Origin of the sequence: Ventrimonas sp. (assembly GCF_048380235.1) — a bacterium.
Classification (GTDB): domain Bacteria; phylum Bacillota; class Clostridia; order Lachnospirales; family Lachnospiraceae; genus Brotaphodocola.
Map to the genome: position 1 here is coordinate 1 of NZ_DBFCCJ010000082.1, position 46,219 is coordinate 46,219.

The 46,219-nt window shown below is 48.7% G+C and carries 42 protein-coding genes and 8 tRNA genes; 44 read left to right on the forward strand and 6 right to left on the reverse strand.

Going from position 1 to position 46,219, the window contains the following annotated elements; translation table 11 throughout:
- Positions 1-175: 175 nt before the first annotated feature.
- The 6 genes from ACMP1L_RS13145 to ACMP1L_RS13170 all read left to right on the forward strand — a co-directional run bounded on the left by ACMP1L_RS13145 (position 176) and on the right by ACMP1L_RS13170 (position 7,680).
- A complete protein-coding gene (locus ACMP1L_RS13145) occupies positions 176-556 on the forward strand; it encodes a hypothetical protein (protein WP_418453289.1) in 381 nt (126 codons plus the stop codon).
- 289 nt (positions 557-845) lie between these two features.
- On the forward strand, positions 846-1,931 hold the full coding sequence (gene leuB, locus ACMP1L_RS13150; RefSeq protein WP_418453290.1) for a 3-isopropylmalate dehydrogenase: 1,086 nt from the start codon (positions 846-848) through the stop codon (positions 1,929-1,931).
- A 42-nt stretch (positions 1,932-1,973) separates the two neighbouring features.
- Positions 1,974-3,635: a dihydroxy-acid dehydratase gene (gene ilvD, locus ACMP1L_RS13155; protein ID WP_418453291.1), complete on the forward strand. Its 1,662-nt coding sequence runs from the start codon at positions 1,974-1,976 to the stop codon at positions 3,633-3,635.
- A 39-nt stretch (positions 3,636-3,674) separates the two neighbouring features.
- Entirely contained in the window at positions 3,675-5,381 is a 1,707-nt protein-coding gene (ilvB, locus tag ACMP1L_RS13160) for a biosynthetic-type acetolactate synthase large subunit (protein ID WP_418453292.1), read from the forward strand.
- A 56-nt stretch (positions 5,382-5,437) separates the two neighbouring features.
- Complete coding sequence (gene serC, locus ACMP1L_RS13165) at positions 5,438-6,523, forward strand: 3-phosphoserine/phosphohydroxythreonine transaminase (protein ID WP_118733535.1); 1,086 nt, start codon at positions 5,438-5,440, stop codon at positions 6,521-6,523.
- Complete coding sequence (locus ACMP1L_RS13170) at positions 6,520-7,680, forward strand: phosphoglycerate dehydrogenase (protein WP_418453293.1); 1,161 nt, start codon at positions 6,520-6,522, stop codon at positions 7,678-7,680. The genes serC and ACMP1L_RS13170 overlap by 4 nt, the downstream gene beginning before the upstream one ends.
- A gap of 15 nt (positions 7,681-7,695) precedes the next feature.
- Here the strand turns inward: ACMP1L_RS13170 and ACMP1L_RS13175 are convergent, their stop codons facing one another.
- Positions 7,696-8,580, reverse strand: a complete 885-nt coding sequence (locus ACMP1L_RS13175) for a S8 family peptidase (protein ID WP_418453294.1) — start codon at positions 8,578-8,580, stop codon at positions 7,696-7,698.
- Between the two features lie 568 nt (positions 8,581-9,148).
- On the opposite strand from ACMP1L_RS13175, the gene recA reads away from it, so the two are divergent.
- From recA to ACMP1L_RS13200, 5 genes are all read left to right on the forward strand, one after another.
- Positions 9,149-10,231: a recombinase RecA gene (recA, locus tag ACMP1L_RS13180; RefSeq protein ID WP_373242396.1), complete on the forward strand. Its 1,083-nt coding sequence runs from the start codon at positions 9,149-9,151 to the stop codon at positions 10,229-10,231.
- A gap of 55 nt (positions 10,232-10,286) precedes the next feature.
- A complete protein-coding gene (locus ACMP1L_RS13185; protein ID WP_418453295.1) occupies positions 10,287-10,811 on the forward strand; it encodes a regulatory protein RecX in 525 nt (174 codons plus the stop codon).
- A gap of 143 nt (positions 10,812-10,954) precedes the next feature.
- On the forward strand, positions 10,955-12,499 hold the full coding sequence (rny, locus tag ACMP1L_RS13190) for a ribonuclease Y (protein WP_373242398.1): 1,545 nt from the start codon (positions 10,955-10,957) through the stop codon (positions 12,497-12,499).
- Positions 12,500-13,021: 522 nt separating this feature from the next.
- Positions 13,022-14,197, forward strand: a complete 1,176-nt coding sequence (locus tag ACMP1L_RS13195) for a DUF819 family protein (protein WP_418453296.1) — start codon at positions 13,022-13,024, stop codon at positions 14,195-14,197.
- Between the two features lie 220 nt (positions 14,198-14,417).
- The gene (locus ACMP1L_RS13200; protein WP_418453297.1) at positions 14,418-15,404 is read left to right on the forward strand and encodes a hypothetical protein; all 987 of its coding nucleotides are present in this window, start codon (positions 14,418-14,420) and stop codon (positions 15,402-15,404) included.
- 81 nt (positions 15,405-15,485) lie between these two features.
- Here the strand turns inward: ACMP1L_RS13200 and ACMP1L_RS13205 are convergent, their stop codons facing one another.
- Positions 15,486-16,289 carry an MBL fold metallo-hydrolase gene (locus tag ACMP1L_RS13205; protein ID WP_177303804.1) on the reverse strand — a complete coding sequence of 268 codons (804 nt, stop codon included), beginning with the start codon at positions 16,287-16,289 and terminating at the stop codon, positions 15,486-15,488.
- Between the two features lie 109 nt (positions 16,290-16,398).
- Here ACMP1L_RS13205 and ACMP1L_RS13210 point away from each other — a divergent pair, with 109 nt between their 5' ends.
- Entirely contained in the window at positions 16,399-16,902 is a 504-nt protein-coding gene (locus ACMP1L_RS13210; protein ID WP_118733544.1) for a DUF1700 domain-containing protein, read from the forward strand.
- 32 nt (positions 16,903-16,934) lie between these two features.
- Here the strand turns inward: ACMP1L_RS13210 and ACMP1L_RS13215 are convergent, their stop codons facing one another.
- Positions 16,935-18,017, reverse strand: a complete 1,083-nt coding sequence (locus ACMP1L_RS13215; protein ID WP_418453298.1) for a M23 family metallopeptidase — start codon at positions 18,015-18,017, stop codon at positions 16,935-16,937.
- A gap of 201 nt (positions 18,018-18,218) precedes the next feature.
- On the opposite strand from ACMP1L_RS13215, the gene ACMP1L_RS13220 reads away from it, so the two are divergent.
- From ACMP1L_RS13220 to ACMP1L_RS13280, 13 genes are all read left to right on the forward strand, one after another.
- Positions 18,219-18,833: a C40 family peptidase gene (locus tag ACMP1L_RS13220; protein WP_177303806.1), complete on the forward strand. Its 615-nt coding sequence runs from the start codon at positions 18,219-18,221 to the stop codon at positions 18,831-18,833.
- 235 nt (positions 18,834-19,068) lie between these two features.
- Positions 19,069-19,278, forward strand: coding sequence for a hypothetical protein (locus ACMP1L_RS13225; protein ID WP_373245219.1), 210 nt, complete (start codon positions 19,069-19,071; stop codon positions 19,276-19,278).
- A gap of 197 nt (positions 19,279-19,475) precedes the next feature.
- Positions 19,476-19,793 carry a rhodanese-like domain-containing protein gene (locus ACMP1L_RS13230; RefSeq protein ID WP_182432648.1) on the forward strand — a complete coding sequence of 106 codons (318 nt, stop codon included), beginning with the start codon at positions 19,476-19,478 and terminating at the stop codon, positions 19,791-19,793.
- Positions 19,794-19,920: 127 nt separating this feature from the next.
- Positions 19,921-20,466, forward strand: a complete 546-nt coding sequence (gene yfcE / locus ACMP1L_RS13235; protein ID WP_118733549.1) for a phosphodiesterase — start codon at positions 19,921-19,923, stop codon at positions 20,464-20,466.
- A 12-nt stretch (positions 20,467-20,478) separates the two neighbouring features.
- Complete coding sequence (locus ACMP1L_RS13240; protein WP_118733550.1) at positions 20,479-21,666, forward strand: THUMP domain-containing class I SAM-dependent RNA methyltransferase; 1,188 nt, start codon at positions 20,479-20,481, stop codon at positions 21,664-21,666.
- 31 nt (positions 21,667-21,697) lie between these two features.
- Positions 21,698-23,035: a lectin like domain-containing protein gene (locus ACMP1L_RS13245; RefSeq protein WP_418453299.1), complete on the forward strand. Its 1,338-nt coding sequence runs from the start codon at positions 21,698-21,700 to the stop codon at positions 23,033-23,035.
- A gap of 16 nt (positions 23,036-23,051) precedes the next feature.
- The gene (gene rdgB / locus ACMP1L_RS13250; RefSeq protein WP_373245212.1) at positions 23,052-23,663 is read left to right on the forward strand and encodes an RdgB/HAM1 family non-canonical purine NTP pyrophosphatase; all 612 of its coding nucleotides are present in this window, start codon (positions 23,052-23,054) and stop codon (positions 23,661-23,663) included.
- Positions 23,663-24,154: a metallophosphoesterase family protein gene (locus ACMP1L_RS13255; RefSeq protein WP_418453300.1), complete on the forward strand. Its 492-nt coding sequence runs from the start codon at positions 23,663-23,665 to the stop codon at positions 24,152-24,154. The genes rdgB and ACMP1L_RS13255 overlap by 1 nt, the downstream gene beginning before the upstream one ends.
- 120 nt (positions 24,155-24,274) lie before the next feature.
- Positions 24,275-24,349, forward strand: a tRNA-Pro gene (locus ACMP1L_RS13260).
- 13 nt (positions 24,350-24,362) lie between these two features.
- A tRNA-Gly gene (locus tag ACMP1L_RS13265) sits at positions 24,363-24,433 on the forward strand.
- 25 nt (positions 24,434-24,458) lie between these two features.
- Positions 24,459-24,532, forward strand: a tRNA-Arg gene (locus ACMP1L_RS13270).
- A gap of 36 nt (positions 24,533-24,568) precedes the next feature.
- Positions 24,569-24,642 (forward strand) — tRNA-His (locus ACMP1L_RS13275).
- Between the two features lie 103 nt (positions 24,643-24,745).
- Positions 24,746-24,826: transfer RNA gene (locus ACMP1L_RS13280), tRNA-Leu, on the forward strand.
- Positions 24,827-24,896: 70 nt separating this feature from the next.
- On the opposite strand, the gene trpS is transcribed toward ACMP1L_RS13280, so the two are convergent.
- The gene (gene trpS, locus ACMP1L_RS13285) at positions 24,897-25,958 is read right to left on the reverse strand and encodes a tryptophan--tRNA ligase (protein ID WP_418453301.1); all 1,062 of its coding nucleotides are present in this window, start codon (positions 25,956-25,958) and stop codon (positions 24,897-24,899) included.
- Positions 25,959-26,151: 193 nt separating this feature from the next.
- On the opposite strand from trpS, the gene ACMP1L_RS13290 reads away from it, so the two are divergent.
- The 15 genes from ACMP1L_RS13290 to ACMP1L_RS13360 all read left to right on the forward strand — a co-directional run bounded on the left by ACMP1L_RS13290 (position 26,152) and on the right by ACMP1L_RS13360 (position 40,988).
- A tRNA-Gln gene (locus tag ACMP1L_RS13290) sits at positions 26,152-26,223 on the forward strand.
- 263 nt (positions 26,224-26,486) lie between these two features.
- Positions 26,487-27,497 carry a LacI family DNA-binding transcriptional regulator gene (locus ACMP1L_RS13295; protein ID WP_418453302.1) on the forward strand — a complete coding sequence of 337 codons (1,011 nt, stop codon included), beginning with the start codon at positions 26,487-26,489 and terminating at the stop codon, positions 27,495-27,497.
- Between the two features lie 80 nt (positions 27,498-27,577).
- Positions 27,578-28,087, forward strand: coding sequence for a ribose 5-phosphate isomerase B (gene rpiB, locus ACMP1L_RS13300; RefSeq protein ID WP_418453303.1), 510 nt, complete (start codon positions 27,578-27,580; stop codon positions 28,085-28,087).
- Positions 28,088-28,100: 13 nt separating this feature from the next.
- Entirely contained in the window at positions 28,101-28,925 is an 825-nt protein-coding gene (locus tag ACMP1L_RS13305) for a TIM barrel protein (RefSeq protein ID WP_418453304.1), read from the forward strand.
- A gap of 18 nt (positions 28,926-28,943) precedes the next feature.
- Positions 28,944-29,774 carry a transketolase gene (locus ACMP1L_RS13310; RefSeq protein WP_475544553.1) on the forward strand — a complete coding sequence of 277 codons (831 nt, stop codon included), beginning with the start codon at positions 28,944-28,946 and terminating at the stop codon, positions 29,772-29,774.
- The gene (locus ACMP1L_RS13315; protein ID WP_418453306.1) at positions 29,771-30,712 is read left to right on the forward strand and encodes a transketolase family protein; all 942 of its coding nucleotides are present in this window, start codon (positions 29,771-29,773) and stop codon (positions 30,710-30,712) included. The genes ACMP1L_RS13310 and ACMP1L_RS13315 overlap by 4 nt, the downstream gene beginning before the upstream one ends.
- A 4-nt stretch (positions 30,713-30,716) precedes the next feature.
- Positions 30,717-31,619, forward strand: a complete 903-nt coding sequence (locus tag ACMP1L_RS13320) for a sugar phosphate isomerase/epimerase family protein (RefSeq protein WP_418453307.1) — start codon at positions 30,717-30,719, stop codon at positions 31,617-31,619.
- An 11-nt stretch (positions 31,620-31,630) separates the two neighbouring features.
- Positions 31,631-32,593 (forward strand): D-2-hydroxyacid dehydrogenase, encoded by a 963-nt coding sequence (locus tag ACMP1L_RS13325; protein ID WP_418453308.1) that lies wholly within the window; start codon positions 31,631-31,633, stop codon positions 32,591-32,593.
- An 11-nt stretch (positions 32,594-32,604) separates the two neighbouring features.
- Entirely contained in the window at positions 32,605-34,098 is a 1,494-nt protein-coding gene (locus ACMP1L_RS13330) for an L-fucose/L-arabinose isomerase family protein (protein WP_418453309.1), read from the forward strand.
- Positions 34,099-34,143: 45 nt separating this feature from the next.
- A complete protein-coding gene (locus ACMP1L_RS13335; RefSeq protein WP_418453310.1) occupies positions 34,144-35,217 on the forward strand; it encodes a TRAP transporter substrate-binding protein in 1,074 nt (357 codons plus the stop codon).
- 32 nt (positions 35,218-35,249) lie between these two features.
- The gene (locus tag ACMP1L_RS13340; protein WP_418453311.1) at positions 35,250-35,723 is read left to right on the forward strand and encodes a TRAP transporter small permease; all 474 of its coding nucleotides are present in this window, start codon (positions 35,250-35,252) and stop codon (positions 35,721-35,723) included.
- Positions 35,701-37,005 carry a TRAP transporter large permease gene (locus ACMP1L_RS13345; protein ID WP_418453312.1) on the forward strand — a complete coding sequence of 435 codons (1,305 nt, stop codon included), beginning with the start codon at positions 35,701-35,703 and terminating at the stop codon, positions 37,003-37,005. The genes ACMP1L_RS13340 and ACMP1L_RS13345 overlap by 23 nt, the downstream gene beginning before the upstream one ends.
- A 107-nt stretch (positions 37,006-37,112) precedes the next feature.
- Entirely contained in the window at positions 37,113-38,126 is a 1,014-nt protein-coding gene (locus ACMP1L_RS13350; protein ID WP_418453313.1) for an NAD-dependent epimerase/dehydratase family protein, read from the forward strand.
- Positions 38,127-38,157: 31 nt separating this feature from the next.
- The gene (locus tag ACMP1L_RS13355; protein WP_418453314.1) at positions 38,158-39,561 is read left to right on the forward strand and encodes an L-fucose/L-arabinose isomerase family protein; all 1,404 of its coding nucleotides are present in this window, start codon (positions 38,158-38,160) and stop codon (positions 39,559-39,561) included.
- Positions 39,562-39,587: 26 nt separating this feature from the next.
- Positions 39,588-40,988: a hypothetical protein gene (locus ACMP1L_RS13360; RefSeq protein WP_418453315.1), complete on the forward strand. Its 1,401-nt coding sequence runs from the start codon at positions 39,588-39,590 to the stop codon at positions 40,986-40,988.
- 63 nt (positions 40,989-41,051) lie between these two features.
- Here ACMP1L_RS13360 and ACMP1L_RS13365 read toward each other — a convergent pair.
- Positions 41,052-41,123 (reverse strand) — tRNA-Glu (locus ACMP1L_RS13365).
- 4 nt (positions 41,124-41,127) lie between these two features.
- A tRNA-Pro gene (locus ACMP1L_RS13370) sits at positions 41,128-41,201 on the reverse strand.
- A 186-nt stretch (positions 41,202-41,387) separates the two neighbouring features.
- Between ACMP1L_RS13370 and ACMP1L_RS13375 the strand changes: the two genes are divergently transcribed.
- From ACMP1L_RS13375 to ACMP1L_RS13390, 4 genes are all read left to right on the forward strand, one after another.
- Complete coding sequence (locus ACMP1L_RS13375) at positions 41,388-41,627, forward strand: (2Fe-2S) ferredoxin domain-containing protein (protein ID WP_118707703.1); 240 nt, start codon at positions 41,388-41,390, stop codon at positions 41,625-41,627.
- A 2-nt stretch (positions 41,628-41,629) separates the two neighbouring features.
- A complete protein-coding gene (locus ACMP1L_RS13380) occupies positions 41,630-43,363 on the forward strand; it encodes a [Fe-Fe] hydrogenase large subunit C-terminal domain-containing protein (protein WP_418453316.1) in 1,734 nt (577 codons plus the stop codon).
- Between the two features lie 2 nt (positions 43,364-43,365).
- Entirely contained in the window at positions 43,366-44,547 is a 1,182-nt protein-coding gene (locus ACMP1L_RS13385) for a SpoIIE family protein phosphatase (RefSeq protein WP_118733556.1), read from the forward strand.
- A 75-nt stretch (positions 44,548-44,622) separates the two neighbouring features.
- Positions 44,623-46,080, forward strand: a complete 1,458-nt coding sequence (locus ACMP1L_RS13390; protein ID WP_418453317.1) for a 4Fe-4S dicluster domain-containing protein — start codon at positions 44,623-44,625, stop codon at positions 46,078-46,080.
- Positions 46,081-46,219 lie beyond the last annotated feature (139 nt).

Here is a 46,219-nt window from a genome sequence, read left to right on the forward strand (position 1 = left end):
ATTATCTGGAGAGAAAGTAAACAAAGGTAGTTTGAGTTGTAAAAAATTAAAGTTCATTGCAACGAGAACGTATTATTTAACAGAAAGGAGAGCCGTCTAACGACGGGCGCATTCCTCCCACGACCTAAGAGGTCGGGGTATCCTGCGCTGTTTTATGATGAAGATGACGGGAGTTATGAAACGGGCGGCTGTGTTGTGCATGGCGGTGCTGCTTACTTTGTCTTCTGCATTCTTAAGCTATGCGGAGAACGGCTGGAAGCGCAGCGGAAGTGTATGGAATTATTACTATTCCAATGGCAAGATGGCTAAAAATACCTGGATCAAAAATGGAGATGTGCTGTTCTGGATCGAGGAGGACGGTACTATGGCCACATCCAAATGGCACGAACAGGACCATACCTGGTACTATCTGGATGCCAGCGGAGCAGCTGTGACCGGCTGGAAAGAAATAGACGGGAAGTGGTACTATTTCAAGGAAGATCATGCTATGGCTACGGAAGAAACGATCGGAAGCTATTATGTAGGCAAAGATGGGGCCTGGGACAGCCGCAAATAAGACAGAAAACGCAGCACCAGGGCACAGAAACGATAATATGAAATCAAAATATCGCCGTGAGGATATACCTTGCGGCGATATTTTTTTGTCATTTTATAACTGTAAATTATAGAGTTAATTCCAATCTTGTATAGATGTTTCTGAATAAATTCTGGCAGATCGGTTGAAAAATGGAAATAAATGCGTTAATATGGGAAGAAACACGTTATGATTCATACATAGCGCAAACAGACAGATACCCCAATCCCCTATGACCGGAGCGGGATGGATCAGAAAGAGGTAAGACACCATGAATTGTAATATCGTAACGATTCCCGGAGATGGAATCGGACCGGAGATTGTGCGCGAGGCGTGCAAGGTACTTGATAAGGTTGGGGAGGTGTACGGACATAGCTTCCAGTACACAAAAATTCTGATGGGCGGCTGCTCCATCGATGAATACGGAGTTCCGTTGACCGATGAGGCCCTGGAAACCGCAAAGAAAAGTGATGCGGTTTTACTTGGTGCTGTTGGCGGCAATGTAGGAAATTCAAAATGGTACGACGTGGCACCGAACTTAAGACCTGAGGCGGGGCTGCTGGCAATCCGCAAAGGCCTTAATTTATTTGCGAACCTTCGCCCGGCTTACCTGTACAAGGAGCTGGCAGATGCCTGTCCGTTAAAAAAAGAAAACATCGGCGACGGCTTTGACATGATCATCGTGCGTGAGCTGACCGGCGGTCTGTACTTTGGCGAGCGTCATACCGAGGAGGTAGATGGCGTGCTGCAGGCAACCGATACCCTGACCTACAACGAGAATGAAATCCGCCGCATTGCCATCAAGGCATTTGATATTGCCATGAAGAGAAGAAAACATGTCATCAGCGTGGACAAGGCTAACGTGCTGGATTCCTCAAGGCTCTGGAGAAAGGTTGTTGAGGAAGTAGCTAAGGATTATCCGGAAGTAAAGCTGGAGCATATGCTGGTTGATAATTGTGCCATGCAGCTTGTCATGAATCCGGGGCAGTTCGATGTTGTGCTGACCGAGAACATGTTCGGTGATATTCTTTCGGATGAGGCGAGCATGATCACCGGTTCCATCGGTATGCTGTCTTCCGCAAGCTTAAACGAGACCAAATTTGGCATGTACGAGCCAAGCCATGGCTCCGCACCGGATATTGCAGGTAAAAACCTGGCAAACCCGATCGCCACGGTCCTTTCCGCAGCCATGATGCTTCGTTATTCCTTTGATATGGATAAGGAGGCAGATGCCATTGAGGCAGCAGTTCAGCAGGTGCTGACGGAAGGCTACCGCACCGGTGATATTTATTCTGAGGAATGCAGGAAGGTCGGAACTATCGAGATGGGTGACCTGATTGCGGCACGCATCCAGTAAAAATGTATCATATACAGGAGTTCACATGAGGAGGAGTCAGATATGAGAAGTGATAATGCAAAAGCAGGAATGCAGCAGGCACCGGCCCGCTCTCTGTTCCGTGCGCTGGGATTAACCGATGAAGAAATGGAACGTCCGTTAATCGGTATCGTAAGTTCCTACAATGAGATCGTACCGGGTCATATGCATCTGGACAAGATTGTAGATGCAGTAAAGCAGGGTGTAGCCATGGCAGGCGGAACTCCGATCGTATTCCCGGCCATTGCAGTGTGTGACGGTATTGCCATGGGACATGTGGGAATGAAATACTCCCTGGTAACCCGTGATCTGATTGCTGACTCCACCGAGTGTATGGCACTGGCACATCAGTTTGACGCGCTGGTCATGGTTCCGAACTGTGACAAGAATGTTCCGGGCCTTTTAATGGCGGCAGCCCGCTTAAACATCCCTACCGTGTTCGTCAGCGGCGGTCCGATGTTAGCCGGTCACGTAAAAGGCGAGAAGCGCAGCCTTTCCAGTATGTTTGAGGCAGTCGGCTCCTATGCAGCAGGCCTTATGCCTGAGGAGGATGTCAAGGAGTTTGAGTGCAAGGTCTGCCCGACCTGCGGTTCCTGCTCCGGTATGTACACTGCAAACAGTATGAACTGTCTGACCGAAGTTCTCGGCATGGGCTTAAAGGGCAACGGAACCATTCCGGCCGTTTACTCCGAGCGTCTGGTCCTGGCAAAGCATGCCGGTATGGCGGTTATGGACATGTTAAAGAAAAACATCCGTCCGAGAGATATCATGACCGAGGCAGCATTCCGCAACGCCCTGACCATGGATATGGCTCTTGGCTGCAGCACCAACAGCATGCTGCATCTGCCGGCTATCGCCCATGAGGCTGGTGTTGAACTGAATGTAGACATTGCGAATGAGATCAGTGCAAAGACTCCGAACCTGTGTCATCTTGCACCGGCCGGACATACCTATATGGAAGATTTAAACGAGGCAGGCGGCATCTACGCAGTTATGAATGAGATCAGCAAGCTTGGTCTCTTAAATCTGGACTGCATGACTGTAACCGGCAGGACTGTTGGCGAGAACATCAAGGATTGCGTCAACAAGAATCCGGAGGTCATCCGTACCATCGACAATCCGTACTCCAAGACCGGCGGCATCGCAGTTCTGCGCGGCAACCTGGCACCGGATTCCTGCGTGGTAAAACGTTCCGCAGTGGCACCGGAGATGCTGGTACATGAGGGTCCGGCGCGTGTCTTCGACAGCGAGGACGATGCCATCGCAGCCATCAAGGGCGGCAAGATCGTAGCCGGTGATGTGGTAGTCATCCGTTATGAGGGACCAAAGGGCGGTCCGGGCATGAGAGAGATGTTAAACCCGACCTCCGCCATCGTTGGCATGGGCCTTGGCTCTACGGTAGCCCTGATCACCGACGGACGTTTCAGCGGCGCATCCCGCGGTGCATCCATCGGCCATGTGAGCCCGGAGGCAGCAGCAGGCGGCCCGATCGGCCTGGTGGAAGAGGGCGATATCATTGCCATCGATATCAACGCCAATACCATCAACATGAAGGTATCGGATGAAGAACTGGCAAGACGCCGCGCAAACTGGACTCCGAAGACCAAAGAGGTCAGCGGATACTTAAAGCGCTATGCTGCACTGGTTACCAGCGCAGACAAGGGCGCAATCTTAAAAGGAAACTAAGCGTAGACCGTAGCAGAGACAGATAAGGAGTGTTTTGACATGGCGGAAACCAGAGTATTAAATGGATCAGAAATCCTGATCGAATGTTTAAAAGAACAGGGTGTAAAGACCGTGTTCGGTTATCCGGGAGGAGCCATCTTAAATATCTATGATGCGCTTTACAAGCATCAGGATGAGATTACCCACATCCTGACCTCCCATGAGCAGGGCGCATCCCATGCTGCGGACGGTTATGCAAGAGTTACGGGAAAGGTTGGCGTATGCCTGGCTACTTCCGGCCCGGGCGCTACCAACCTGGTAACCGGTATTGCGACCGCATTCATGGATTCCATCCCAATGGTAGCCATTACCTGTAATGTTGGTGTGAGCCTGCTTGGCCGCGACAGCTTTCAGGAGATCGACATCACCGGCGTGACCATGCCGATCACCAAATACAATTTCATCGTAAAAGATATCAAAAAGCTGGCCGATACCGTGCGCCGGGCATTTACCATCGCGCAGAGCGGCAGACCGGGTCCGGTCCTGATCGATATCACCAAGGATGTGACTGCGGCAGAGTATGAATACACTCCGCAGGAGCCGGCTCCGATCGTGCGTCAGACCGATACCATCCGCGAGGAGGATATCGAGGCTGCGCTGGAGATGATCCGTAATAGCCAGAAGCCGTTTATTTTCGTGGGCGGCGGAGCAGTGCTTTCCGGTGCATCCGAGGAGCTGAGGGCGCTGGCTCACAAGATCCAGGCGCCGGTTGCCGATTCTCTGATGGGAAAGGGTGCGTTTGACGGAACTGATGAGCTCTACACCGGTATGCTCGGCATGCACGGAACCAAGACCTCCAACTTTGGGGTGAGTGAGTGTGATCTCCTGATCGTGGCAGGAGCCCGCTTCAGTGACCGTGTTACCGGCAATGCCTCCAGGTTTGCGAAGAATGCAAAGATCCTTCAGATCGATGTAGACCCGGCTGAGATCAACAAAAACATCCACACTCATGCAAGCGTCATCGGTGACTTAAAGATAGTTCTGCGCAAGCTCAACGCCCGTCTGGATCCGATGAATCATGAGGAATGGATCCAGCATGTAGAGCGCATGAAGGACATGTATCCGCTGCGCTATGATAAGACCCAGCTTACCGGCCCGTTCATCATGGAGACTATTGATGAGCTGACTAAGGGCGACGCCGTTATCTGTACTGAGGTTGGCCAGCACCAGATGTGGGCTGCACAGTACTACAAATACAGAAAGCCGAGAACCCTTCTTACTTCCGGCGGACTTGGCACCATGGGCTATGGCCTGGGCGCTTCCATCGGAGCAAAGATGGCCTGCGGCGATATGGGACATCCGGATACCCCGGTATTCAATATTGCTGGAGACGGCTGCTTCCGTATGAATATGAATGAGATCGCTACCGCCACCCGCTACAATATCCCGATCATCCAGGTTGTGGTAAACAACCACGTGCTGGGTATGGTGCGCCAGTGGCAGAACCTGTTCTACGGAAAACGCTATTCACATACTGTATTAAATGATGCAGTGGATTTTGTGAAGCTGGCTGAGGCCATGGGTGCAAAGGCTTACCGCGTGACCAGACAGGAAGATTTAAAGCCGGTTCTGGAGGAGGCTATTGCGCTTAAGGCTCCGGTACTCATTGAGTGCCAGATCAACTGTGACGACAAGGTATACCCGATGGTATCACCGGGAGCTCCGATTCAGGATGCATTTGATGACACCGATCTGAAAATTAAGTAGGATCGTTATCATATAATTATGAGAAATCTAATTCTATAAAGAAGGAGGAAGAAACAATGGGAAGAGTCTACAATTTCTCAGCAGGACCAGCCGTATTACCGGAGGAAGTCCTGAAGGAAGCCGCAGAAGAAATGCTTGATTACAGAGGCACCGGAATGTCAGTGATGGAGATGAGCCATCGATCTAAAGCCTTTGAGACCATTATCGAGGAAGCGGAACAGGACCTTCGGGATCTGATGAACATTCCGGATAATTACAAAGTGCTGTTTTTGCAGGGAGGTGCCCATCTGCAGTTCTCCGCCATTCCGCAGAACCTGATGAAAAACGGTGTAGCTGATTACATCATCACGGGTCAGTGGGCGAAGAAGGCATTTAAGGAAGCGCAGAAATACGGAAAGGCAGTGGCTGTTGCATCAAGTGAAGACAAGACCTTCAGCTACATTCCGGACTGCTCTGACCTGCCGATCGACGATGACGCAGACTATGTATATATCTGCGAGAATAATACCATCTATGGCACCAAATACAAAACCCTGCCAAATACTAAGGGAAAAACGCTGGTGGCTGACATCTCTTCCTGCTTCCTCTCTGAGCCGGTGGATGTAACCAAATATGGCCTGCTTTACGGCGGTGCCCAGAAGAATGTCGGACCTGCAGGCGTTGTCATCGTGATCATCCGTGAGGACCTGATCCGTGAGGATGTACTTCCGGGAACCCCGACCATCTGCCAGTACAAGGTGCAGGCCGATGCCAAGTCTCTGTATAATACCCCGCCATGCTATGGCATTTATATCTGCGGCAAGGTATTCAAATGGTTAAAGAAACGCGGCGGTCTTCAGGCCATGAAGGAGTACAATGAGAAAAAGGCGAAGATCCTCTACGATTTCCTGGATCAGAGCAAGCTGTTTAAGGGAACCGTTGCCAAAGAGGACCGTTCCTTAATGAATGTTCCGTTTGTCACGGGAGATAAAGATCTGGATGCAGAGTTTGTCAAAGAGGCAACTGCAGCAGGCTTTGTAAACTTAAAGGGACACCGTACCGTAGGCGGCATGCGTGCCAGCATCTACAATGCCATGCCGATGGAAGGCGTGGAGAAGCTGGTTGCGTTCATGAAGAAATTTGAGGAGGCGCATCAGGCATGAGAAAGATCCATTGCATCAACGCCATTTCTAAATATGGCACAGACCAATTCACAGAAGACTATCAGCTCACAGATGAGGTAAATGAGGCAGAGGGTATTCTGGTCCGCAGCGCATCCCTTCATGAAATGCAGTTTTCCAACTCCCTGCTGGCTATTGCCCGCGCAGGAGCCGGTGTCAATAACATTCCGCTCGATGCCTGTGCACAGGAAGGCATTGTTGTTTTTAACACTCCGGGTGCCAATGCGAATGGCGTTAAGGAGCTGGTGCTTGCCGGATTGTTCCTGGCATCCCGCAATATCGTGGGCGGTATCGAGTGGTGCAAAGAGAATAAAGAGGACGCAAACATTGCCAAATCTGCCGAGAAGGCAAAGAAGGCCTTCGCCGGCTGCGAGATCAAGGGCAAGAAGCTTGGTGTGGTAGGTCTGGGTGCCATTGGTGCTGAGGTTGCCAATACAGCCATTGCTCTGGGTATGGAAGTTTACGGCTATGATCCGTACATTTCTGTTAATGCGGCATGGAGACTGTCTCGTGATGTAAAGCATACCACCAGCCTGGACATGATCTGCCAGGAGTGTGATTACATTACCCTGCATGTTCCGGCTGTGGATTCCACAAAGGGCATGATCAACAAGGCTGCCATCGAGCAGATGAAGGACGGTGTGGTGATCTTAAACTTTGCCCGTGATCTTCTGGTCAATGAAGATGACCTGGCTGAGGCATTAAAGTCCGGCAAGGTAAAAAAATATGTGACCGACTTTGCAAATCCGAAGTCCGTGAACATGGACAATACCATTGTGATCCCGCACCTGGGCGCTTCCACGGAAGAGTCTGAGGACAATTGTGCGAAGATGGCAGTTCAGGAGATCATGGATTATCTGGAAAACGGAAATATCCGTAACTCCGTCAACTATCCGGCCTGCGATATGGGCGTGAAGAAGACGGCCTGCCGTGTGGCAGTTTTACATATGAATATTCCGAACATGATCGGTCAGATCACCGGAGTACTGGCTGCCGGAAAGATCAACATTTCCGACATGACCAACAAGAGCCGCGACAAGTTCGCTTATACCCTGATGGATCTGGAGCATACGCCGGATGACATCATGGTACAGAAATTAAATGCCATTGAGGGTGTCTTAAGAGTCAGACTTATCTGATCAGAAAACCGTACATTATTTTAAAAGGCTGGGGATATCGAGAAGTCCCCAGCCTTGCTGGTTTCTGGGGAGACCAAGATCTACGGCACGTTCCCGCAAAAGAAGCTTTACATCGCGGTTGGACATTTCCGGATTCTGCTCCAAAAGCAGGGCAATGGCACCGGAAACATAAGGAGTGGCCATACTGGTGCCGCTTTTTATGGTGTAACAGCCGCTCTGATTGCTGCAGCTTGTGATGGCCGCCCCCGGAGCTACAATATCCGGTTTACATACACAGGAACGGGTCGGTCCCCGCCCAGAGTAGTCGGACATGCGGCTGCCCATGACATTGACTACCCGGTCATCATCGGAACAGCCTACCGTGATGACTTTGCGGCTGATGCCCGGCGTGGTGATGGTTCCCCGCTTTGGTCCCATGTTCCCAGCTGCCACAACCACTACAAAGCCTGCATCCCAGATTTCTTCGACACCGCGCACCAGGGCAGATGTCTCACTCATGTTCCGGCCGGAGAACGAGCCGACGGACACATTGACGATACGAATGTTGAATCGGTCGCGCTGCTGCAGGATGAGGTGGAGACCGGCCAGGACATCGGAAACATAGCCGCCGCCCCGTTTGTCCAGCACCTTGACCGGAATGAGGTGGCAGCCGGGAGCGATGCCGCAGAACCGGCCTTTGCTGGCACTGCCGTCCCCGGCGATGATGCCGCAGACATGAGTGCCGTGTCCGTTATCATCATAAGGCAGCCGTCGTCGCCGTACCATATCAAAAAAGGCGGCGATCCGTTCCTGATAGTCTTCGTGGGGAAAGCAGCCGGTATCCAGTACGGCTACCCCAATGCCGCGTCCGGTGGGGTGGTCAGAACCGGATCCGGGAGGGAAAATGGGGGCCTGGCTCATGGGAACTCCCGGCTTTTTTTACTGTTATGGTATTCAGGAGAAGCACTTCCCGTACGTGTCCATACTTAAGAATATCTTCATAATCTATTTAAACATTATACAAACATTTCCGTAAGGCTTATGTTATACTAAAGTCAGAAAAAAGATATACATCTGAACTCCTTAAAACTTTTTTGAAACGAATATGTAAGAAAAAATCCTGTGCAACCATCACGGCACAGGATTTTTTTGTTTCATTTGACATGCTGTCTGCGGCATGCTATATTGAAGATGCAGTCCAGCGGGCCGTCCGGCCCATCTGATTATCCGGCCTTTCGCCAGAATCCACTTTTATCATTGAGAAAACCGATTCTGTTCAGAATATGCACCGTTCTTTGCAGTATCGGCAAAACCCTGTTGCCGGGCACACATGTGTGAATCAGTAAGGGAACAGCAAAAATCCTGCGGCTGAGCGGAAACAATTTGTTGACATTTGAAGCAGTTTATACTATGATTAAAACATTGAAAAGAACATTTGTTCGCAGGCTGAAATACAGAAAACTGCGAGGTTCTGCATTTGGAGGAAGATATGAATAAAGACGATAAATTAAAAGCATTGGACGCTGCCATCACACAGATTGAGAAGTCTTACGGAAAGGGCTCTATCATGAAACTGGGCGATTCCGGCACCAATATGAATATTGAAACCGTTCCGACCGGTTCCATCAGCCTGGATATCGCGCTGGGCCTTGGCGGTGTGCCGAAGGGCCGTGTCATTGAGATCTACGGACCGGAGTCCAGTGGTAAAACCACGGTAGCACTCCACATGGTTGCAGAGGTACAGAAGCGCGGCGGCATTGCCGGCTTCATTGACGCAGAGCATGCGCTGGATCCGGTATATGCAAAGAATATCGGTGTGGATATTGACAATCTCTACATTTCGCAGCCGGATAACGGTGAGCAGGCTCTGGAAATTACCGAGACCATGGTTCGTTCCGGCGCAGTAGATATTGTGATCGTGGACTCTGTTGCAGCTCTGGTTCCAAAGGCCGAGATTGATGGTGAGATGGGAGATTCCCATGTGGGCCTGCAGGCCCGCCTGATGTCTCAGGCACTGCGTAAGCTGACTGGTATCATCAGCAAGTCAAACTGCTGTGTGATCTTTATCAACCAGCTGCGTGAAAAGGTTGGAGTTATGTTCGGCAATCCGGAGACGACTACCGGCGGCCGTGCACTGAAGTTCTATTCTTCTGTCCGCATGGATGTGCGCCGTGTGGAATCCATCAAGCAGGGCGGCGAGGTGATCGGCAATCATGTACGTGTCAAAGTCGTAAAAAATAAGATTGCTCCGCCATTCAAGGAGGCAGAGTTTGACATTATGTTCGGTCAGGGCATTTCCAAAGAGGGAGATATTCTGGACCTGGCAGCCAAGGATAACATCGTGGAGAAGAGCGGTGCATGGTATGCCTACGGCGGCGCCAAGATCGGCCAGGGCCGTGAAAATGCCAAGACCTACCTGCGTGAGCATCCGGCAGTCTGCGCTGAGATTGAGACGAAGGTGCGTGAGAAACACGGCCTTCCGGCAGATGAGGCGGTAGCGGCCCTCGCAGCAGGCGCAGCAGAGGAAGAGGCGCAGGACGCAGCATTCACCGGTGCTGATGACGCTGAGTAATTCTATGAAAATATGGACTATACAGGGCGGAGAAGTACAGGTGCAAAGTCTGCCCATGGAATCTTTGCAGTCCGGAAAACAGCAGAATCCGGCGGCAAACAGAAAGAAAGCAAACGGTCAGAACAGAACAGTCCGGGAGTGCGCCCTCGCACTCCTGGAGTTTCGTGACCGGACCGAGCGGGAACTTCGCCGGAAGCTGAAAGAGCGTGAATACAGCACAGAGGAAATAGATGAGACGGTACTCTTTTTAAAAGAGTACCGTTATTTAGACGATGCGGCTTACGCGGGGCGTTATATCCGCACCTGTGCCGCACGGAAAAGCCGCCGGCAGATCCGGGCAGATTTAGAGCGCAAGGGAGTATCCCGTGAGATCATTGATCTTCAGCTTCAGGAGGAATATGTGGACGAGGACAGCCAGATCCGAAAGCTTCTTGAGAAGAAAGGATATGAACCCGGAAAGAGCATGGAGCCTGCAGAATACCGTCGTCTTATGGGGGCACTTGGCCGCCGCGGATTCTCCGGTGAGGCAATCCGCAGAGTCATGGAAAGCATGCGTGAGGAGTATGACTCGTTCCTCTGATTGTAGCTGCAGAACGTATAAGGCTGCTTCCATTCAGAAAATTCGTGCCCATGAAAGGTATCTTATTGACATAGTGCACAAAACAGTTTAAAATTGAAGTGTTGTATTGGTGTACAATGAAAATTAAATAAGGAGGTGCTCCTGTGTCAACGATAATAGCAGTTGTAATTACACTGTGTGTTGTGGCGCCTATTACCTGGGCTGTTGCGACCGCGCATCGGAAGAATGCTTACGAAAGCAAGATCGGAACCGCGGAAGAAAAAGCCAGGGAAATAATAGATGAAGCGTTAAAGACGGCAGAGACAAAGAAGCGAGAAGCTCTCCTGGAGGCAAAGGAAGAGTCTTTAAAGACTAAGAATGAGCTGGATAAAGAGACAAAGGAAAGAAGAGCTGAACTTCAGCGCTATGAACGACGTGTGCTGAGCAAAGAAGAAAACCTGGACAAAAAAGCAGAGAACATGGAACGGCGGGAAGCCGGACTTGCATCCCGTGAGGAAGCCTTGAACAAGCGTAACAGCGAGGTTGAGGCCCTGTACGAAAAAGGAATACAGGAACTGGAGCGTATTTCCGGTTTAACCTCCGAACAGGCAAAAGAGTATCTGCTCAGATCTGTTGAGGCAGAGGTCAAGCATGATACTGCCAAGATGATCAAGGATCTGGAAAACAAGGCAAAAGAAGAGGCTGACAAAAAGGCAAAAGAGTACGTGGTCACTGCAATCCAGAGATGTGCTGCAGACCATGTGGCTGAGACGACTGTGTCAGTCGTACAGCTTCCGAACGATGAAATGAAGGGTCGCATCATTGGCCGTGAGGGTCGTAACATCCGTACCCTTGAGACCATGACCGGCGTAGAGCTGATCATCGATGATACTCCGGAGGCGGTGGTATTATCCGGCTTTGATCCGGTACGGCGTGAGGTGGCAAGAATTGCCCTGGAACGTCTGATCGTGGATGGACGTATCCATCCTGCAAGAATCGAAGAGATGGTAGAGAAAGCGCAGCGTGAAGTTGAAGCGAATATGCGTGAGGATGGTGAGGCTGCAGCCCTTGAGGTTGGCATCCATGGAATCCATCCGGAACTGATCAAACTGCTTGGTAAGATGAAGTTCAGAACCAGTTACGGTCAGAATGCGTTAAAGCATTCTATCGAGGTTGCACAGCTGGCAGGTCTGCTGGCCGCAGAGGTCGGAGCAGATGTGCGTCTGGCAAAGCGTGCCGGTTTACTGCATGACATTGGAAAATCCATTGACCATGAGATGGAGGGCTCCCATGTACAGCTTGGTGCAGATCTTTGCAGAAAGTACAAAGAGTCTCCTACTGTTATCAACGCAGTAGAATCCCATCATGGTGATGTTGAGCCGCAGGGTCTGATCCCGTGCCTGGTACAGGCTGCAGATACGATTTCCGCAGCAAGACCTGGTGCAAGAAGAGAGACTGTGGAGACATATACCAACAGATTAAAACAGCTTGAAGAGATCACAAACTCCTTCAAGGGAGTTGACAAGTCCTTTGCCATCCAGGCAGGCCGTGAGGTTCGTATCATGGTTATCCCGGAGCAGGTAAGTGACGACGATATGGTCCTGATGGCACGTGAGATTTCCAAACGCATCGAGGATGAGCTGGAATATCCGGGTCAGATCAAGGTCAACGTGATCCGCGAATCCCGTGTGACAGATTACGCAAAATAATCGTTTTCATGCGGACAGCAGCACAGTATATCAACAGAAATGAAAGACCGGTATTGAGAAAATGCCGGTCTTTTTTATTTCATAGGAAATTGCGTCCTATGAAACAAAAAGCGCTCCGCAGGGATGCGCACTCGGCGCAAAGGTAGATGGTTGCTGAAGCAACCGCGCCTCGGCGCGAGAATGTGCCAAGGCACATTCTTTTTTATAAGCATATTTATGTCTGAAAATTGACTTTTTTACTGTTACCCTTTATACTACATAGAAGAAAAGTCAAAAAAAGAAACGGCAATGTGAAGGGGCATTACACCATTCGAGAAGTCACTTAAGGGGCCAGAACATGATTCTGGCCCTTTTTGTATGGTAGGAAATTGTGTCCTATCATACCTCACATTGTCCTGCGGTCCGTGAAAAGATATTGAAATGGGGAAGGAGGGGAAGGGGAAAAATTCAACCGCCTGTTTTGACTTGTTCTGAAAAAAATGAAAGCCCACCGATATTTGGTGGCGGAATGGAGCATTTCAAATGATTCATGATGGATTTATCTATCTGGCCACTTTAATGCTGTTGGCAGCAATTTTGGTCAATCTTCCTGTGTACCTGCGGGGAAAGGGCGCACAGACTTTTTTTAAATTTGCACCGCCGATCGTTCTGATCTATTTAGGCATGATGCTTTTATGCACTATGAAAGTATGGGATTTGCAGGATACGTCAGCCGTTTATGTAGCAATTAAAAATCCATTACTCTACGCGATGCTGTTTTTAATGCTGCTTCGTTGTGATCTGAAAAAGATTATTAAATTAGGACCGAAAATGCTGATCGGTTTCTTCTCAGCAAGTATTTCAATCGGTGTTGGTTTTGTAGTAAGCTATGGTATTTTCCATAAATTACTGGGCCCGGACAGCTGGAAAGCACTTGCAGCACTGTGCGGAAGCTGGTTAGGCGGCGGCAGTAATATGCTGGCGGTTCAGGCAATTCTGGATGTAAGTGAAGAAAGTCTGGCATATGCCCTGGTAATGGACTCGGTTTGTGCAGTGATCTATGTTATGTTCCTTCTGTGGGTGATCAATTTCTCTAAGGAATTCAACTCCTGGACAAAGGCAGATGTACGTCTGATCGATGAAGTAGGAGCATCTCTGGAAAAAGAGGCAAGGGAGGACAAGAGACCTCTTGCATGGAAAAACATGCTTCTTTTGATCGGTGTATCCTTTTTTGTATCCTCTCTGTCCAAGGATGCCGGTGTTATGGTTGCTTCCGTTCTGCCTGTTTTTGATAAGGCAACCTGGACGGTCCTTCTCGTAACAGCTGCCGGCCTGATCGCAGCGATGACTCCGCTTGGAAAGATTAAGGGAACGGAAGAGGTTTCCAATATCATTCTTTACATTGTCGTTGCGATGATCGCTTCCAGAGCAGATATCTCTGCTATGGGAAATGCACCGGTATGGCTGGCAGCCGGATTCCTGATCCTGCTGATCCATGTAACGGTTATGGTAATCCTCGCAAAGCTGATCCGGCTGGATATCTTTACCTGTGGCGTTGCTTCTCTGGCGAATATCGGAGGAACTGCGACAGCACCGGTACTTGCAGGCGCATACAGTAACGCGCTGGTTCCGATCGGTATCCTGATGGCTCTCCTCGGCAATATTATTGGAACGCCGGGCGGCGCATTTGTAGGATACTTAATGAGCCTGATCGGTTAGAGAACAACAATTGAAAAACGGGTAACACAAGAAAAACGAAATGAAAGACCGGTATTGAGAAAATGCCGGTCTTTTTTCTTACGTTTTTATGAGAAAACTTACGAATCAGGATGGCATCTTGACATTGGAAAAGAGATGTAATAGAGTAAAACTGTAATAATCCAGATCCATAGAAAAAGCTGAGTATCCAGCAATAAATCATAAAAAGAGAGTGGGGAAGATGATGAGTAAAAAGAAACTGATTGGTATGATTACCATCGCAGCTCTCCTGGCAGGGCTGATGGCAATGCCGGTTATGGCGGCAAGCAGAAAAAAAATTAAAACTGTCAGTCTGAAGGTAGAAGCATCGATCACACCGGAAACCAGGGTCGGCTCGGAAGATGTAGATGTAGAAGTAAAAGACAGCGCCAAGTATTCCTACGATACATACGAGGTAAACAACAGTGGCTTTGAGTGGGAGGCTACTGATGTTCCGGAGCTTACCATTTATCTGCGCGCAGAGGACAGCTATTATTTTGCAGTTACGAAACTGAGCGACGTCAAAGTAGATGGGGCAACTCTTGTGAAAGCATCCAAACAGGATTCCTCAGAAACCTTAAAGGTGGTAGTAAAGCTGCCGTCTCTTTCTGAATATGTGGCAGATTTCTCTGAGGAAGAGACCGTAACACTGACTGACAATGGTTTTGCAGTCTGGAATCCAAGTTCCGGAGCGGGCAGCTATGAGGTCATGGTGTATCGTGATGGAAACACAGTCGGCGTGACTGCGCGTACCGTAGCAGAGACAAATTACAATTTAAAGAACGAAGTGACCAGACCGGCAAATTACCAGGTAAAGGTCCGGCCGGTGAATGGAGAGAATGCTTCTAATAAGGGCAAGTGGGTAGAATCCAACAGTGTTTATTACAACGCAGATCAGGTGAAGGCAATCCGTGCCGGCGAAGTAGGAGGTTTGCCGGTATCCGGAGAGTGGAAGAGCGATACAACTGGCTGGTGGTATCAGCATAGCGATGGAACCTATACGAAGAATGCCTGGGAAGAGATTGACGGCAAGTGGTATATCTTCGATGAGAACGGCTATATGAGAACCGGCTGGATCGACTGGAACGGTGAAAAATACTATTGTGACAATTCTGGTGCAATGCTGAAAAATACTACAACTCCGGATGGATATATTCTGGATTACGATGGACGGATCAAGAATGATTAAAAAAATACGATAACAAAAACAGCCCAGACATTAAGTCTACGGGCTGTTTTTGTTTGAAAGAAAACATTTGTTGCAGAAATGTTAAAGCGCTATAATATCCCGGTCTTCCGGCACATAGAGATTTCCATGATAGTAAGTCTTTCCTTCGGTCATGTAAAGCTCTTTCCGCTTTCCGACGGATTTGTCTTCGGTATGCCAGAGCACCAGATTCGGAATATGCAGGCTTTCAGCCAGCTCGGCGGCATCCTTAACGGTGCTGTGGTGCTTCTCGTAAGGCTTGAAGCGGTCACGCTCTTCATAGAGACAGAATGCCTCGTGAAGCAGCCAGTCGCTGCCTTTCACATAAGGCTCGCAGTCCGGATTGTAAGGCTCATCACCGGCACAAGTCAGCTTTTTGCCGTTTTTCAGAATGGTGGTGAAGCCAAACTGCCGTGCTTTTGTGGAGTGGATATCGAAGAAGGTGACATCGTAATCCAGGATATGCAGGGTTTCGCCGTCATGGACCGGGATCAGATGAATGCGGTCGCCGATAAGACGGTAGAATTTGTCCTGCAGGGTCAGCTTACAGAAGGTGTCAATGGTGGATACCAGGCCATCGTGGCAGTAGATCTGGAAATCCCCGTCGTATTTGCCGTTTTTCATGCGGGTAGCAATGAATCGGACCAGCCAGATCACACCGAGGATGTGGTCGGTATGCTCATGGGTCACGAACAGATGATGGATCTGCGGATAATCGATCTTCATATCCTCCAGAATCCGCAGGATGCCGTTGCCGCCGCCGGCATCGACCATGAAATACTGGTCGCCGTCACGCAGGGCAAAGCAGGTATTGTAATAATGAGTGGCATTGGCGTTGCCGGTGCCGAATACGTAAAGCTTTTCCATAGGATGTCATACTCCTTATCATTTCGTGAAAACTTGTAACTGTTCAATTTGCAGTATTTATGGTACTATACTTCTAGAAAAAAAGCAACCTGAGAGGAGGCATACCGAGTTGAACAGAGAAGAATTTCTGCGGGGACTGGAGAATGCGCTTTCCGGCAATGTTCCGCCGTCTGTGGTGCGGGACAATCTCCGTTATTACGATGATTATATTCGTTCCGAGCGTCAGAAGGGACGTTCGGAATCTGACATTATGGATGAACTGGGAGATCCGCGTCTGATTGCCCGTACCATTCTGGATACAACGCCGGGAGCGGCAGAGGGTGAGTATGAGGAGTATCATCCGTTCGGCAGTTTTGCCGGAAACAGCGGCAGAACCAGTCAGCAGGAGGAGCCGCAGCAGGCCCAGTATGGCAATTACGGCGGAACCGGAAATATCCACTACTACAACCTGAACAAGTGGTACTGGAAGCTTCTGGCTGTTGTGGTCGTGATCTTGTTTTTTACACTGGTGCTGACCATTATAGGCGGAATTCTGACACTGGTGATTCCGCTGCTGCCGGTGATCGGCATTGTGATCCTGGTCATGTGGCTGGTTCGCGGTCCGCGAGGCTGAAATATCTGAATAAAAATGCAGTCTGCACTCTGCTAAGGAATTGCAGGGTCACGCATTTCAAGAACCCGGGAATATTCTTTTGTTTCCGGGTCTTTTTTTGTTTCGGAGCGGTTCAGCTGCAGAAACCGGACAAGCTGGTAACAGTCAATCCAGATCTCGTTATTTCCATCCTTCTGGGATTCATCAAAGATGAGCTGAAGCCCAAAATGCAGATGCGGCTCATCGATATTGTTCGTGTTTTCCGTGCGGCTATAGCCGGTGCGGCCCAGATAACCGATCACATCCCCGGCCTGGACGATGCTGCCCTCCTTTAAGGCTTTGTGATAGGGATAGTTTTTTCGCAGATGTGCATAGTAATAGTAGCGTTTTTTGTCAAAGCTGCGGATCCCAAGCCGCCAGCCTCCGTACTGGTTCCAGCCGATAGCCTCCACATAGCCGGATTCCACGGCAATGACGGGAGTTCCTACCTGGCCCATCATATCATGTCCGAGATGCTGGCGCTTGAAGCCATAGCTGCGGGAAACACCAAAATCGTCATAATCCTGATAGGGAAAATGCTTAGCAATGGGAGAGAAGGCTTTTAATCCGTATTTGGTAACCCAGGACAGGCTGCCGTTTTCTGCCGGCTCCTGAATTTCATAAGTGCCGACCATGCCGCCAAGAACTGCAGTGTAGGCCTCCAGATAATAGGCGTAGTATTTCATGTTTTCTGTCAGGGTCTGCATGGATTCGCCACCTTTTATACGTTCTGCCAGTGTATCCATGTCGGTAGTGCGGAACCGGGAAAAATCGCCTCCGTAACGAGCTGCAAGGTAAGCGAGAAGCTCGATCCAGTTTAGGTGGCAGTCAGATGTAAAGCTGTCTACATCCAGACGGAGAGCCTGACGCAGCGCTTCATCCGGAACAGAAAAATCGACCCACTTAATATACTTTTTTTCTTCTGTTTGAGCGGAGTCTGACGGAGTGGCGTTTTGGGTGCTGGAAAAAATGGCTCCGGAAGATAGCTTCCGGGAGAAAACAGAAAGGCAGAGGGCCGTCAGGATCAGGATTTCCGCGGTAACCACAAAACGGAGAAAGCGGGAAAGGGCATATTGAAACAGGAGAGAAGATTTCATGGGTCTGCTCCCTCGGCTTTTTACCATTTTATGGGTTAAATTATACAGATAGCACAGAAAACGAAAGGAAATTATTAAGAAAAAGTAAATTTTGACCAGATTGCTTGACTCATAAGCGTCACAAGTGTATAATCTCTTTGTAACATAGTTAACAATTATGTAATATTTAGAAATAAAGTATTCACGATTGGAGAGCGGTTCATGAAGAAAACAGTATTATACATAGCAGCAGTGCTGGCAGTATCAGGCGGTTTGATGTGGCAGAGACCTATGGTTGCACATGCAGAGCCGGAGGTCATCCAGGAGGCTCCGGTTTCTACTGTACTCGAAGTGGCGGCAGAAGAGGTGGCTGACGAGGACAATGGACCGGCTCCGGAAATCCAGGCAGCAAAGAAGCTGGAAGAAGAACTGGCAGCAGCCGAGGAAGCGGCAGCCAGGGCAGCAGAAGAGGCAGCCAGTGCCCGCCAGAATCTTGTGGACTATGCGCTCCAGTTTGTGGGCGGCCCGTACCGCGCAGGCGGCAATGACCCGCATACCGGTGTTGACTGTTCCGGCTTTGTGCGCTATGTCATGCAGCATGGCGCAGGCATCAGCATGAACCGTTCTTCCGGTTCTCAGGCAACCCAGGGTCACGCAGTGAACTCCAGTCAGATGCAGCCTGGCGACCTGCTGTTTTACTCCGGCGGTTCCGGCATCAATCATGTAGCCATGTATATCGGAGACGGAAAGATCGTGCATGCGTCTACTTATGCGACCGGCATCAAGATTTCCAAATGGAATTACCGCAATCCGGTGAAGATTGTAAGCATGTTTTAAATCGCATTGCTTTTTCCACACATTTCCAGTATAATGAAGCGGAAGAATGCTGATTCCCTTAGTCAGGTTCTTCAACCTTATTAATTATTTATACTCCCTAGTGAAGGCCGGACAGCTCCCCTGTCCGGCTTTTCCGTTTTGGAAAAAACAGACAGGATCAGGACAGTATATTTGTAATGCAGATTCGCATACTAATCCCGTAACAAATTTACAGCTCAAACAGGAGGTAGCGATCATGAGAGACCATTACAATGATATGGACAATAGCAGAAACTGCCATACTTCTGACTCTGTGGATTCTGAGAAGAACAGTACCCGGAATACCAGCCGCGATTCCGGCCAGAACAGCAGCCGGAATTCCGGGCAGAACAAGGCGCAGAATAGCAGCCGGAATAAAGCATACAACAGCAGCCGGAACAATATGGATAACAGCAGCAGAAATTAGCAGGCTGCAACAGGAAAAGGGTCGTCTTCTCAGGGAAGACGGCCTTTTTTTGTTTCATAGGAAATTGCGCCTATGAAACAAAAAAGCGCTCCGCAGGGATGCGCACTCGGCGCAAAGGCACATTCTTTTTTCGCGGATTGTCCAACCGCAGCCTGTCTGCATAAGATATAGTAAGAAAGACGGACAGGCGGATGCGTATGTGGGATCTGATAAGCGGAGCACAGCTGGATGAATACCTGGATCAGGGAAAGAGGCTGTTTCTGGTGGATATGCGGGATGCACGTGCCTACCGCAGGGCACATATCCGGGGTGCTGTGAATATTCCGTACGGAGAACTGCGGGCCAGGATCGGGGAGCTGCCGCAGGAGAGTCTGATCGTGCTTTACTGTTACCATGGACCGAACAGCATGCGGGCGGCCAGATGGCTGGCCTCTCTGGGATATGAGACAGCGGATGTATATGGCGGAATCCAGGCCTACCGTGGGAAGTATCTTGAGTGGGGACCACAATGCTGATTTTTGGGAGCGGTATTTCCGGGTTATGATTTCAGTTATGATTTCGGCAGAGGTATTCGTTGACAAGTTCATGGGCGGGTAATAAAATAACAGTATTAATTCCAAGAAAAGACGAGGAGAATACGCTATGAAATACATGTTTGCATCTGATATTCACGGTTCTGCCCATTACTGCAGGAAAATGCTTGAGGTGTACCGTCAGTCCGGAGCAGAGCGCCTGATTTTGCTGGGTGATCTTCTGTATCACGGACCACGCAACGACCTTCCGCAGGAGTATGCGCCGAAGCAGGTGATCGCCATGTTAAATGAGTACAAAAATGAGATCATTGCCGTGCGCGGCAACTGCGAGGCTGAGGTAGACCAGATGGTTCTGGAGTTCCCGGTTATGGCGGATTATGCCATTCTGGTGTTAAATGGCCTGACCTTCTTTGCTACCCACGGTCATCTGTTCAATCAGGACCAGATGCCGCCGTTAAAGGCAGGAGATATTCTGGTACATGGTCATACACATCTTCTGAAGGCAGAAAAAGTAAACGGCCATTACATCTTAAACCCGGGTTCCACCTCCATCCCGAAGGGCGGCAATCCGGCTACATACGCGATCCTGGATGAGCAGGATTTCAAGATCCTTGACTTTGACGGAAATGTAGTCAAAGAGGCAAAATTAGGTTAGGAAAGGAATGGTATGGCGACAAAAGTATATGAACTGATTGCACCCTGTCATTTTGGCCTGGAGGCAGTCCTGAAAAAAGAAATCCTGGATCTCGGCTATGAGATTGCCCAGGTGGAGGACGGAAAGGTAACCTTCCTCGGAGATGCGGAGGCTATCTGCCGCGCGAATATTTTCCTGCGCACGACGGAGCGTATTCTGCTGAAGGTGGGAAGCTTTAAGGCTGTCACCTTTGAGGAGCTTTTCCAGGGAACCAAGGCACTGCCATGGGAGGAATATATCCCGCAGGATGGCCGTTTTTGGGTCAAGAAGGCCAATTCCATCAAGAGCAAGCTCTTTAGCCCGTCTGATATCCAGTCCATCATGAAAAAGGCTATGGTAGAGCGCATGAAGCAGGGCTATGGTGTGTCTGTGATCCCGGAGACCGGTGCGGATTATCCGGTGCGCGTATCTTTGTATAAGGATATTGTGACGGTAGCGCTGGATACCACCGGCGAGTCCCTTCATAAGCGCGGATACCGCAAGCTGACCAGCAAGGCTCCCATCGAGGAGACTCTGGCAGCGGCCCTCATTATGCTGACGCCGTGGAATAAGGACCGCATCCTGGTAGATCCGTTCTGCGGAAGCGGAACCTTTCCCATTGAGGCAGCCATGATGGCGGCTAATATGGCGCCGGGCATGAACCGCTCCTTCCTTTCAGAGGACTGGAAGCAGATCATTCCGCGCAAGTGCTGGTATGAGGCTATGGATGAGGCCCAGGAGATGGTGGACGATACGGTGAGTGTGGATATTCAGGGCTATGATCTGGATCCGGAGGTCATTAAGGCAGCCAGAGCCAATGCAGAGCTGGCTGGCGTGGCTCATATGATCCATTTCCAGCAGAGACCGGTGTCGGAGCTAAGCCATCCGAAAAAATACGGTTTCCTGATCACCAACCCGCCGTATGGCGAGCGTATTGAAGACAAAAAGAATCTTCCGGCTCTGTATACCCAGATCGGAGAGCGCTTTAAGGCGTTGGACAGCTGGTCTGCGTTTATCATTACTTCCTATGAAGATGTTGAAAAGTATATGGGCCGCAAGGCAGATAAAAACCGTAAGATCTACAATGGTATGATGAAGACCTATTTCTATCAGTTCCTGGGCCCGAAGCCGCCGAGAAGAAAACCGGAGGGCGCACCGAAAAAACAGGATTGTGAACAGTAAGCCTCCATGGAACAGGCAGGGAGAAGCTGAATTGAAAAATAGATTTGCGCGGATGTGGCTGGTTCCTGTGCTGACTGCCGCGGCATTTTTTGCAGTCGGCTGTACAGCTGAGAAAATTTCAACATCAGAGACAACCTCTGCGGTGACAGAGCTTGTGATACCGGAAAACTCAGAACTTCCGGCGCGATATGATGCCCGGGAGGATGGACGCACAGCTCCGGTAAAGAACCAGGGAGATCTTGGCACCTGCTGGGCCTTTGCATCGCTTTTGGCGCTGGAAAGCAGCCTTTTGCCGGAGGAATCCTATGATTTTTCGGAGGACCATATGTCCCATGATCCGAATTTTCTGCTGGATCAGAAAAGCGGAGGCGACTATATCATGTCCATGGCCTATCTGCTTTCCTGGAGAGGACCTGTCCTGGAGGAGGAGGATCCTTATGGGGACGGTATCTCGCCGGAGGGACTGACGGCGGCAAAGCATGTACAGGAGATCCGGATTCTGCCGGCATATGACCGTGAGGCTGTCAAAGCAGCTGTGTACCGGACCGGTGGTGTCCAGAGCGCACTGTATACGACACTGCAGAGGCAGGAGCAGGACAGCCGCTACTATAATGACAAAACCGGAGCCTACTATTATTCCGGAACGCTTCCGCCCAACCACGATGTGGTCATTGTGGGCTGGGATGATGATTATCCGGCAGAAAATTTTTCGGAGCTTCCGCCGGATAATGGCGCTTTTCTTTGCGAGAACAGCTGGGGAACGGGATTCGGCGAAGCGGGGTTTTTCTATGTTTCCTATTACGATACCAATCTCTGTACCACCAATCTGCTCTATTCCGATGTGGAACCGGCAGACAATTATGACCGGATCTATCAGACTGATCTGTGCGGATGGCTGGGGCAGATCGGCTATGGAAATGAGAATGTGTGGGGAGCAAATGTTTATACGGCTTCAGCCGGCATGCAGCAGATCTGTGCTGTCGGATTTTATGCGGTGGATGCAGATACGGAATATGAGATCGGCATCGTCACGGACGTGCCGGACCAGCCGGCAGCAGACTGGAGGCACTTAAAGCAAAAGAAGCTTGGAACGGTATCCGGAACGCTTCCGTATGCGGGCTATTACACCATACCGCTTGCGGAACCGGTAAAAGTTAAGCCGGGAGAGCGCTTTGCTGTGACCTTGAAGCTTCATACGCCGGGAGCAGTTCATCCCATGGCGATTGAATACGATTCAGGAGACGGACGCTGCCTGGTGGATATCACGGACGGAGAGGGATATTTAAGTGCAGATGGTGATGTATGGGAACGGGTGGAAACAGAGCAGGAGTGTAACCTCTGTCTGAAAGCATATACGGTGATGCAGTAGAAAGAATGGAGAAAATATGAAAAAACACAGAATCGTCTTTGCAACCGGCAATGCCGGAAAAATGAAAGAGATCCGCTTGATCATGGCTGATCTGGGCTGTGAGGTGGTTTCCATGAAGGAGGCCGGGGCAGACCCCGAAATCGTGGAAAATGGAAGATCATTTGCGGAAAACGCGGAAATCAAGGCTCGCGCGGTCTGGAACTGCACCGGTGATATAGTGCTGGCAGATGACTCCGGTCTTGTGGTGGATTACATTGGCGGAGAGCCGGGCATTTATTCTGCACGCTATATGGGCGAGGATACCTCTTACGAGATCAAGAACCGGAATATCATTGACCGTCTGGCAGACGCAAAAGGCCAGGAGCGCAGTGCCCGCTTTGTCTGCAATATTGCAGCAGTCCTTCCGGACGGACGTGTTCTGCACACAGAGGCAGCTATGGAGGGACAGATTGCCATGGAACCGGCCGGATGCGGCGGCTTTGGCTATGATCCGATCCTCTATCTTCCGGAATTCGGCATGACCTCCGCGGAAATCACGATGGAGCAGAAAAATGCGATCAGCCATCGCGGCAAGGCGCTGGAGGCCATGAAAAAGGAATTAGAGCATTACTTTGAGGAGGAAGCCTGATGAAGATACTGATCGTGAGTGATACCCACAGAAAAGACGGAAACCTGTATGATGTGATCGAGAAGGAGAAGCCGTTTGATATGCTGATCCATCTGGGAGACGCAGAGGGAAGCGAGCATGTGATCGCGGACTGGCTTGATGAGGACTGTGATCTGGTAATGGTACAGGGAAACAATGATTTCTTTTCCTCGCTGGACCGGGAAATAGAACTGGATCTTGGACCGCACCGAGCTTTTCTGACTCACGGTCATTATTATAATGTATCTCTGGATGTGGACCGCCTCTGGGAGGAAGCAAAGGATCGTGGCTGTGACATTGCCATGTTCGGTCATACTCACCGCCCATATCTGGAGGAGCTGGATGGAATCACGCTTTTAAATCCGGGCAGTCTTTCCTATCCGCGACAGGAGGGCAGAATGCCTTCTTACATGATCATGGACCTGGCAGATGACGGAACCGCGAAATATCACATGATGTTTTTAGGGGAATAAAAAAATATAAAAAAATTTTTCAAAAACTGTTGACAAAAGAAGACCTGTATTATATAATTACTCTCGCGTTGTTCAGTAGCACTCTGAGAGAGCGGATGAACATACAGGTTTTCAGTGATCCGGGGTGTGGCTCAGCTTGGCTAGAGCACCTGGTTTGGGACCAGGGGGTCGCAGGTTCGAATCCTGTCACCCCGATTGAATTGAATATGCGGGTGTAGTTCAATGGTAGAACACCAGCCTTCCAAGCTGGATACGTGGGTTCGATTCCCATCACCCGCTCTTGAAAAGTTTATCTTTTCAAAGTGAGTCTGTAGCTCAGCTGGATAGAGCAACGGCCTTCTAAGCCGTGGGTCGGGGGTTCGAATCCCTTCAGGCTCGTTTCTTTCACGAAAGTGAAAGATGAATTTCATAATGGTGGGTATAGCGCAGCTGGTTAGCGCGCCAGATTGTGGCTCTGGAGGCCGAGGGTTCGAATCCCTCTATCCACCCTGATTGTCAGATCCTTATGCAGATATGCGTAGGGATCTTTTCCAATCTGTATGATCTTACAGCGGCAGTGCATTCCCGCGCTGCACACAGAATTTCATATCCGCGGGCATGGCGGAATTGGCAGACGCGCCAGATTTAGGTTCTGGTATCTCCGATGTGCAGGTTCAAGTCCTGTTGCCCGCACTGAAAAACCCCGGTGATTGGTTTCACCGGGGTTTTTGTGCGATTGACGGCCATTGTATGAATGCCGCTTTTATTTGGTTAAGGTACCATTGTCGAAGTAGTCGATCTTCATGGAATGACGTACATCTGCCAGGGTCTTTGCTGCAGTTTCCTTTGCACGCTTGCTGCCTTCTGCCAGGATATCGTAAACATCCGGAAGACGCTGTTCCCATGCTTTTCTGCGCTCGCGGATCGGAGCCAGCTCGTCCTGGATAACATTGTTTAAGAACTTCTTGACTTTGACATCGCCAAGGCCGCCGCGGCGGTAGTGGTCTTTTAACTCATCCAGGCTGTTGTAATCCGGCAGGAATTCTGCGAAGTGCTCCGGACGGCAGAATGCATCGAGATAGATGAATACCGGGTTGCCTTCCACCTGTCCCGGATCTTCCACGCGAAGGTGGTTGGGGTCAGTGAACATGGACATGATTTTCTTGCGGATATCCTCTGGCTCATCAGATAAGTAGATGCAGTTGCCCAGGGATTTGCTCATTTTTGCTTTGCCGTCAATACCTGGCAGTCTTAAGCATGCCTGGTTCTGCGGGAGGATGATCTGCGGCTCAACCAGGGTCTCGCCGTATACAGAATTGAACTTGTGCACGATCTCGCGGCACTGTTCGATCATTGGCATCTGGTCTTCACCAACCGGAACGGTGGTAGCCTTGAATGCGGTGATATCGGCTGCCTGGCTGATCGGGTAGCAGAAGAAGCCGACCGGAATGCTTGCCTCAAAGTTACGCATCTGGATCTCAGCCTTTACGGTTGGGTTTCTCTGCACACGGGAAACGGTAACCAGGTTCATATAGTAGAAAGTAAGCTCAGTGAGCTCCGGAACCATAGACTGGATGAAAATGGTGGATTTCTTCGGGTCGAGGCCGCATGCAAGGTAATCCAGGGCAACCTGGATAATGTTGTCGCGTACTTTTTCCGGGTGTTCTGCGTTGTCGGTTAAAGCCTGTGCATCGGCAATCATAATATAGATCTCATCGTATTTGCCGGAATTCTGCAGTCTGACACGTTCTTTTAATGAGCCAACATAGTGGCCTACATGAAGGCGGCCGGTAGGACGGTCGCCAGTCAGGATAATCTGTTTCATAAATGTTGTAAACTCCTTTATTCTTTGTGCGGCACTTCCGCTGATTCTTCTATTATAATATTTTCAATGGGGTACGTCAACTGAATCAAGGCTTTCGCTGAATGTGGGATTTTGGTGGATTTGAAAGGTAAAGCTATTGCTTTTTTCGCAGTAATCGGATATAATAGACAGGCATTTGTATTGTGAAAACCATTGGGCCATCGCCAAGCGGTAAGGCACAGGACTTTGACTCCTGCACTCGAGGGTTCGAATCCCGCTGGCCCAGCTAAAACAGCATTTGATCATTGCACATAGGGGATCAGATGCTGTTTTTATTTGTAAAACATGAAACGTTTCATTTATAAAACAAATAACGGAAAAAGATTTGGTTAAAAAGACGAAAAAGAACGATATAATACTAGATATTACGACGAAAGTGACAATAGAGTGAAAAAAGCGATTGACTGTGAAAAGCCGTAGTGCTATTATGATTTCATAAGAAATGAAACGTTCCATTTCTTGCGAAATCACTGTCGGAAGGAGGGACGAATGACTACAATAAAAGATGTAGCGAGGGAGGCGGGTGTATCTCTTGGAACGGTATCCAATGTTCTGAATGGCAGGGAAAGCGTTAAGCCGGAAAACCGGGAAAAAGTTTTGAAAGCCATAAAAAAGTTGAGGTTTCATTATAATATGACAGCCAGTGCGCTGCGGACAAAAACAACAAAGAATATTGGATTGATTATTCCGACAATTATTAATCCTTATTATCCGGAACTTGCAAGAGGTGTGGAGGATGAAGCCCGTAAAGCTGGGTTTACCGTATTTTTATGTAACAGCGACCGGCAAAAAGAAAAAGAAAAGGTATATATCAATGCGCTACTCAGCAAGGGAGTGGATGGAATTATCCTGGTAAAGCCTCAGATGGAGCGCAGCGAACTCCTGGAACTGGGACAGCAGACGGCATTGGTGATCCAGGATTGTGAAGTGAATGAGGATGATGGGCTTTTGGAAGTCAATGTAAACGATTATGTGGGGATCGTTCAGGGAATGAATCTGCTGTTCCGTTATGGACACAGCCGGATTGCCTTTCTTGGAGGCCTGATGGAATCCCACTCCAGCCGACGCAGGATGAAAGCGTATGAAGACTGTCTGGAGTCCAGAAAAATTCCGTATCGTCAGGATTATGTGAGCCTTGGTGATTACAGTACAAACAGTGGTTTTAACATGATGAAAAAATTGTTGAAAACAAGCCCGCTTCCAACAGCTGTCATTGCATCCAATGATATGATGGCTATGGGAGCCATGAAGGCCATTCAGGAAAAAGGGCTGCAGATTCCGGCAGATATTTCTGTTATTGGTTACGACGACATTGAAATGGGAAAGCTTTGTACCCCGGCCCTTACTACCATCCATCAGCCCAAATATGAGGTTGGAGTGGCCGCTTTCCGGTTGCTGAAGCAGACAATTTTGGGAGAGGATATTCCGCCTGAACAGAAACATATTGTGATGGAGACACGGATGGTACAAAGGGAATCTGTGGGATATGCAGCAGAGTAGATTATTAAAAGAATCCTGAAAAACAGGATTCTTTTAATAATAACATAAATGAAACGTTTCATAATAGAGGAAAGAAGCGCGTGGAGAAAGAAAAAAAAGTAATTTACATCGGAAATGATCATGGTGGATGCCGCTTGAAAAAAATCATCACAGCCTATTTGGATGAGCACGGGATTCCATATGTAAATGTAGGTACCGATACAGAAGAGATCGTCCGCTATCCGTATTATGCAGCACAGGTTGCCGAAGCAGTATCTACCGGGAAGGCTGTGCGTGGAATCCTGATTTGTTCTACCGGTATTGGCATGAGTATTTTTGCAAACCGCTTTAAAGATGTTCGGGCTTCGCTTTGCACCGATACTTATATGGCAAAAATGACCAGAAGGCATAATGATTCCAATATTCTCTGTCTGGGCGGCAAGATCACCGGAGAATTTGAGGCAATTGATATTCTGGAGACCTGGCTGAAGGAAGAGTTTGAAGGAGGACGTCATAACATTTCTCTGGGGCTGATTAAAGAGGCAGAAAAAACGCTTTGCTGTGAACAGGTACCGGAACCGGAAGCAATCCTGCCGGGAGAAAGAAAATAACAGGAGGTGTCACGTGAAAACAGCAGTAACGATTGCGGGAGCGAATGCAAAAGATTCTGCATTTGTGGTATGGAGAGGGTTTGAAAAGTCCATCCGGAAGGCATCGGAATATGGGTATGATGGAGTAGAACTGGCGTTAAAGCGTGCAGATGAAATTGACCGGAAACAGCTTCGGGAATGGCTTAAGGATAACCATATGGAAGTCAGCTGCATCACAACAGGCCAGGTGTTTGCGGATCTTGGACTTTATTTTACACATCCGGATCCGGAAAAACGAAAAGAAACCATCCAGGTCTTTTCCAATCTCATCGATCTGGCGGAGGAGTTTGGCGGCATCATCAATGCAGGAAGAACACGGGGCTTTGTAGGAGAAGGGCAGACCCGGGAGGAGGCAGAAAAATTATTTGTGGATGCCATGCGCGCATTGTGTGATCGGGCAGCAGCGAAAAAGGTTCAGATGCTGATTGAACCGGTAAACCGTTATGAGATTAATTTTGTAAACAATTTGGATGAAGGTGCTAGGCTTCTTTCTAAAGTTGAGCGGGAAAACTGCGGACTGCATGCGGATGTATTTCATATGAACATTGAGGATGACCGGATTGGAGACAGCCTGATCCGAAACGGGAAATGGGTTAAATATGTACATCTGGCTGATTCCAACCGACTGGCACCCGGACTGGGGCATCTGAATTTTGATGAAGTATTTGAAGCACTGAAAACCATTCATTATGACGGATGGGTTTCTGTGGAGATTCTTCCGGGAGATAATCCGGACTGGATGGCGGGAAAAGCTATTCATTATATCAAACCAAAAGTAACCGACTATATGCCATATTAGAATAGGAGTGAAATGAACATGACAGAGGAGAGAAAAAGAGAACTGGAAGCAAAGTGCCTTCAGTTTCGCAAGGAACTGATTGATTTGCTTCATGAGATTCAGACAGGACATCCGGGCGGATCCTTATCGTGTGCGGAAATTCTGACGACATTATATTTTGACTGTATGAATCATGATCCAAAGCATCCGAAGATGGAAGGACGTGACCGGTTGATTTTAAGCAAAGGCCATGCCGCCCCAATGCTGTATCTGGTTTTAGCGGAGCTTGGATATTTCCCGAAGGAAGAACTGAAAACGTTAAGACAGCTCAATTCCAGACTGCAGGGACATCCCTGCGCGCACAAGACTCCGGGGGTTGAATTGTCTACCGGTCCGCTGGGACTGGGGCTTGGCGCAGGTGTTGGAATGGCACTGGCAGAACGCCTGAAAAATAGTGATGCTTACATTTATGTAATCCTTGGCGATGGTGAATGCGAGGAAGGCGGTGTCTGGGAAGCAGCAATGGCGGCATCCAAGTTTCAGACCACACATTGCATTGCATTTCTGGATCACAATGGAGTCCAGCTTGATGGCACGCTGGAAGAAATCATGCCAATGGGGGATTTTGCAGCAAAATGGGCATCGTTCGGATGGAATGTTATTTCCTGCAATGGACATGATGTGGAGGAAATTGCCAATGCCGTAGCAAAAGCGAAAGAAGAAACGCAAAAACCATCCATCGTTATTTGTGAGACTGTGAAGGGAAAGGGTATTTCTTTCATGGAAGGAAAGAACATCTGGCATGGAAAGGCCATTGGAGATGAGGATTACAAAGAGGCGAAAAAAGAGTTGGGAGGAGAGGCTTCATGAGTGAAAAAATTGCAATCCGTGATGCTTATGGAGAAGCATTAAGGGAACTGGGCGGAATCAATGAAAAAGTAGTTGCCCTGGAAGCAGATGTCGGTGGTTCTACAAAATCCATTCTTTTTGGCAAAGCATACCCGGAACGTTATTATAATGTCGGGATCAGCGAGCTGAATATGGTCAATATGTCGGCAGGAATGGCTCTGGAGGGGATGATTCCCTATGTGAATACCTTTGCGGTATTCATGGCATCCCGGGCATTGGATCCGGTGCAGTCACTGATTGCATATGATCATCTGAATGTCCGGCTGTGCGGAACCTATTGCGGCTTATCCGATTCCTATGATGGGGCAAGCCATCAGGCAATCACGGATATCGCAGCAATGCGTGCCATACCTGGGATGACGGTCATTTCCGTAGCAGATGCGGTTGAGACGAAAAAGGCCGTCATGGCTCTCGCTGAGTATGAAGGCCCTGCATATCTGCGGCTTTCCAGGGCCGCTGAGCCAGTTACCTATAAAGAGGATTTCCAGTTTGAAATTGGAAAGGGTGTTGTTCACACAGAAGGAAAAGATCTTACCATCATTTCTGCCGGGACTGTTCTTTATAATGTACTGGAAGCAGCAAAAATCCTGGAGACACAGGGGATTTCAGCAACGGTAGTGGATATGCATACAATTGCACCGATCGATCGCGGCCTGATTGCAGAATGTGCTGAAAAGACAGGTGCGATTCTTACCGTAGAAGAACATTCCATCCGCGGTGGTCTTGGAAGTGCAGTAACAGAAGTAACCGCAGAAACCTGTCCGGTACCGGTCGAAATTCTTGGGATGGAAGATTTCGCAGAATCCGGTCCGCTGGATCTGCTGACACACAAATATGGATTCGGTGCAGAACATATTGCAGAGCGGGCAAAACAGCTGCTGAGAAGAAAGGAGAAGTAGGACGATGAAAGATCCGATTCAGAAATATTTTCAAATAGGAACAATTCAGTGGATGTCACATCCGCCGGTAAGCTATGATCTTCTTGATTCTGTAAAGACTCTGGCGGTTGATGATTTCTTTACTGCCATCGAGATTACAAAAATCGCAGATGATGAGACACGGGACAAGGTAAAGCATATGCTGGAACAGTCTCATATGAAAGTCTGTTACGGGGCACAGCCAAGATTGCTTGGGCCTGGTCTGAATCCAAATGATGTGGATGAGGAGGGCAGAAAAAAAGCAGAGGAAACGCTTCTGGAGGCTATTGATGAGGCACAGTATATGGGTGCAAAGGGAATTGCATTTTTGGCCGGAAAGTGGAATGAGGAGACAAAGGAAGAGGCATACAGCCAGCTGTTAAAGACAACCAGAAACATCTGTTCCTACGCAGCAGAAAAAAACATGATGGTGGAACTGGAGGTTTTTGATTTTGACATGGATAAAGCTGCACTGATCGGTCCGGCTCCCTATGCAGCAGAGTTTGCAGCAGATATGAGAAAGACCCATAACAATTTTGGCCTGCTGGTGGATCTGTCGCACTTCCCGACAACCTATGAAACATCCAGATTTGTGATCCAGACCTTAAAGCCGTATATCACACATCTTCATTTTGGAAATGCAGTGGTAATCAAAGGCTGCGAAGCATATGGGGATAAGCATCCGCGCTTTGGGTTCCCGAACAGCGCAAACGACACAGACCAGCTAGTGGATTTCCTGACGGTATTGAAACAGGAAGGGTTCTTCCGTGCACAGGATCCGCTGGTACTGTCTATGGAGGTAACTCCGTGGGGAGATGAAGACGGAGATATCATTCTTGCAAACACGAAGCGGGTTCTGAAACGTGCGTGGGCACTGGTTGAGGATTAGGAGGAAGCGCTATGAAGATTGTGATTCTTGATGGTTATACAGAAAATCCAGGTGACTTAAGCTGGAGTGGTTTTGAGGCACTGGGGGAACTTACGGTTTATGACAGGACAACGGATCATAGTCAGATCGCAGAGCGGATCGGGGATGCAGAGGCTGTTTATACCAATAAGACACCGATCAGCCGGGAAACGATGGAAGCATGCCCGGGGCTGAAATATATTGGTGTGCTGGCCACCGGTTATAATGTGGTGGATGTCGCTGCTGCAAAGGAAAAAGGCATTGTGGTTACCAATATTCCGACATATGGTACCGATGCAGTTTCCCAGTATGCGATCGCGCTTTTGCTGGAGCTGTGCCATCATATCGGTGCCCATTCTGACTGCGTAAAGCGTGGGGACTGGACCAGCAATGCAGACTGGTGTTTCTGGAATTATCCACTGATCGAGCTGGCCGGAAAGACCATGGGAATCATTGGATTCGGACGCATTGGCCAGGGAACTGCCCGGATTGCTCAGGCGCTCGGCATGAAAGTACTGGCATATGATACATATCAGAATAAAGATCTGGAGAGTGAAACCTGTCGGTATACCTCCCTGGATGAACTTCTGAAAGAATCCGATGTTATTTCCCTGCATTGCCCGCTCTTCCCGGAAACAGAAGGAATCATCAATAAAGAGAACATTGCAAAAATGAAAGATGGTGTTCTGATTATCAATGATTCCCGCGGACCGTTGATCGTGGAGAAGGATTTACGGGATGCATTAAACAATGGAAAAGTAGCTGGTGCCGCAGTGGATGTGGTTTCCACAGAGCCGATTCAAATGGACAATCCGCTGCTTGAAGCGAAGAACTGTATTATTACACCCCATATCGCATGGGCCCCGAAGGAATCCAGACAGAGGCTGATGGATATTGCAATAAATAACTTAAAGGCTTATGCAGAAGGAACACCGGTCAATGTGGTAAACCGGTAACAGGAGGAGCTGTGAAACAAAATTATCCAGAAATCAGGCTTGGAGTTGTTCTGAGCAGCAGAAATAATTTTTCAGAAAAGTTATCACAGGACGCCGCAGACGGTTTGAAATCCCTGCTGGAACAGGAAGGCTTCTTTTGTGCAGTCTGTCCGGTTCTGGTGGAAAGGGAGGAACAAATCCCGGAGATCCTGGAATATCTGAAAACAGAGCGTTGTAATGCCCTGGCGATTGTTCTGGGGAATTTCGGGGCAGAGACACCGGAAACCATATTAGCACAGCGCTTTGAGGGACCGGTCATGTATGCGGGGATCACAGAAGACTCCAATGCACGGATGTACGATGCGAGAAGGGATTCCTATTGCGGACTGCTGAATTGTTCTTATAATCTGGGAATCCGCAGGGTAAAGGCCTGGATCCCACGCTATCCGATTCAGACGTTGTCTGGGTTGGTAGAGAATTTTCGAAAGTTTGTAAGGATTGCAGGTGCCATAGTCGGACTGAGCCAGTTAAAGCTTATCACGTTCGGACCAAGGCCAGATGATTTTGTTGCCTGCAATGCTCCAATCCAGGGGTTGTACGATCTTGGGGTGGCTGTCCAGGAAAATTCGGAACTGGATCTTTATCTGGCATATCAGAAGCATGAGAATGATCCGAGAATACCTGAAATTGTGCAGGATATGATCCGGGAGCTGGGAGAAGCGCGCTACACGGAAACCCTGCCGCGGATGGCCCAGTATGAGGTGACATTGCTTGACTGGATGAAAGATAATCTTGGAGAACGCAGGTATGCAGCATTTGCCAATAAATGCTGGCCGGCATTTCAGCAGGTATTTGGTTTTCTTCCATGCTATGTACACAGCCGTCTGGCAGGCCAGGGCATTCCGGTTGCCTGTGAAACGGATGTATATGGAGCGCTTTCAGAGTATATAGGCCTGTGTATCGGACAGAAGCCGGTAACGCTTATGGATATCAATAATGCGATTCCGGATGATATTTATCAGGATATCCGGCAAGACGGATTTCCATACAGACAGGGAGAACTGTTTATGGCCTTTCACTGCGGCAATACCAGTTCCGGCTGTCTGGTAAATCCAAAGCTGAAGTATAAAATCAACCGCAAGAATCCTTACGCTCCGGAAACAGGAAAGGAAAATAACCGGGGAACCCTGGAGGGGCAGATGATTTCGGGCAAAATGACCATGTTCCGTCTTCATTCAGATCCGGATGGCAGGCTGAAGGCTTATGTGGCAAATGGGGAGATTCTTCCTGCTGAGGTAAATACCTATGGAGATTACGGCATCTTTGCGGTGAAAGAAATGGAACGTTTTTACCGATATGTTCTGGTAGAACAGCATTTTCCGCACCATGCGGCGATTCTGTTTGAAAATCAGGCAGAGGCCGTGTTTGAGGTACTGCGGTATCTGGGAATTACGTCCATTGGATATAATCAGCCGCAGTCTCTTCCGTATGCGGCAGAAAATCCGTTTTATGATCATGAGGGGTAACAAGTTTACAAATATACACAAAAATACATATTGGAGGTAGAAGGTATGAAGAAATTAGTAGCGGCAATGGTGGCAGCAAGTATGGCAGTTGCATGTGCGGGATGCGGCGGAGGAGCGAAAACAGAAACAACTGCATCGCAGGCACCGGAAACAACGAAGGCAGAGTCCCAGGCAGACACTTCTGCCGCAGCGGATGGCGATGTGAGGGTGATTTCCATCTGTGACAGCCAGCCGGCCTCTTCCCTGATCGGACAGGCCATTGGCGAGTCCTTTGCAAATGCGCTGGCTGAAAAATCCGGCGGAAAGATGAAGGTTGAATATTACCCGGCTGCACAGCTTGGAAATGGAACTACCTGTATGCAGATGGTACAGCTTGGTACTCTGGATATGTACCGCTGCGATGCCTCTGCACTGTATGATTACGGTATTGGAAGCATGGCGGTTCCGTCCCTTCCTTATGTGTTCAAAGATCGTGATGCGGCAATTGAAATGTCCAACAGTGAGATTGGTGACAAGCTGCTCCAGGATATCACAGATGCCAAGGTGGGATTTGTAGGTCTTGGCTGGTATGTAGACACACCAAGAAGCTTTTTCACTGCGAAAAAGGAAGTGAAAACTCTGGCAGATTTAAAGGGTCTCAAGATCCGAAGCGTGGAGTCTAATCTGTATATGGATTACAAGGCTGCGCTTGGTATGAATCCGACTCCGCTGGCCTTCTCTGAGGTTTATACATCTCTTTCGACCGGAGTTATCGATGCAGCTGCAAATACCATGGACTCTTTTGTATCCAACAAGCTGTACGAGGTGTGTAAGTATTTTGTCATGAATAATGGTATGATTCCGACCTATCCGGTTGTTATTTCCGAAAAGACCTGGTCTTCCTTAAACGATGAGGAAAAGGGATGGGTCAAGGATGCTCTGAAGGTTTCTTCTGATTTCTTTGCAAAAGAAGGCGCAGCAAAAATGGATGATCAGATTAAATTCTGTGAAGAGCAGGGTGTTACCATCTGTTATCCGGAAGATGAAGATAAATGGAAAGAAGCATGTCAGGGCGTTACCGATGAGTATGGCGCAGGATATGAAGATCTGGTTGCTCAGATTGAAAATCTTGGGAACTAAAAACAACATTGCAAAAGGATTAGGTGATCAAGGTGAAGGCACTGAGAAAACTGTATGATATCATTTTCCTGGCAGTAGAAGCGTTTGCTGTTATATTTATGCTGGGGATGGTATGCATTGCGATTTATTCGGTATTTATGCGTTATGTCATGCATAATGCGCCCCGCTGGGGCGATGAGCTTGCGCTGTTGTGCATGGTGTGGTTCGGCTTTTTAAGCGCAGCAGTAGCCTTAAAGGAGGATCGGCATATTCGGGTGGATTTATGGAAAGCTGTTTTGCCGCCTAAGGCTTACAAGGTATTGGAACTGGTGGTTCATCTGATCGGATTTGCTGCCCTCTGTGTATTTTTTAAGTATAGTTTACATTTAACGGCCCTTGCAGGCATGACAAAAATGACGGGTTCCAGATTACCGCTGACTTATCTGTATCTGGCAGAACCGGTTGGAATTGGAATGCTGATCGTGGCGATGGCAGGAAGGTTGGGTGAAATCATTGCAGGTAAATAGTTTAGCAATCGGAATTTTATTAGGAGTATTTTTCCTGCTGCTGTTTGCCGGGGTACATATTTTCCTGGCAATCATGACAGCATCTCTGCTCACATGCGCTTATATTGGTGTCGATCTCCAGACGATGACCATGCAGGTTATCAAGGGCATGAACGTCTATTCCCTGATGGCCGTACCGTTCTTTATTCTGGCTGGTGAGATCATGGGAGCAGGCGGTATAACAGACCGGCTGGTTACGCTTTCCAAGACTCTGGTGGGATGGATCCGCGGTAGTCTGGCGCATGTAAATATTGTGGCAAGCCTGTTTTTCGGTTCTATTTCCGGCTCTTCCGCTGCCGATACCGCAACTATTGGACCGATGATGATTCCGATGATGGAAAAGGATGGGTATGATACAGACTTTTCAACCTGCGTTACCATGGCAAGTTCGGTAGAGGGCATGCTGATCCCGCCAAGTCATAACATGGTGCTGTTTGCACTGGCTGCAGGAAATGTATCCATTGCAAGACTGTTCATGGCCGGTGTGCTTCCTGGATTTACACTGGCGCTGGTTCTCTGCATTTACTGTTACATTGTGGCAGTAAAGCGGAATTATCCGAAGGGTGAGGGCTTTAAGCTTTCCCTGGCCATTAAGGCGTTTATCAAAGCACTTCCGGGACTTGGTACCGTTATGATTGTAGTTGTGGGTGTGCTGGGCGGAATCTTTACCGCGACAGAAGCAGCTGCGTTTGCTGTAGCCTATTCCCTGATTGTAGGAATCTTTGTATATCGGGAAATTGCGATTAAGGATGTTCCGAAGATTTTTGCGAAAGCATTAAAGACCAGTGCGATCATCCTGATCTTGATTGGCCTGACCAACTGTTTCAGCTGGCTTGTTACCTACATGAATGTTGCTACCTATGTAACAGAGCTGATCATGTCAATTACAAGCAATAAGATTATCATTCTTCTTATGATCAATCTGTTTTTGATCCTGTGCGGCATGGTTATGGATATGTCGGCGATCATCCTGATCGTTACACCGATCCTTCTTCCCATCACCACAAGCCTTGGCATGGATCCGTGTCAGTTCTGCGCAATGTTGATCTTAAACCTTGGTATCGGTGTGATCACACCGCCGGTTGGAAATACCCTCTTTATCGGAAGCGCAGTATCTGGCCGCAGTGTTGGTCAGCTTTCCAGGGCTATGATTCCATTTTACATCGTTATGGGCATAGCACTGATCTGTGTAACCTATATCCCATTGCTGTCTACATTTCTTCCCAATCTGCTGGGAACCTGATAAAGCTGTAATGAAACTATCTGCCCGACAGATCCTCAGGGACCTGAAGGGCAGATGCTTTTAAAAGGATTTTTTGAGACAGTGAGCAAATATAAAGGAACGAATTTATGAAAATCTTAATTTTAGGTGGAACCGGAGTGATCAGCCGTGAAATTGTAAAACAGGGGCTGGAACAGGGACATGAGATCATGGTTTTTAACCGTGGAAATCACAGAGAAGAGATGCTGGAGGGGATTGAGATCATTCTGGGAGACCGTACCAGAGCGGACGAATTTGCAGAAAAAATGAAAGCGGTGGATGCCGATGTCGTGATTGACATGATCTGCTTCAATGAGCAGGCAGCGAGACAGACGGTAGAGGTATTTGGAAACCGTGTCAGCCAGATTATCGTAACATCTAGCATTGCAGCGTATGACAGGCCCTATCAGAGCTATCCGATCCGGGAGGCGAAAGAAACACTGACGGAAAAACCGGATTTTGCATATGGGTTTAACAAAGCAGAGGCAGAGCGTTACTTACAGGGAATGATGGGAAAACAAAAGGCAGCGATTACCATCATTCGTCCGTCATTAACATTTGGTCCGGGAGCAGCTAATTTTGGAATTCTCAGACAGAACCGCAATGTGGCCAGGCGGATCCGGGAAGGAAAACCGGTTGTTATGATCGGAGAGGGCGTAATTCCATGGAGCTTTACATTTGTGCAGGATCTCGCAAGGGGATTTGTATTAAGCTGCGGAAATGAAAAAACGTATAATGATTATTTTCATGTGACCAATACAGAAATTGTAATGTGGGAAGATCTTTACCGGGCTGTTGGAAAAGCAGTGGGAAAAGAACCAAAGATGGTTTACATTCCAACGGTGCTTCTCAGAGAAATGCTTCCATCCGTATGCGAGCATTTGAATTTTGAAAAAGTGCATTTTTCTGTATTCTGCATGGATAAATTTAAAGCTGCAGCACCGGAATATGAGCCGAAGACAGGTCTTGAAGCAGGAATAAAGGAGCTGCTGGAGTGGTGGGAGAAAATAGATTTTCCGTATGATGAAGAAAAAGATCACCTTGAAGATGAAATCTGCAGATGTTATGAGGAATTCCGTGAACATTTATTAAAACTTGTCTGATGTGGCGTATAAAACAGGAGAGGAGAAAAGCATGGCGAAGATAAAAGTGGGGGTTTTATCATTTTCAGATGGAAGGCAGAGCGTTCACGAAGGACTTACGCCTTATATTGCAGAGGTGGAACAGCAAATCCGTACAGCATTGCTAAAGACTGGCGAAATCGAATTTACCGGACCAGTTCGGGTAATTGCCGGAAATGCACAGGCAAAAGCATATGCTTTGGAAGTAAAATCGGAATTGCCGGATGCAGTAATCTTTAATGTTCCTGTTTTTGCATTTCCAAATTTCTCTGTGATTGCAGCCAGTGTGCTGAAAGTACCGATATTGGTGATTTCAAACATCAATGGCGGACTTCCAGGGCTTGGCGGCCTTCAGGCAGCTTGCAATATGATCAGGCAGTGTGGTTACCACTGTGAAAAGGTCTGGGGAAATATGGATGATCCAGATACAGTGCAGCATTGTATGCATTTTCTGCGTGCAGCCCATGCGGTGACAGATATGACAGGGCAGACCTTTGGACTGATTGGAGGCAGGAGCATTGGCATGGGTTCTGGATCTGCGCAGACGGATGCCTGGCAGAAAGTGTTTGGCGTGGATGTGGATCACATGGATCAGCTGGAGATCCTGCGCCGAGCTAAACTGGTCCCAGAGGAAAAAGTGGAGCACGCATTTTTATGGCTGTCAGGGCATGTGAAGATTGCTTATGACCAGGCGAAGCTTTCGGAAGAATCCTTAAAACAGCAGATTCGATGCTATTATGCAACGAAGGACATTTGTGAGGAAAAAGGATTTGCTTTTGTTGGGGTAAAATGTCATTATGAGCTGAGTGCTTACTACTGTACCCAGTGCCTCTCAGCAGCATTTTTTAACGATCCGTATGACTGGGATGGCCCAAAAGAACCGATGGTATATTCTTGTGAGGCAGATGCAGAAGGCGGCCTGACAATGCAGGTCATGAAAGAGCTGTCTGCACTTCCGGTGATGTTTGCAGATTTCCGTTACTACGCGAAAGAAAATAATCTGTTTTATTTCTGTAACTGTGGAGCTATGTCTACCTGGTATGGAGCACAGAGCAACAGCCCGGAAGAAAATCTGACAAAGGTTACTTTAAAGCCGATCATCCCGAAGTATGCTGGAAAAGGTTGCCACGTAGAATATATTGCAAAAGGTGGCCGGATGACATTTGGACGTATTACCCATACACAGGGAAAATTTGTATTTACCGTATTTACCGGAACTGCAAAAGAAATGCCGGAAAGCATGCTGAAGGAGACCTGTGAACAGTGGCCGCATATGTATGTGGAACCAGATGCGCCTTATGAAAAGATTATGGAACAGTATGAGTGCAATCACATTCATGGCGTAGCAGGAGACTGGGTCGAAGAAATCCGTTATTTCTGTGAATTAGAGGGAATAGAATTCCGGTATGTGCAGTAAAAATAGAAGGCGCAGAGGGGGATACGATGAAAAATAAAATACAGGTGATTGTATTTTCAGAAACCAAGATGCGGGAAGATGTATATCAGGCGCGGAAAAATATCCAGGAGCGGGAACTGAGTAGACATCTTGCGCAGCTGGCTGAGCATTTTGATGTCAATTATGTAGATCACTGTGAGATCAGGAGCAAACGTCAGGGGCTGGAGGTTGCGAAAAAGGTAAATGGCAATGAGGGGCCAGTTATTTTATATATCCCGATCTTTATCAATCCGTCCATTGTAGCCCACACAGCTAAACGGATTCAGAAGCCAATTGCACTGGTTGGTAATCATGCAAAGGACAGCATCAGCCAGGTTGGATTTCTGGCAGCGGCCGGGGCTATGGATCAGCTTGGGATCTCCTACAAGCGGATTCCCTATGACGGAGCTTCCAGGGAAGCCATGAAGGAACTGACAGCCTGGGCTAATGCGGCCAATGCGGCGGAACAGCTGAATGGACAGACCTTTGGCTGTATCGGAGGACGCAGCCTTGGAATCAGTACCGGTACGGCAGACCTGGTACAGTGGGAAAATCTGTTTGGCGTTGATATGGAACAGATTGACCAGTTTGAGATTGCTGACCGGGGAAAGACCGTTTCAGAGGCAGAGATTGAGACGTATCTGGCTTATATTGAGCGTTATTACGGACAAGTCCTTTATAATTCGGAAGAACGGTTTACACGGGAACATTTGAAGAAAATGATTTCCAGCTATCTGGCTACAAAAGCGATTATGCGGGATTATGAGTTGGATTTTGTCGGAATCAAGTGTCAGACAGAGCTGAGTAACCGCTACTGCCTGCAGTGTCTGAATGTTCAGATGTTAAATGATCCATATGATGCGGATGGAAATAAATGTCCGGTAGCCTGCAGCTGTGAGGCTGATGCGGATGGTGCACTTTCCATGCAGATCTTAAAACTGATATCGGGTGGAAAGCCTACTGCGCTTCAGGATATTGCACAGGTTACCAGTGACCGGTTTGTTTTTGCAAACTGTGGTGCCATGGCCTCGTATTTTGCCGGACTTTCGGAAAAACCGGAAGAAAATCTTTCCAAGGTGCATCTAATGCCGCATGGCTTTGGCATGGCAGGCGGAGCGGCAACGCAGTTTGTGTGTGAGGAAGGAATTTTTACCTATATGCGTCTCTTCCGTAAAAATGGAAATTATGAGATGGCTTTTTTTACAGGAAAGACGGTAAAAGAACCGCGGGAGAAAATAAAAGAGTATTCGCCATACCGTCCTACGGCTTTTGTGGAGCATCATCTGGATGTGAACGAATTTATGCGCGTATACAGTTCTAACCATGTGCACTGCGTGGAGGGAGATTATACCGTAGAACTTGAGGAATTTTGCCGGCTGAAAGGAATTACGGCACGTCATTTACAATAAGGATAAAACAAAAACACCAGAGCAGCTGCTCTGGTGTTTTCTTCGCTTTGATTCTGGATTCTATGACCTCATCGGGAATCGAACCCGAGTTTACGCCGTGAGAGGGCGTCGTCTTAACCGCTTGACCATGAGGCCAGAATCGAGGCGACAAGATTCGAACTTGCGACCTCTGCGTCCCGAACGCAGCGCTCTACCAAACTGAGCCACGCCTCGAAGCGACTCCAATAATATATCACCATTCTGGAAATAATGCAAGCACTTTTTTGAAAAAAATTGAAAAAAGTTTTTGTATACAAGAAAAAACACGGTTTTACGCTATTTTATGTAATTTTCTTATTGATAAAAATGTGTCAATATGAGAAAATAAACCTATATTATGCGATTTTGGAGGATTGAGTTATGAGAGTTACGATCTGTATCGGAAGTGCATGTCATTTAAAAGGATCAAGAGAAATTATCCAGCGTCTGCAGGAACTGGTAAAGGAACACGGAGTCTCTGATAAGGTAGATTTAAATGGAGCCTTTTGCAGCGGCAACTGTGTGAATGGAGTCTGCGTGACAGTAGACGGAGAGCTTTTCTCCTTAAAGCCGGAAACCACCGATGACTTTTTTGAAAAGGAAATTTTAGGGAGGCTGTAGGTATGGCGATCATTGACTTTAAAGCAACAAAATGCCGTCACTGTTACAAGTGTGTGCGCAACTGCGAAGTCAAGGCCATCATGGTAAAAGACGGGCGTGCGGAGATCATGCCGGAAAACTGTATTCTCTGCGGGCGCTGCCTGCAGATCTGTCCACAGTCAGCCAAAACTCTGGTCAGTGACCTGAGTCTGGTAAAAGGCATGATTGAGGCCGGGGAGAAAGTGGTCATTTCCATTGCGCCATCTTATATGGGACTCTTAAAATACCATACTATCGGGCAGGTGCGCTGTGCGCTGATGCGTCTGGGCTTTACCGATGTTCGTGAAACTGCTGAGGGTGCTGCGCTGGTAACTGCGGAGTATGCGAAGCTTCTTTCGGAAGGAACCAGGGAAAATATCATCAGCACCTGCTGCCCGAGCGTGAACGCTCTGATCGAAAAATATTATCCGAAGCTGATTCCGTATCTGGCTCCGGTGGTTTCGCCCATGATCGCCCACGGACGCATGATCAAACAGCAGATGGGAGCGGATACCAGGGTCGTTTTCCTGGGCCCCTGTATCGCAAAAAAACAGGAGGCGCTGGATCCGCGCCATGCTGACTGTATTGATGCAGTGCTGAATTTTAACGATATCAGCCGCTGGTTAAACGAAGAGGATATTCTCATCGAGGATTGCGAGGATACCCCGTTTGAACGGATGGATCCGCGTGTAAACCGCCTTTATCCGGTCACAAGCGGAGTCATCAGTTCCGTGGTGGCAACACAGTCAAAGCAGGACCGTTATCGCAAGTTCTATGTACATGGAGAGAGCAACTGCATCGACTTATGCCAGAGTATGGTCCGCGGTGAGATTACGGGCTGCTTTATTGAGATGAACATGTGCTCCGGCGGCTGCATCAAGGGACCGACTGTCCATGACCGTTCTATTTCTCGTTTTAAGGTGAAACTGGATATGGAAGAGCAGATCGGACGTGAGCCGGTTCCGGAGCAGGAAACAGCTCCGGTGCTTGAGGCTGTATCGCTGAATAAGGTGTTTTTTGACCGTACCCCCCATGAGCCGGTTCCTTCTGAGGCAGAGATCCGTCAGATCCTTGCCAAGACTGGAAAGATGCGCCCGGACGATGAATTAAACTGCGGCGCCTGCGGTTATCCGACCTGCCGGGAGAAGGCCATTGCGGTTTATCAGAAAAAGGCAGAGCTTGACATGTGTATTCCCTTCATGTATGAGAAGTCCAAATCCTTTGCCAACCTGGTTATGGAGACATCTCCGAATGTGGTCATGATCGTGGATCAGGATATGAAGCTTCTGGAGTATTCCGCGGTGGGTGAGAAGTATTTCGGTAAGACCCGTACGGAAGCGCTTCAGATGTATCTTTACGAGTTTATCGATCCGTCAGATTTCCAGTGGGTATTTGATACTCACCAGAACATTCACGGCAAGAAGGTCCATTATCCGGAATTCAAGCTGGATACCTTGCAGAATATTGTATATATACCGGAGCAGAACGTGGTGCTGGCCACTTTCATTGATATCACAAAAGAAGAAGAGCAGGCCAGACTGGAGTATGAGCGCAAGTTAGATACCATTGACCTGGCCCAGAAGGTCATCCACAAGCAGATGATGGTTGCCCAGGAGATTGCGGGTCTTCTCGGTGAGACAACGGCAGAGACCAAAACAACTCTGACGAAGCTTTGCAAGTCTCTTCTGGAGGACGGAAGCGACAACGGAGGTAATTAGATATGGCAATTACCGTAGATGTTGCTTATAAGAGCTTGAATAAATTTAATGAGGTTCTCTGCGGTGATAAGGTGGAGCTGTTAAAAACAGAGGATTCCAACATCATGATCCTGGCAGATGGCATGGGAAGCGGTGTCAAGGCCAACATCCTGGCGACGCTTACCTCTAAGATTCTCGGAACCATGTTTTTAAACGGTGCCACGCTGGAAGAGTGTGTGGAAACGATCGTAGAGACGCTGCCCATCTGCCGGGTGAGACAGGTAGCCTACTCTACATTCAGTATCCTGCAGGTGTTCCACAGCGGAGAAGCCTATCTTGTAGAATTTGATAATCCCAGCTGTATTTTCATCCGGAATGGTCAGCTTGTGCCGATTCCCCGGAATATCCGGGAAGTGCAGGGAAAGAAGATCAACGAATACCGTTTTCGGGTTCAGAGGGGTGATGCGCTGATCCTGATGAGTGATGGAACCGTCCATGCCGGTGTAGGGCAGCTCCTGAATTTTGGCTGGCTCTGGGAAGATATTGCGAAATACGCAGTGAAGCAGTATGCCCTGACCATATCAGCCATGCGTCTTGCGGCAGCCATCTGCCAGGCCTGTGACGAGCTTTATCAGTACCGTCCCGGGGATGACACCACGGTGGCCTGCATGCGCATTATCAGCGCAAAGCCGGTGCATTTGATGACAGGACCGGCGCAGGATCCGTCGATGGATGAGGAGATGGTGAAAGGCTTTATGTCCGGTGATGATTCCACCAAGCGGATCGTCTGCGGCGGAACCAGTGCTACTATCGTGTCCAGAGTGTTAAAAAAGAAGCTGGATGTGTCCATGGACTATGTGGATCCGGATATTCCGCCGATTGCCTATATGGATGGCATTGAGCTGGTAACGGAGGGCGTGCTGACCTTAAACCGTGTGGTGCAGCTTCTGCGGCGCTATGCGAAGAATGAAACGGTTTCAGAGGATTTCTTCCTGGAGCTGGATAAGCAAAATGGTGCTTCCATGGTAGCTAAAATGCTGATCGAGGACTGCACTGAGCTGCATTTATATGTGGGAAAAGCCATCAACAGTGCCTATCAGAATCCGGGCCTGCCATTTGATCTGGGCATTCGCCAGAACCTGGTGGAGCAGCTGAAGACTGTGGTGGAAGAGATGGGAAAACAGGTAACCGTAACCTATTATTAGGTTTTCTTACAAAATAGAAAGAAAATATAAGAGTTGAACTGAAGCTGCAATGCTTCGGAAATGAGGAGGAAAATTATGGTAACAAATGACGCAACAATCTTACGCATCAAGCATGACGTACTTTACGAGGTAGCAAAGCTGGCATGGAACGGCGAGCTGGATGAGGAACACAAGGATCAGGTTCCGTACACCATCATCCCGGGACCGCAGGCACAGTTCCGCTGCTGCATTTATAAAGAGCGCGAGATTATCCGTCAGCGTGTCCGCCTGGCAGAGGGCAAATGCCCGACCAGCGGCAAAGATTCCAGAAACGTGGTCCAGGTCATTGGGGCAGCCTGTGAGGAGTGTCCGATCGCATCTTACACGGTAACCGATAACTGCAGAAAATGTATGGGAAAGGCCTGCCAGAATTCCTGTAATTTCGGAGCTATCAGCATGGGGGATACCCGTGCCCACATCGATCCGAACAAGTGTAAGGAGTGCGGCAAGTGCGCAAATGCCTGCCCGTACAACGCGATCGCACATCTGGAGCGCCCGTGTAAGAAGGCCTGTCCGGTAGACGCGATTACCTACGACGAGTATGGCGTATGCGAGATCGATGAAAATAAGTGTATTCAGTGCGGCGCCTGCATCCACAGCTGTCCGTTCGGTGCAGTCGGCGCCAAAACCTTTATGGTAGATGTCATCAACATGATCAATGCCGGCAAGAAGGTAGTAGCCATGGTGGCACCGGCAACCGAGGGCCAGTTTGGAGCTGACATTACCATGGCAAGCTGGAAGACCGCGTTAAAGAAGGTTGGCTTCGCAGATATGGTAGAGGTTGCGCTGGGCGGAGATATGACCGCTGCAGCAGAAGCAGCTGAGTGGGCAGAGGCTTATAAAGAGGGGAAGAAGATGACCACCTCCTGCTGCCCGGCATTTGTTAACATGATCAAACAGCATTTCCCGCAGCTGCTGGATAATATGTCCACCACCGTTTCTCCGATGTGTGCCGTTTCCAGAATGCTGAAAGAAAAAGACCCAGAGACGGTTACGGTTTTCATCGGACCGTGCATCGCAAAGAAGAGCGAAACTCTGGATTTAAATATTAAGGATAACGCCGACTATGCCATGACCTTTGGAGAGATCCGCGCCATGATGCGCGCGAAGGGCGTAGAGCTTGAGCCGGAGGAGAACACCTATCAGGAAGGTTCTGTATTCGGCAAGCGTTTCGGTAACGCAGGCGGCGTAACCGCAGCGGTGGTAGAGTGCTTCAAGGAGATGAACGAGGATATCACCCCGAACGTAATGAAGTGCAACGGTGCGGCAGAGTGTAAGAAAGCGCTGCTTCTTATGAAGGTCGGCAAGCTTCCGGCAGACTTTGTAGAGGGTATGGCCTGTGTAGGCGGCTGTGTAGGCGGCCCAAGCAAGCATAAGACCGAGCTGGAGGCAAAGAAGGCAAGAGATCTTCTGATCGGCCAGGCAGATGACCGCGAGGTACATGCAAACTTAAAGAACCTGGGCGTAGAACAGGTGGCAATGCACAGACACTAAATTGCAATTATAGGACGGAACGAATAAAGGTCCGGAAGTGAAAGAGACCGCCTTCCTCTATTTTCACATATCGTTGTTTGCTTGCTCTCACAACACGCGTTCGCCTGCATCGGACTACATCCGCTGCATTCGTACACGT

What these genes read in the sequence shown, in the direction of transcription:
- ACMP1L_RS13145 (WP_418453289.1), top strand. Translation starts at nt 176, where the DNA reads ATGAAACGGGCGGCTGTGTTGTGCATGGCGGTGCTGCTTACTTTGTCT.
- leuB (WP_418453290.1), top strand. Translation starts at nt 846, where the DNA reads ATGAATTGTAATATCGTAACGATTCCCGGAGATGGAATCGGACCGGAG.
- ilvD (WP_418453291.1), top strand. Translation starts at nt 1,974, where the DNA reads ATGAGAAGTGATAATGCAAAAGCAGGAATGCAGCAGGCACCGGCCCGC.
- ilvB (WP_418453292.1), top strand. Translation starts at nt 3,675, where the DNA reads ATGGCGGAAACCAGAGTATTAAATGGATCAGAAATCCTGATCGAATGT.
- serC (WP_118733535.1), top strand. Translation starts at nt 5,438, where the DNA reads ATGGGAAGAGTCTACAATTTCTCAGCAGGACCAGCCGTATTACCGGAG.
- ACMP1L_RS13170 (WP_418453293.1), top strand. Translation starts at nt 6,520, where the DNA reads ATGAGAAAGATCCATTGCATCAACGCCATTTCTAAATATGGCACAGAC.
- ACMP1L_RS13175 (WP_418453294.1), bottom strand. Translation starts at nt 8,580, where the DNA reads ATGAGCCAGGCCCCCATTTTCCCTCCCGGATCCGGTTCTGACCACCCC.
- recA (WP_373242396.1), top strand. Translation starts at nt 9,149, where the DNA reads ATGAATAAAGACGATAAATTAAAAGCATTGGACGCTGCCATCACACAG.
- ACMP1L_RS13185 (WP_418453295.1), top strand. Translation starts at nt 10,287, where the DNA reads ATGGAATCTTTGCAGTCCGGAAAACAGCAGAATCCGGCGGCAAACAGA.
- ACMP1L_RS13195 (WP_418453296.1), top strand. Translation starts at nt 13,022, where the DNA reads ATGATTCATGATGGATTTATCTATCTGGCCACTTTAATGCTGTTGGCA.
- ACMP1L_RS13200 (WP_418453297.1), top strand. Translation starts at nt 14,418, where the DNA reads ATGATGAGTAAAAAGAAACTGATTGGTATGATTACCATCGCAGCTCTC.
- ACMP1L_RS13205 (WP_177303804.1), bottom strand. Translation starts at nt 16,289, where the DNA reads ATGGAAAAGCTTTACGTATTCGGCACCGGCAACGCCAATGCCACTCAT.
- ACMP1L_RS13215 (WP_418453298.1), bottom strand. Translation starts at nt 18,017, where the DNA reads ATGAAATCTTCTCTCCTGTTTCAATATGCCCTTTCCCGCTTTCTCCGT.
- ACMP1L_RS13220 (WP_177303806.1), top strand. Translation starts at nt 18,219, where the DNA reads ATGAAGAAAACAGTATTATACATAGCAGCAGTGCTGGCAGTATCAGGC.
- ACMP1L_RS13225 (WP_373245219.1), top strand. Translation starts at nt 19,069, where the DNA reads ATGAGAGACCATTACAATGATATGGACAATAGCAGAAACTGCCATACT.
- ACMP1L_RS13230 (WP_182432648.1), top strand. Translation starts at nt 19,476, where the DNA reads ATGTGGGATCTGATAAGCGGAGCACAGCTGGATGAATACCTGGATCAG.
- yfcE (WP_118733549.1), top strand. Translation starts at nt 19,921, where the DNA reads ATGAAATACATGTTTGCATCTGATATTCACGGTTCTGCCCATTACTGC.
- ACMP1L_RS13240 (WP_118733550.1), top strand. Translation starts at nt 20,479, where the DNA reads ATGGCGACAAAAGTATATGAACTGATTGCACCCTGTCATTTTGGCCTG.
- rdgB (WP_373245212.1), top strand. Translation starts at nt 23,052, where the DNA reads ATGAAAAAACACAGAATCGTCTTTGCAACCGGCAATGCCGGAAAAATG.
- ACMP1L_RS13255 (WP_418453300.1), top strand. Translation starts at nt 23,663, where the DNA reads ATGAAGATACTGATCGTGAGTGATACCCACAGAAAAGACGGAAACCTG.
- trpS (WP_418453301.1), bottom strand. Translation starts at nt 25,958, where the DNA reads ATGAAACAGATTATCCTGACTGGCGACCGTCCTACCGGCCGCCTTCAT.
- ACMP1L_RS13295 (WP_418453302.1), top strand. Translation starts at nt 26,487, where the DNA reads ATGACTACAATAAAAGATGTAGCGAGGGAGGCGGGTGTATCTCTTGGA.
- ACMP1L_RS13310 (WP_475544553.1), top strand. Translation starts at nt 28,944, where the DNA reads ATGACAGAGGAGAGAAAAAGAGAACTGGAAGCAAAGTGCCTTCAGTTT.
- ACMP1L_RS13315 (WP_418453306.1), top strand. Translation starts at nt 29,771, where the DNA reads ATGAGTGAAAAAATTGCAATCCGTGATGCTTATGGAGAAGCATTAAGG.
- ACMP1L_RS13320 (WP_418453307.1), top strand. Translation starts at nt 30,717, where the DNA reads ATGAAAGATCCGATTCAGAAATATTTTCAAATAGGAACAATTCAGTGG.
- ACMP1L_RS13325 (WP_418453308.1), top strand. Translation starts at nt 31,631, where the DNA reads ATGAAGATTGTGATTCTTGATGGTTATACAGAAAATCCAGGTGACTTA.
- ACMP1L_RS13335 (WP_418453310.1), top strand. Translation starts at nt 34,144, where the DNA reads ATGAAGAAATTAGTAGCGGCAATGGTGGCAGCAAGTATGGCAGTTGCA.
- ACMP1L_RS13350 (WP_418453313.1), top strand. Translation starts at nt 37,113, where the DNA reads ATGAAAATCTTAATTTTAGGTGGAACCGGAGTGATCAGCCGTGAAATT.
- ACMP1L_RS13355 (WP_418453314.1), top strand. Translation starts at nt 38,158, where the DNA reads ATGGCGAAGATAAAAGTGGGGGTTTTATCATTTTCAGATGGAAGGCAG.
- ACMP1L_RS13360 (WP_418453315.1), top strand. Translation starts at nt 39,588, where the DNA reads ATGAAAAATAAAATACAGGTGATTGTATTTTCAGAAACCAAGATGCGG.
- ACMP1L_RS13375 (WP_118707703.1), top strand. Translation starts at nt 41,388, where the DNA reads ATGAGAGTTACGATCTGTATCGGAAGTGCATGTCATTTAAAAGGATCA.
- ACMP1L_RS13380 (WP_418453316.1), top strand. Translation starts at nt 41,630, where the DNA reads ATGGCGATCATTGACTTTAAAGCAACAAAATGCCGTCACTGTTACAAG.
- ACMP1L_RS13385 (WP_118733556.1), top strand. Translation starts at nt 43,366, where the DNA reads ATGGCAATTACCGTAGATGTTGCTTATAAGAGCTTGAATAAATTTAAT.
- ACMP1L_RS13390 (WP_418453317.1), top strand. Translation starts at nt 44,623, where the DNA reads ATGGTAACAAATGACGCAACAATCTTACGCATCAAGCATGACGTACTT.